Genomic DNA, 57,671 nt, shown 5'->3' with positions numbered 1-57,671 from the left:
TCAATAGGTTCAGCGTGAAGCGTTGTGCGTTACGCTGGGTTGTCAGCCCGCTGACAATCTCGAGGATCTTAGGGCGGAACTCCCATACGACAGCCAAAATGGCGCCCAGTTGAATAATAATATTGAACGCCATGGCGCGCTCCCCGCCAAACCCCAACACATCCGCCACAACGATCTGGTGGCCGGTACTGGAAATCGGCAAAAACTCTGTCAGCCCTTCTACCGCCCCTAACACCAATACCTGCACAAAGGTCCAAAACTCCATCAATCCTCCATCAGGCCATTCTTATTGAACGGCTCGTTAATCGCATTAGGGCATCCAGTAATCGAACAGTAATAAATGGCTGTCAGCAGACACGTGCGCTCGCATAAAGACAATACTGAATACAGCGTATCCCTTTAGCGCAGAGAACCTGCGAATAGTACGCCTGAACTAACCAACCACTCATTAATTGTTAGTAATCGTCCAAATAACAAACCGCCAGGCGATTCGATGTAGATGGGTTGCTTCGCTAGCATAAAAATGTGACAGGTTTCACATTTTAGTATTTCGGCGCCAATCTCCCGGGAAGAAATGATGGCCTTTTGAGGACATAAATAAATTGCCACCCTTCCAATAATAGTGGCACAATTTCAATTCGCCATCATCTAAGCATGCCAATTCGCTAGTTCAGCAAGGTGCAAAAATCAACTAAAAAGATCGAAAAACATCTTTTATGTTAGAAAAGTCTCTACGCACGTGCAAAATCCGCGCGAATGTTACCAATTGTCAGTCACAGATGAGAACCGGTGCTTTAACATCCCGATGTCAGCACCTATTCGAGTCAAAGCATGATGCTTACAGGGAAATTAGCGACTGGAAGCCAGCGCCCGACAAATGAGGGACCAGGTGTTCTCACCTTGGGCCGTACTCGCACTGTGGCCGAGAACTTTAAAGCATTAGTCGCGCGGCATGTGCATTCTGATATAGCTGTTGATGCTAGTTCATATACCCATTCATACAAGAGAAATGAAGATCCGGACTTGTATCGCGCTATCTTCATCATCATCGACGACCCTCAGGCACTCGATGAGAATCTGGCGCTGGTGGAAAACCTGCGCGCCACACATTTGGATTTAATCATCTGTGCCGTCATCACGGGCAGGGGCGCCTACAACAAGATGAAATACTACCTTGCGGGAGCCGACTGCTGTATCAAGCTCAATACCTTGTCCGACGAAAGCTCTGAGTTGCTATCCGGGTTCTTCAGCAGTGAAGAATGGCAACGAGAAGTCAATCTGGTGCTGGACCCCACTCGTATATGCCTGTTAGGCACCCGCAAGAAGCTGGATATCTCGTTTGCAGAAATGAAAATTCTGGAGGCGTTGGCGCAAACCAGCAACCACATATTAAGTCATGATGAAATTGCCAGAATCATGGGTCTGAACGCCAATTTTTACGACCCCAGAGCGCTGGAGAAATCTATCAGTCGGCTTCGTGGAAAAATCAAAGAGGTGTATGGCACCCACAATGCTATTCAAAGCATTCGCGGGCATGGATACCGCTTGATGAGAGGTCTGATCTCGACCGCCTGAATGACCAATTACCTCAAGGTAGGAGTTGTGGCATGAATGCGATTGGAGGTATCTCACCTGCAACGGCCCCGAATCGCTGCCAGCCCCCAAGGCTTGCGTCAGTCGATAAGCGCCTACTTGCCAACGAGGCGGGAATCAAGGTGCAGGCGCACCGCCCAACGCCGCCGGGCCGTTCATGCAAGGGAAGCTGTGAGGTATGGGCACGGCCGCACGGGACGTCTTACCTGAGGAACGACCGTCAATCGCCCGGCGTCAAAAAAAATCTGAACCGAATGTTTCCCCGCCTGTCCAAATCGCGTCTTGCCAAATTCTTTCCATCCAAAGCGCTACACCGATCTGGCAACAACTTGCGTGACCTGCGCCATACAGTGGTCATGTCACTCAATGCGCCCCCACTCTGGGAAGTGGGTTCCAAATATAAAAAAAACAATATTATTGATATGTACCTTTTAAAAAATCATGGTATAGAAATCACGTTGAATGATTACAGTACTCAACGCACGACGCTAACAAGCTTCAGCACCCTGATTCAGCCAAACTACATCAAGGTATCGACCCCATCCCTGGACCAGTGCTTGAAACTCAATGGTAATCCTGAGTTTCTCAACAACCCCCATGATTGCATGGTGACACTATTCCACAATAACAAGATTTCTTTTAAAGCCGATCGCGTAGAGCATATCGAGAGCCTTCATCGGCCTAGGCGCTGTTCTTTGATTATTCCCCTGCCGGTCAACTTTTAGCCGAAATTTGGTGAACACTTAAGGAGAGAGAGACGTGGAAATCAGTACAACCCTCCCCAGAAAATATTTTGTCGTTGTGACTCACAGCACAACCTCCCAACGTGAGCTTGAGAGCATACTTTCGAGCAAGCGTTTCAATTCGTTTGGTACCTCCCAGGCGCAAATGTTCATCGAAGATACCCCCCCGGTACTGGTGGGGTTCTCATACACCAGCGTGAGCAGGAAGAACGTCGCCCATCGTATCGAACATGAAACACAGAAAATACTCGCCACCCTTGAAGCAGAGTGGCTGGCGGAGCAGTCCGAGGGGCGAACCTGCGTCACCCCAACGCCAACCGGACTCAGCAACCGACCTCGCGAACATGAAGATGGCGCTCTCTATAGCGAGGCCTGGCAGCTCGACAATGATCAAAGTGTGCTGATTAAGGAAAACGTCGAGATTAACTTGACTGGGCTGGAAGCCACCCTCGTAAGGAAGATGCTCCATCATGAAGATCGTGTCGTCAGCCGAGATGAACTGATCCTCAGCATCGGCAGGCAACCGGAGCAATACCGCGGCCTGGAAATGTGCTTGAGCAGGTTGCAAGACAAGTTCAAAAGCGCCAGCAAAGGTGAACGCCTGTTTCGCGCCGTGAGAAACCGCGGTTACTGCCTTATCCAGGAAGTGGTCTCCGAGACACACCCTGCCTGATACCCTTCTAACACAAACATACGACAGTGCGATTACAACAATAAAAAGCGCACTTTGTTTGTGCCCTCCCCGCCTACTCATCGCCCCTCGTTAATTATCGACGTTATTCATTGTCGACGTTTTCTAACACTCAACATTTCCCTTCAGAAAAATGGCACTTCGCCACTTGTTAGAACTCGTCAGACAACCCCCTTGCTCAATAACTTAATCTATTGACTGACGACAGTTCGACTTCTTGATGCTGTTAGCTTCAGGACATTAGTTAAAACAATAACAAATCCGGCTTAAACAACTCGCGTCTCGACTGCCGATATTTGGATGGATGTCTTAGGGGATATCGCATGGAAAGTACGCTTCGTATCAATCGCAATACCGGCCTGAAGGGACTTACCTTTTGGGGTCAATGGGCACTGGCGCAGGCCTTTGCCGTGACATTGCTGTTCATACTCGCCGAGCGGCAGACCGGAACGGTCGAGTTCTATTACCGTGTGTGCGCTGCATTGACGGTACTGGCTTCGGTTCCGGCCTATACGTTCAGCGGTGTATACAGAAAACGAGACAGTTACCTGACGGGACTGGGACGGTTGTTCATGGGTTGGTCCATGACGATGGCTGCGCTGGCCTGCATGGCATTTATCTGTAAAGCCGATGCACTGTTTTCCCGCCAGGTGATTCTCAACTGGGCGGTCTTCGGGTTTCTCGGACAGGCGCTGCTGTATGCGCCCTTGCACGGATTTTCCAAGTACTATCAACGGTCGCGAAAAAGCGAGCATAGAACGCTGATCGTCGGCACGGGCGAGCTTGCACTTGGCCTGGCCAAGAAACTGAGCAGTCTCGAAAATTTACCCTTGGTCGGCTTGGTCAGCACCGGCGCCGTAGCCCCACTGGCGCCAGGCGCCCCACGCATCGCGGGTGCACAGGAAGATCTGCTGGAGCTGATCGGCATCCATGATATCCGACGCTTATACATCACCCTGCCGCTAAGTGAAGCAGCAAAAATCGAAGCCATGTATGTCGACTTGCTCGACGCCAACGTCGACGTGGTGTGGGTGCCGGACTTGAACAGCCTGACGCTGCTCAATCACTCGGTGAGAGTCGTGGACGGTCTGCCGGCGATCTATTTGAATGAAAGCCCATTGACCAGCCAGCCCACCGCCGCACTGAGCAAAAGTCTGCTGGAAAAAAGCGTGGCGCTGCTGGCAATCATCCTGCTGAGCCCGGTACTGGCGCTTATTGCGCTGTCCGTCAAACTCAACTCACCCGGCCCGATCCTCTTCAAACAGGACCGTCATGGTTGGAATGGCAAGGTGATCCAGGTCTGGAAGTTCCGCTCGATGCGCGTGCACGATGACCATGAGGTCAAGCAGGCCAGCCGCAACGACTCGCGCATTACCGCCGTCGGACGCTTTATCCGCCGCACCTCGCTCGATGAGCTGCCGCAACTGTTCAACGTGCTGCAAGGGCATATGGCCCTGGTCGGCCCGAGGCCTCACGCTATTGCCCATAACAACTACTACTCGGGGAAAATTCTTGCCTACATGGCACGCCACCGAATCAAACCGGGCATTACCGGCCTGGCGCAAATCAACGGTTGCCGCGGCGAGACCGACACCCTCGACAAGATGCAGAAACGCGTCGAGATCGACCTTAAGTACATCAATAACTGGTCATTGTGGCTGGATCTCAAAATACTGCTGAAAACGCCCTTTACCTTGCTCTCGAAGGACATTTATTGATGGCTTGAGCAGCGAAGGCGCACTGCCGCAAGGGGACGAGAGTCCCCTTTTTCGTGGCTGTGATTCAGGGTATCGACGGGACCAGGTGGGCGCAAAAGATCCTGCGCATCGCGGGCAATGCTGATCACCAAAGATGTGATCTACAGGGCGGCTGGCCCTGTAGATCGACAACCTTTACTCAGTGATCTTCTCGAAGTTGCGGTAGAACATGTCGTTGTCGCGGCTATCGGTCATCGAATGCAACTGGAAGCTGCGATTGAGTCGTGCGCCACCGTCCCGTGTCAGGGGCGCCCAGACCAGGTTGGCGCGGCGCATGGTCGACATGCTCATCAATTCGTCGAACGGGATGGAGAGGTATAGGCCTTTGTCGAAACTACCTTCGCCATATTCGGCGCCGCTGGCAGTGGTCACCGACGCCCAGGCACCAAACCGCACACCGTTGGAAAACTCTCGCGAAAGATCGATCGTAGTCCCCCAATCCCCTGCCAGATAGCGTCCGACACTGACCGCTGCGAGCGTGTCGAAGGGCAAGTCCGTATAGCCGGTGATGTGGCCTGTGACGACCGAGTAATCGCGCAGTCCAAAGCCTTGGTCGAATTCGCGCTGACGCACGTAGTTCAGATCCGCCCCGACCGACCAGCGCTGGCCCTCCGGCCGAAACAGCACCTCGCCCCCCACCCCGGCAAACATCGACTCCAAATAGCCGCCGTAGACCATGCCATACAGGTCTTTGTCCAACTGTTCGGCGTGACTGAACTGGAACAGCGGCATGGTGACTTCGGACGTTGTCAGGTACTTACGCAAATCCGTGCGAACTCGAGGCAAGCCACTGGGTGCGTCGTAATCAAAGTCGTCAAAGTTGTTCAGCAGATTGGCACTGAGCATGCCGCTCCACCAGGTATTGCGGTTGAAACGATACTCGGCGTCCGCGTCGGCACTGAACTGATAGAGGAAGCCGTCAGGGCCGCCGACGTTCTGTTTGAAGCCCAGTCCCATGCCGTAGCTGAAGGGGTCGCGGGCTTCGGTATAGAGGGTCTTCTCGTTGTGCGGCATCGCCGGATTGATCTCGGTGGTGCGGTGCAACGTTTGCAACGGCTCTTCGTTATTGAGCACCTCGCGAAAGGTGTTGCGAGGCACGCTGGTTTCTTCCAACGGGAGGTCGTAGCGCTTGTTCACCAACGTGAACCAGTCGATATCCTCGTTGACACTGTTGTCCAGAATCCGGCTAGCTCGACCCACCGCCTTGGCCGAATGAAAATACCGACCCTGCTCACCGTAGACAATTAACTCGGGACCACGCTGGCTGATGCGCTCGACCTTGTAGCCGGCGTTTTGCTGCAGGCGCCGGGACACATCCGGCCAATCGACCTGCCCCATTGCGGTGGTTGGCGCCTTGACCGGCAGCGGCTCCGCCGGCGGATCAAAGGACTTGGCCGGTGCCTTGCGGCTGGCGAAGTTGGTGTGAAAGGTGAGGCCGAACATCGCGGTGTTGCCCCGCTCCCAGGCCGCGCTGATATCCATCGAGTCGGTGACTTTAAACACCGCGCCGAGGTTGATCGGTGAATCCTGTTTAATCAGGCTGTCACTGGGCTCGTTTGTATAGTCGTTGCCTTCGTACTCGAGTTTCAGGCTGAGCCGGTCCCAGGGCGTCTGGTAGGTCACGCCGCCGAACAACGAAGGCCGCCCGCGAAAGTAGGCGCCAGCGTTGACATCACCGGTACCTTCCATGTCTGGCCGGGTCTCGAAGCGATCGTCGACCCACCCCGCCGGGTTGTCGAAATCGCCGCGATTACCCAAGTAACCCCAGGCGATGCCGGCACTGAAATCAAAATTGTCATAACGCTTGCTGGCCACCAGGAACTCACTGGAAAACAGGCCTGTACCGCCGACGTCTCGAAACCCCAACGCCACATCCGGCGTCCAGTGGGTTTCTTTCCACAGGCGGACCTTGAGGTCGACCGCCTTATCCTTGTAGCTCTGGCTGCCGCTCAAGGATTCCGGGCCGTAGCGGCGGTCGGTGATTGAGGTGTAGCGAAACGCGCCTTCCAGCCAGTCGAACGGCTGTAGCGCCACGCTATAACGACTATAGGGCTCGGTCCGGTTGGCATTCACGCTCAACTCTCCGGCCGGGGACATTCTGGCGGTGGGCGTCTGCAACAAGCCCACACCACCGAAATCATTCTGAGTTAAACGCGGCTCTGCATGAGCAAAACCACAGGGCAATAACAATACGGCTGCAAAACGTAATTTCAATGAACCACCTCAGCCAGCTGCGTGGCAAGAAATTCGGCCAACTGCTGATTCAGTTCAGGAATAGGCGGATCAAGATCATCATTTTTGATCGGCACCAGTATCTTGCTGCCAGCGGCAGGCACTTGCCCGCTCTCACGATTCCACGGCGCTATGCCGACCTGCCGGGTAACGCCATTGGGTTGGATCAGCCACAGGTAATCGGCCTCGGCGTCGGCCAGTGTCGCGCACCCTTGCAGATACTCCCGGGCCTCCTGCAACGCGACGAAAGGTAATCGGCACGGTTCGACAACGGCGCCGAGCACTTCAACCTCGTCGACGCGTAACGGATAGATGAGGTGATCGCCGTCATCCAACCGAACATTGCGGGCGAACCCGACCTCGATGGCAACCGGGTCCAGAACCGTGACCTGGCGCCCGGTGACCGGCATGTCATTGATTTGTTCGTACAGACGCATTGCCAGGTTTGCCCGGCTGGGTCTGTCGAAAATCAACGCTGTACGCTGCAACACCTGTAAATCGAACAGCACCCCGATTTTCAGCCGAGTCTGCTTTTCCACTAATGACTGGCGCAGCAACGCGGCTGCCAGCCAATAGCTTTCGGCATTGGGCACCGCGACGCTGATCACGTCCGACAACCGTCCGCCTGGCGGCAGATCAACCGGCCCCGGGCTGAGCACATCGCCACTGACGGTGACCGCTGCCTGGCTGACGCTGCTGATCAACAGTAGGCACGCCGTCAGAAACGCTAGCCGCTTCAACGGGCAAACCTGCGCTCAGGGGTCAGTTGGACAATCTTGACCCGCAGTCGAGTAGTCAATTGCTGCTCGCTCTGCACAATAAAACCGTCCACCGGGTCCACCCAGTAATGATTAGTCGCACGCAGGCCAATGGCCGGGGCGTCGATGTGCTCATCGACACGTAGCACGGCATATTCCTTGTCGAGGATGTCGAGGGTTTCCATGGCTTTGCGGGAGAAGCGGCTGTTCAACGTCACACCCACCTCACTGCCTTGGTAAAGATCAATCCAGCGCTGGCTGGTGTAGCCATCAGGCAGCGTGTGCAGGCCTTGCTTGAAAGGCGAGGCCGCAGCGAGCCGCGTGCCGTCCAGGTCACCTTCGAAACCCAGGCCGACGGTGCGTACCGCGAGCCCGTCGCGCAGCAGCAGCACCTGCTTGCCGGACGCGACCCAAAACTGCAGGTCGCCCCGCTCACGCACCATCGCCAACACCCCGGAGCCGGTGGGCGTGGTCAATGTGAGCTGGGGAAAGTTAACCTGCGCCACCTGGGCCGCAGTCACTTGCACATCATCGGGTCCACCCACCGCCGCTTTGAAGTTGGTCAAAGAGGCGTTCATCAGCGGGTTACATCCACACAACAAGGCCGCTATCACGCAGACGCAAAGTTTCAACGTTCTCACAATCAGACCAGGCCTTATTTATTACTGCTGCTGGCATCATTCAGGTTCTTCGCTGCCGAAGCCCCCGCCCCGAGGATGGCTGCCGACGGCACCAGTTGGCTGATGAAACGGTTCCAGCGCGTCACATTGGCCGGGCCCACATAGACAATGTCCTGGGGACGTACATCGAAATGCGTGGCCAACGCCATGGCGGTCGGCGATTCGGCTTGCAGTTGATAGATTTTCGCCGGCTCCACATCAAGGTTCTCAACGCCCCTGATGACGTAGACCGCGTTGCCGTTCGAGGTGGTCTGGCTCAACCCACCCACCGAGCCCAGTACGTCAGACAGGTTCATGGTGGCGGTTTTGAACGTCAGCGCGCGCGGCTGATTGACTTCGCCCATGACGTAGATGCGCTTGTTATCGTTGTAGGGCAAATACAACTGATCGCCACCTTTGAGGTAGACGTTCTGCAATTCGGAATCCTGCTGATTGAGGACGTCGAGGTTCAGCGGATACACCCGCCCGCCGCGCGTCAGCAGCAAGCCGGACAAATCCGCATTGAGCGGGTCGATACCGGCAGAACCGAGGGCTTCGACCAGACTCAGCGGGTTGGTGGAAATCGGTTGCGGACCGGCCTTCGATACCGCACCCGACACCACCACCTTCTGGCTGGCGAAACGCAACATGGCGACATCCACTTGCGGGTCCGCGATAAAGGCCGACAACCTTGAGGCGATGTCCGAACGCAGTTGCTGGATGGTTTTACCAGCAGCCTGGACTTCTCCGATATAGGGGTAATACAAGGTGCCATCGGAACGCACCAGGCGCCCGTTGGCATCGATCTGCTGCTGCGCACCGGAAGGCGCCGTCAGCTCGGGGTGGTCCCAGACCGTGATGTACAAGACATCATTGTTGCCGATGCGATATTCCGCAGGCGCCGCCAGCAGTTCCGCGGGCAGCGATGCGCGTTTTTGCGTGGCCCTGTCCATCGCGATGAGCTTGGGGGTGATCGGGATCAACTCGACGCGACTGCTTTCACCGGCCCCTTGGCGCGTGATATCGCTGGTACTCAGGTGTTGCCCCGGAGAAAACATACAACCTTGCAAAGCGATACTTGCCAGCATCAAAAAAGGAAAACTACGAGTCATAATGGCACTACGCTATTCAAGGGCAAATCTAAACAAGATCACCCGACTTTCATCGGGCGACCTTGTATTACACCTACAGGGTTTCTCAGTTACTGGTGCCGGTAGTACCGGTAGTACCTGTGGTCCCGGTTGTACCGCCGTTGGCGTTGCCGCCACTGTTGGAAGCCGCCACTGCACCCGCTACCATTGCCGTACTGGCCGCAGGAGCTTGTGAAGCTGCCACGCTGCCGACGACATTGGTTGCCAGTGTCAGCGGTGTTTCCGCTGCGGACGCCCAGTTGCCAAACATCGACAACAGGGCAATTGCCATCACTTTTTTCATATCAACTCCTTTTCTAACGTTCGGGCCTGTTAAAAAACAGGTACTCGGTTAGAGGTGGAAAGTTCAAGTCGCAAAAAGTGCGAACAAGATCCGTTTTTCATTCACAGTCAAACCTGACGAATAAATGTCGAACGGCAGGGTTTATATCTACGGATTTGCCGGATGCATTGCCAGCCGAATTTCCCGACGATAATTAACGTTCCAGCCGATTTATAACATTCAGTACAGTCGCTGCGAGCACAATGGCAGCGCCCTTATCCGTGGTAGCCCTTCGGGTGGTTCGATTGCCAGCGCCAGGTGTCTGTCATCATTTGCTGCAAACTGCGCGTGGCCCTCCAGCCGAGTTCACGGGCGGCCTTGGAAGGGTCTGCCCAACTCTCGGCGACGTCACCCGAGCGGCGCGGCATTACCCGATACGGCACCGGCCGACCTGAGGCCTGCTCGAACGCGCGCAGCACCTGCAACACGCTGTAGCCATCGCCCGTGCCGAGATTCCAGATATTGATACCCGTGCGTTGCGAGATCGACTGCAACGCCTTCAGATGCCCGTCCGCCAGATCCACAACGTGGATATAGTCACGCACACCGGTGCCATCCACCGTAGGGTAATCGTCACCGAAGATCGACAGCTCTTGCAGACTGCCAACCGCTACCTGACTGATGTAAGGCACCAGGTTATTCGGTATGCCGTTGGGGTCCTCACCCAGATGACCGCTGTCATGCGCACCGATCGGATTGAAGTAGCGTAACAGGGCGATGCTCCAGCGCGGCTCCGCCGCACACAGCTCGCGTAGCAGGTTTTCGACGATCAGCTTGGATTGGCCGTAGGGATTGGTGGGGCTGCCAGTAGGCAGGTCTTCGCTGATCGGCATCTGCTCCGGCGTGCCGTAGACCGTGGCCGATGAACTGAACACCAGGCGAAACACACCCGCGGCAGTCATCGCCTGACACAGTGTGAGGCTGCCACCGACATTCGCTTCGTAATACTCAAGCGGCTTGCGCACGCTCTCGCCAACCGCCTTGAGCCCGGCGAAATGCAGGACCGCATCAATGGCATGTTGCTGGAAAATCCGGTCCAGCAACGCTCTGTCGCACACATCCCCGTGAATCATCTGCGCACTTTTACCGCAGATAGCCTCCACGGCGTGCAACGCAGCGTCGGAGCTGTTGCAAAGATTGTCCAGCACCACCACGTCAAAACCCGCTTCAAGCAGCGCAAGTGTGGTGTGCGAGCCGATGTACCCGGTGCCACCCGTTACCAGAATCTTCATAGCGCGGTCCATAGTAGGATCAAGGGCTTAATAAGCTGTGCAGCGCCCAGCACTAGAGGTGCGTAAAAAAATACCGCACAGAGCACCAGGCACGATAACAACAAGCAGTACCGTTAGTTCAACTGCCGCCGATAAATATTCGGGCCAGGCAAGCGTACTAGCGGGTACTTATTTAGCACTATGAAACGCTCACCACTATCAACGGATACCGACGAAAAATAACTAACATGGCACAGACTGACAACTCATAACATTCGACTGTTATACAGCTGACACTAATTGCCATTAACAACCCATCTCAGGTATTAAAGTAGTCGTTTAGTAAAACTTATCATCTTTGCTTATTGCCCACCTCAAGTTACCCGTGATTCGTGACTACCAGGATAAATTATGATTCGTAAATGTTTGTTCCCCGCCGCTGGCTATGGCACGCGTTTCCTGCCGGCCACCAAAGCGATGCCCAAGGAGATGCTGCCGATCGTCAACAAGCCGTTGATTCAGTACGCCGTAGAAGAAGCACGGGACGCCGGCCTGCAACACATGGCAATCGTGACCGGGCGAGGCAAACGCGCACTGGAAGATCACTTTGACATCAGCTATGAGCTGGAGCATCAGATTCGCGGCACCGAAAAGGAGAAATTCCTCGCAGGGACCCGCGAGCTGATCGAAACCTGCACCTTCTCCTATACCCGACAGATCGAGATGAAGGGTTTGGGCCACGCGATTCTCAGCGGTCGTCCGTTGATCGGTGATGAACCTTTCGCCGTGGTGCTCGCGGATGACTTGTGCCTGAATCTGCAAGGAGATGGCGTACTGGCGCAAATGATCCAGCTCTACAAGAAGTACCGCTGCTCGATCGTGGCCATTCAAGAAGTCCCCCGTGATCAGACACACAAGTACGGCGTGATCGCTGGCGAGATGATTTCCGAAGGCGTCTACCGGGTCAACAACATGGTTGAAAAGCCCAGCCCGGAGGACGCGCCGTCCAATCTGGCAATCATCGGCCGGTACATTCTGACACCCGATATCTTTGATCTGATCGCCGATACCCAGCCCGGCAAAGGGGGCGAGATCCAGATTACCGACGCCCTGATGAAGCAGGCGCAGGCTGGTTTCGTGCTGGCCTACAAGTTCGAAGGCCTACGCTTCGATTGCGGCGGCGCGGAAGGCTACGTCGAGGCGACCAACTTTTGTTACGAGCACCTCTACCTCAACGGCCTTTAACCAGGGCGCCACCTCAGCACATTACGCACACGACACAACCGTCGCCAATCGTCATTCAGGCAGACCACTATGAACATTGCAAAACGCTCGGCAGACATTGAACGGCAGATGGGTAACGTCGGAGTGATGGCCTGGTTGTCACTGTATCCGTCGTTACCCTCCCCCGTCGGGGCCTGGCTGGGTTCCACACTGATGGTTGAACGGATCGGGCTGTTTCCCTCCTCCGGAGAAATCCGTCGACCGGTGCTCGACCCTGCCTCCCTTCTCACCCATCTAAAATCGCTGTACAGCCAACAGGCGCTGGATATTGACGAACGCGACGGGCTGAAGGTGATTTTCAGCGATTGGCGATTTCGCGCGCGTATGCACGGCAGCGATCCCGCCATCATCATCACGGTGGAAACCCGCTGTGACCCACTGTTGATGCCCCTCAAAACCGCGGAGTTGCTGAGCCAGTTGGAGCACTTCGAGAAAGGCATGTGTAGCGGTATCCCGCAGCAAACTGAAGAGCTGTTTTGAGCTGAAGTTCTACACAACTTTCAGAAACTGACGAACTTCCCTGTGGCGAGCGGGCTTGTCCCGCGTTGGACTGCGAAGCAGCCTCGAAACCAGCCGCCACGGAGTATCTGATACACCGCATTCGGCTTACTGGGGCTGCTTCGCAGCCCAGCGCGGGACAAGCCCGCTCGCCACAACAGCCTTATCTACTTGGAGTTAATTGCGCTTCTCAAGGCCATTACCTTGTCGCACCGCGCCGCAGGTGTCCTGCGGCGAAACCGCATCATTCCCACCGACAATCAGGCGATAAAGGTAATCCGCGATCACCCGCCCTCCCGAGCCGGGGATAGGGTGAATGCTGTCCGGGCCGATCATCGGCGCGGCGCCATCGCTGGCGTAGCGTTTGAAGTCGAGACCGAACGCGCACTGCATATCGGCGTAACCCAGGTGTTCCATGCGTGCCCACGGCTCCAGAACCCGCGCGTAAGCCGACATCGGATAAGCACTCGAGCGCGTAGTGTCCTGACGCAGGATCAGGTTGATACTCGCCGCAGGCTGAATCTCACGCACCATCCGCACCAGACCTTGAATGTTGCGCAGATACTGCTCAGGTTTCACGCCAAACCCCTGGTCATTGCCACCCAACATGATCAGGTACATGTCCGCAGGAATCTTCGACACCACTGCTTTCCACTGCGTCTGCCACTGATCATCGCTGTTGTAGAAATCTGCAGATGCCGCGCCGGATGCCGCGAGCTTGGACACCCTGACCCCCTCTTCGTGATTGCTCAACCACAGGCCGAACAGGGTTGGCGCACCTTTGACCACCTCAAGCCGGAACGCCCACTCGGCGGTGTCAGGCGCGCCGGACAACAGCACTTCCTGGACGCCTGAGCCCCCGATCTGCAATGAATGCCACCGCCCAGAAGCCGTCCAACGGTAGCGCACCTGATTAGCTTCTCCGTCCCCCAGGTAGAGTAACTTCGCCTGGGCAATGCTCGTATCAACAGCGGCTGTCGGACTGGCATCTATCTCCAGATAAGCACCGGGACGGCCTCTGATTGTGCGGCTGTCGGGGCTCGCCTGGCCAAGACGGGACACCGCCCAATCACCGCCGAAATACTTCTCGCTGCTTCGGGTGTATTTGTAATGGGTACCGCCGAGCGCCGCGCCGTGGTTGAATCCGATATAGCCTGGCCCGGCAAACCCCGTCGCTTTAGTGAGCCGCTGGACGAGCCTGTTCAGATAAAAATCTTGCCCGGCACTGTAGCTGTCACCGATCACCGAGATGGCTAGCACCTTCCCCGACGTTCCTGCGCGCCATTGCTCAAACCGTTCACGAGCATCACCGACCTCGATCACCGAAGCCGGCGCGTGAGGTACGTCATCGATTGCGAACATGTGTCACTTCCTTTATCCGAGCAATCATCAGGATTGCGATACAGCAACGGCGGCCGGTGCTTTTCTACGGGCTGCCCGCTCCCCCAGAAACAGCGTCGACGTGAGGGCAAAGCGGCTGAAAATACTCGACAGCAGCACCGGCCCCAGCAAACCACAGGCCACGCCACTGAGTACCAGGACCATTTCATCGTTGACGCCCAGGCGCCCCAGCGCAAATCGCGAAGTGGCGGCAAACAACACGTGAAACAGGAAAATCGCGTAGGAATATCCACCGAGCCAGATCAACCCTTGCACCCGCATGTTGCTCGACAGCAGCGCCACGCACGACACGCATCCCACCACCAACCCGACCAGGCTTCGGCGATCGACAATCAACTCGCGATCCACCGCTGCCACATACAGCAGCGCCAAGGATATCAACATGAATACCAGCGGCCCGATCACCTTGAGTGATTGCCTTATCGCGTTGACCTTTTCATGGCCAATCATGCCCATCACAAAAAACGGCAGCAGATAGATCGCTCCATTGATGCCAAACGCATCTACCGCAAAGGGCGGCAGCAGAAACACCAGCGCCGCGAACGCCAGCAACAGGTACAAGCGCCTCGCTGTCTGCAACAGGCCCCGCCACTCCAGCAGGCCGACAAATACAAAGATGATGAACACCGCCTGTAAAAACCAGAAGTGATTGACCGGCACATAGAACGACAGCAATGCATCGACCAGTCCCACGTCCTTGTTCACCCCGGGCCCAATCGCCTGCAGCACCGAAAACGGAATCCCCACGCAAAACAACGGCACGATCAACCGCCTGACCTTGCCGACAAAATAAGCGGAGAAGTCATTCCCCCTGATTTTGTAGATGGAATAGATGTAGCCCGAAATAAACGTGAACAACGGCATGCGCACATAAACCATGGAGTCAGCGATCACCCGCAAAGGCGAGCCCAGGTCTATTTTCAAACCGCCGCCCAAAGGACCTATCACGTGATAAAGCACCAGCAACAGGCAGGCAAGTCCCCGTAGGGTCTCGATCTCCAGCGACTTTTTATTGCTCGACATAAAGCACCCGCCTCAGTTCAGGATTCTCGATTCAACCAACTCAGGCTTCTTGGCGCGCATCTGCAACCCCAGGCCCAGGAACAGCACCGGCACGACCATGGAAAAATGTCGGGCAAAGGAGCCGAAGTCGGGCTCGAACAAACCCTGCACCAGCAAAAAAGACAGAGGAATGGCGATCAGCTCTTTGACTTTGGGTGGGATGTGCACGCCCTTGTAGTCGCTGGACGTGATCATTTTGAACATCAGCAACGAGGTCATCATCATCAGCACCACAAAGATGATCTGGCCGAGACCGGAGAGCAGAATCAACTCCACAGGAAACGACAGGCGGAAGAAGATAATCAGCGAATCAAGCGCCTGCGACACGAAGTCACCACCATTGAGCCAGGAAACAATCAGCGACTTGGACCCCTCCTCGCCCGCCGTGCGCAACTCATTGTTGCTGGCGCGAATCGATGACACCGAATAACCGGCCACCAGTTGAATCGCCGTGGCGATTGCCAGGTAGAACACAAACAGCATCAGGAAAAAGGTCAGTCGAGACACGTACTTCTTCATGAAGCACACGCCGATCCAGACCAGCGAAAACAAGATCCAGTAAGGCCGGATCAATACGCCGTAGATCAGCGCGGAGAAGAAAAATCCGCCGCGGTACCGCCTGGAAAACGAGAACAGCAAAATAGAAATCATCGCTACCGAGACAATGATTTCCTTGGTCAGGTTTTCCAGGAAAAACGACCGCACCACGCCCCACAAGCACAGGGTCAGAAAAATCGTCAGCGGCATGCGCCTGAAAATAAACACCGGGATGGCTGTCAGGAACAGGTTGCACGCCATCCCGTACGCCCAGGCATTGGTCAGATTGATGCCGGTGGGTCGCAGTAGATAGGCCGAGCATTCGTAGGAAGACCGGTCTGGTGAGAAGGGATTCCAGAAGTTGCAGTTGTCAGCACGCGCGTAGGACGACCACAACGTCATGGCATCGGGCCCCGGATCGCGGTGCATCAGAAGCGGCATGGCGACAGAAAGAAACAGGCCACTGAACAGAATCAGAAACGAGATCGACGAATCGAGCTTTCTGCCGCGAAACTCGATGGAAGGTAATCTGAACCCCATTACAGCGTCACCTTCGCTCGGGAAAACCGGGTCAGCAAGGCGATAGCGCCGAGCTGTACGGTGATCGAAAAGACGTTCCCCCATGCCGCACCATAAATGGAATGATGCTTGATCAGCATGTAACTGACCGGCAGGGAAACCAGCAGGCAGATGGCCGCGCTAATGAGTGACAGCCGACTGTTCTTCGATGCGATAAGACCGCCCCAGACGATGTCGCCGACAGCACGCAGGGCAAAGGAAAAAATCAGTACGCCGAGAATGGCGTTATCCGGACGCGGCACCGTGGTACCGACATAATCCAGCGCGACATTGAAGAACAGATAAATCATCAACGCCACAACACCTGACACCACCAGGGAACGCATCACCCACTGATTCATGAACAATTGCCGGATGCTCAGCGCTTGTTGCTGGTTCTGATAGCGCTTGGCAAGTACCGGGATGCCCACTACCGCAACCACGGCGTAGGAAAGCGCTTGCAAGGTGTTGGCTGCTGACCAAGCGTAAACGTACTTGCCCAGACTCGCGTAGGGCTCGATGTCGAGAATCAGGAAGCGCTCGGTGTATTGGCTCAATGCGATCAAGCCAGTCCCCAGATAAAACGGTAATCCGGCTTTCCAGACCGAGGCCGTGGTGAGGGAACCTGTCGCCCGCCCACGGTGAACGTTCACCACAATCAGGTAGCCGGCAACAATCACCAGCACATTGGCCGCCACCCATAACCACAGCACACTGGCGATGCTCGATACCCAGCCCGACAACAGCCCGCCCAACGCCAACAGCGCCCAGAGCCCGGTTTTGACAAAATAGAGAATCGCGCCCCACGTGGCTCTCTGGGCAGAGAACACAAACGAATTTATTTCAAAGGACAGGTGCTCGGTGAGCAGCAACAGTGCCACGCAAGCCACCAGTGCGGCACTCGCCTCGACCGCCTGGAACAACGAATAGACCGCCACCGTCGCCACCGACAACAAGATCCCCACGGCCAGGTACAGCAACAGGACCTTATCCACCACCCATCGCGAACTGTCACCCACGCTGATCAGCCGATTGATTTCGGAACTGAACCCCACGCTGTAGAACTTCGACGCAATCAAAGACGCGGCCATCACCACGCCGTAAAACCCCAACGCCTCATACCCTAGATAATGGGTGATGGCCAACACCAGCAGAAACTTCGCGCCTAAAGCTCCGCCCCGGAGCAATAGCCGGAATATCATCGCACGATGCCCTTGATGATCGAGTCCATGACCAGCGTCTTGGCCTCAATCTCCTTGCAGGTATCCGTCAACTGCTTGCCAAATCGGGACAACGCATTCGGTGCGTAAACCGTGTCAATGATGCTGTCGACATTGATCTCGCCGCCATTGATCACCCAGTCTTCCACACCCATGTCCTGATAGGCGCCAAAGCCCTTGCGCTCATAACTGATGTGGTACGCCGGAACGCCCGCCAGCAGCGATTCGATGGCCCCGTGCAACCTGACGGAAATGACCACGTCTGGCTGATATTTGGCGAGGGTCGCCTTCAGTGACAACAGCTCCTCGGTAATGCCCAGTTCTCGATAGAACGCGCCGTCATCATTGCCGCGCACAGCGCTTTGCACCGCGCAGACGACTTTGCTCTTGTTCTTCAGGCGCTGCAGCAGGCGCTTCAAGTTAGCCACGTAAGCGACTTTCTTCTCCTTGCTCCACGCTGGCGGTTTGCGCAGCACCACGCAGACCACCGCCGGCGAAGAGGCACAACGGGTGAACTTGGGTTGCAGGAGAATCTTGCTGGCCAATGCCTGCACCGCGAGGTCAGGCACGCGGTAGACATTTTCATGGGTCGCGAAAATCTCCGACGACCTGTTGTCCCGGACAAACACCGCGTCGGCATTCGCGTAGTGCCCGACGATCTTGCTGCTTTCACCGTGAAAGGGACCGATGCTCTGCGGCAGATACACCGAAGGCACCTTGCTGAGGATCGCCGTTTCCAGTTGCTTGGCATGCCCCAGTTTCAACTTGATGTGTTCAAACGCGCTTTTGGAGCGCATATAGCCGCCGCCTACCCCGACGATCAAGTCGCTTGAACGCAAAAGATTCGCAAGGCCGGTGTAGGACTGATCAAGAAACAGCGCCTGCCTGACCCGCCCCAACCCCTTGGCCGCCATCACCGGCGCGTCATAGCGTTTGTAAGGCAAGTAGCTGAATGATTGCGGATCCGAGGCCACGACGTTGATCGAGGTATCCGCGCCAAAGTTTCGCAGCACCAGGGCGATTGCCAAATCCACGAGAAGGCCATCACCGGAGTTGGAGGCGCTGTAGCCATGCAAAATAGTTACGTTCATGAGCTGAGTTCTACTTGATAAGAGGGAGCGGAATACACGTCGTAGGTTTGCCTGATCATTAACGTGGCACTGAATCGCTCGCGGACTATCTTGCGGCCTTCGGCACCGAGTGCCAGCAACCCGGGCTTCTCGATATTCGCCAACAACTCGGTCAGGGCCTGGTGGTCCCCGGTGGGGAAGATGTAGCCGGTCACACCATGGGTGACCAACTCGGGCAACGAGGTGCAGTCACTGGCAATCACCGGTAGCCCCATGGCCATGCCTTCCAGAGGCACCATGGCAAAGCCCTCCCACCGACTGGGGACGATCAGCGCATCCGCGGCCTGATAAAGCGCGTTCACTTCGGCCGGCGTCACCCACGGCACGTACTCGACTGCGTCTAACACCGGGCGGTCTACGGCGTCTTCGATGACCGCACTGCCAACCACGGTCAGTTTCAGATCAGTGCGCTGCACCCCGGCAAACGCCTTGAGCAACACGTCAAAGCCCTTCTGATAGTCGAGTCGCCCCACAAAAAGCAGATGGACGGGCCCCGGCCCACTGCTTGCAGGCACATCGTCCTTGTGGTGGATACCGTTGTAGATCAAGGTCATGCGATGGCGATCAATACCAAACGTCGCGGCGGTGTCCAGCTCGTATTGGCTGACGCAAATGATCACATCCGTGACTTTCTGCAACAGCCGCTCAATCAGCGAATAGACCTTCTGTTTGGCCGGCGAACTTTCCATCAAAAACGAAAAGGCATGGGGGCAGTAAATAATCCTCGGCGAACGCCACGGTTTCAGGAGCACGCACACGCAACGGCCAATGACCCCGGAAAAGGTGCTGTGCAAGTGCACCACATCAGGTTTTTCCTTGAAAATCACACGGGTCAGGTTCCAGGCGAATCGCAGCAACGACAGTGCGTCCCGCTTGGTTCTGACGAAGGTTCTGATCTGTCGCTCATCGATGCCCTGCAGTTCTTTTTTCTGGTCGAGCGGGATCAGATAGACCAGTTCATAGTTCGATGCTTCGCCCTGAGGTGGCGCCGATATCGTCCGAATAACGGTAGCGACACCGCCTTTAATCGTTTCGGCCACGTGCAGTACTTTTTTCACAATCCACCCATTTCCATGCAGGTAATGCCCCTCTTCGAATCAAGATTTGTCGGAGGCATACTCGTAGTTGTAACCGCCATTGCCGTAGTAGCTCGCTGCACGTTTCTCGACACCATTGAACACCGCACCCTTCAACTGAATACCGTTCTGGGCGAATCGACGAATCGTCAACTCGATCTCTTTGGCGGGGTTCACGCCGAAGCGCGTAACGATCAGGCTGATCGCCGCATCACGGCCGACGATAGCCGCGTCGGTCACGGCCAGGAGTGGTGGCGTGTCAATGATCACCACGTCATACAGGTCGCTGAGTTGCGCGAGCAGCTCACGGAAGTTCGCATGCATCAACAGCTCTGACGGGTTAGGCGGGACCTGTCCGCGACTGATGAAATGCAGCTTATCAATCTCGGCTTCATGGATGCCCTGCTCGAGGCTGCAGCGCTTGACCAGTAGGTCCGACAAGCCATTGGTGATGGGCGTATTGAGCGTCTTGTGCAAATGCCCCTTGCGCATATCGGCATCGATCAGTACCACCCGCTGCCCACTTTGCGCCATGACTGCGGCGAGGTTGGACGAGACGAAGGTTTTACCTACCTGGGGGCTTGGGCCGGAAATCATGATCCGGTTGTTGGTCGAATCCAGTCCCGCGAAGTGCAGGCAGGTACGCAAACTACGGATGGACTCGATAGACAGGTCTGTCGGGTTCCGTAGAGCCAACAGAAAAGCCTGCCGGCCCGACTCGTCACTCAAGCGCAGTTTTTTACTGTCCTCTTCCTGTTGCAGCGCGCTGTAGGGAATCGACGCATACACCGGCAACCCGAGTTGCTCGATGGCCTCCGGCCCCTCCAGGCCTCGACTCAAGGATTTACGCAGGAGTACCAGGGCGACGCCGACAAACGCGCCGAGGAAAGTCGCAATCAGCACGATCAGGGCTTTGCGCGGTTTGACCGGCGTGGTCTTGTCGACATCCGCCGTGTCGATCAGACGCACATTGCCCACCGCCCCGGCCCTGACGATGTCCAGCTCCTGGGACTTGTTCAGCAACTGCGTGTAGATCTGCGACGCCACTTCCACGTCGCGGGTCAGGTTGAGCAACTCCTGCTGCGTGGCGGGCAGATCTTGAACCTTGCTCTCCAGGCTCTGCTGCTGGCGAGTCAATTCCCCGATCTGCGTCATCAGGGCCCGATAGGCCGGATGCTGCTTGGTGAACTTACGATCAAGCTCCGCTTGTTGCAGCTTCAAGTCGGAAATACGCGTGTCCAGGCCGACAATCTGCTCCAGCACCGATTGGGTTTCGAGGGAAATATTGACGGTCTTGCCGCGGGTCTGATAACCGTTGAGCGCATCGCTGGCCTTGATCAGATCGTTTTTGACTTGCGGCAGCTGGGCTTGCAGGAATTCCAGGCTTTGCGCCGCTTCGGCCGACGTGCGCTCCACGTTTTGCTGTACATATAACGTGGAAACCTTATCCAGAATCTTCACCGCCTGGACGTAGTCAGGGCTGGCCAACGCCAGACGGATGATGCCCGACTCCTTGCCTTGCTCGGAAACATCCAGCGCTTCCTGATAATCAAGGATGGTGACAATGCGCGGATTGCGCACCACTTCAAAACGGGTACCGGGATTGGCCGCCAGCGTGGCGATCAGCCCTTCGATGCCATTTTGCCGAAACCCTTCACCGACAACGCCGTCCACCAACAGGTTGTCGTTGTCATCAAAAAGCTGGAATCGATGCTGTTCGGCGGCCACCAGCGTGAGTTTCCTGCCCAGCAACTCTTCAGGCAGATTGAGCTGTGCGATGTCCAGGTGCTCACCGCCCCAGGCGTAGCTGTTCAGGCCAAAAAGCGCGGTGGCGACAGAATTGCCCTTATAGCGTCGGGCGAGAAAACCGCCGATCAGCGGGAAGGTGTTGGGCGTGACTTCGATATCAAGGTGTAAATCATCGACGGTTTTGCCAATGACTGCGCGAGACTTGATGATGCCGATCTCGGTGACCGACGGAGATTGTCCATTGAGCATGCTGTTGAGGTCGGAGAAACCGAGCATGTCGTTCTTTTTCGGTTCGACCTGGACCAATGCGTTCGCCAGATACACCGGCGTCGACAAAACCGAATAGGCCACGCCGCTCACCATAAATACACCGGTGCACGCGCCTATCAACCATTTCCGATCAATTAAACTGCCTAATATACCGAGAAGATCAATATCATCTCGATCGTTATCCCGAGTGCCGACTAGTGACGGTAACTGCATAAGTGGGTTCTTACCCTTTACTGATCTGAAAAGTATTCATCAATGCCCGAGGCGCTGCGCCCATGAGCAAACAGCCGCTTCAATCAATGCATGAGCATGAATAAAAGCTGCTTTTCCTTGACGATAGGGATCCTGTATTTCTCGATCACTTTGCCACTTGCCGAGAAGAAACACTTTCCCCCTGGCGTGCGATGCAATCTTCAGCACTTGGTTCACATGCTCTTTTTCCATGACCAGAACCAGGTCCGACTCATTAACAATGTCCGGGGTTATTTGCCGCGCTGTAAAGGCTTGCGCGCTATGCCCATGTTCTTCCAGAACCTGGCGTGCCGCCGGTTCCATGGACTCGCCAACGCGAGCGCCGAGACCTGCGGAGGTGACTGCAATGGTTGAGGATGCCAGCGCATTACGCAGCAGTATTTCTGCTGTCGGACTTCGGCAAATGTTGCCTACGCAGACGACAAGGATATTTCTGAACAAGGCAACGCTTCCCGTGTCATGTCGAATCGACCAATACGTAGCGGGGATTTGAGTGAACCCGCGGGTTCATTTCGCACTCAGAAACGAATCAGCCTTGTAAATACAAGCGTATTTAGTACCACGACACTTAAAAACCACCCAACTAGAATAACCGGACCAAAAATAACGCCGGGTTTCTAACATTGACGACCTGACAAAAAATAACATTCGCGCACTTCGAAACTTAACCACGCATCGAACTAATAACATCACACCTGTCTGTTCATCGTTATAGATAGATCGATTTGAGGAAGCCCGACATGCACTCATCACGTTTCAAACGACTTGCCGTTTCAACCCTGCTCATGCTCGGTGCAGGCAGTCAGGCTCACGCCAGCGAACTGTTCCCCGCGCTGACCAGCAACAAAAACATCGGAGTCCAGGTCAAGATCCAGAACTTCAGCGCCACCGACGCCAGACAGATCAAAGCGACAGGGTTTGGATTCGTGCGTTTTGGCGTGTGGACCAACAACCTGACTGGCCCGGCGTATCAGAAGCAGATCAGTGATGCGTTTGCCGCCGCCAAGTCCGCAGAATTGCCGGTACTGATGACCGTTCGCTCAACCAAGGCACTGACGGCTACACCCGGCGACCCCGGCGAACTGGCGACCGCCGGCGAACAGTTCGCCAACGCGGTGTTCGCCCTGGAACAGTCCTACGGCACGCAACTGGTTGCCATTGAAATATGGAACGAGCCGGACCTGGAAAAATACTGGCCAACCCGCGACTTCGAAACCACCTTCGTTCCGTTCATGAGCGCCGTGTGCCATACGCTGCAGCAAAAAGCGCCAAGCACACCGCTGATCGGCTTTGGCTTCGCCAGGGCGCCGAGCGCGGGCAGCGCGTCTACAGTCGCGCTGAACAAGCTGGTCAGTGATTACCCCAAATGCCTGAGCGCGATTTCTTATCACCCCTATGGCATGTCCGCCGCCAAGATCGAGAATGCCCAAGCATTCATTCAGCGAAACTTCCATCTCCCGGGGGTTATCAGCGAATGGGGCGTGCCCTCGCTCGACTCCAACGGCGGGATCCACGGGCAAGCCGGCAAAATAAGCACGTTCATCTCCGATGTGAAAAAACTCAATATCCCGCTGACGTCCCTGTATGAATGGAAGAACAGTGATTCAGGCGGGAATGATCGAGAACGCAATTTTGGCCTGTTGACGTCCGAAGGTCAGTCGAAGCCGGCGGAAACGTCCGCCAGGACACTGCTCACCCGACCGTAGGCGTGACTCGATACCGGGGCACCGAAGTATCTATGCTCAGTTGCTTTGAACCTGTGCCTCGATTTGGCATCGTATTTAGCGACACCGGGTCTCGCCATTCAAACGTCCGTTTTGCAGATGTTGCCGCTGGGCCCGTTGATACGCGCATGCACCCTTGAGCGTCTATCAGCCCTCGGGTAATGTCATCAGACCCATAGGACAGAGCACGCCCATGACTTCCAAGCTGGAACAACTCAAGCAATTCACCACTGTGGTTGCCGATACCGGTGACTTTTCAACACTCGCCAAGCTCAAGCCGCAGGATGCCACCACTAACCCTTCCCTGCTGCTCAAGGCCGCCTCGATGCCAGGTTATGCAAAGCTGCTGGATGAGTGCGTCACCGACTGCAACGGCGATGTAGGCCTGGCCAGTGACCGTTTTTCGGTGGCTGTGGGCCAAGAGATCCTCAAAGTGATTCCCGGGCGCATCTCCACCGAAGTGGATGCGCGCCTGTCGTTCGATACCGATGCCATGCTCAAGCGTGCTCATCGCCTGATTGACCTGTACGAAAAAGCGGGCATCGGCCGCGATCGCGTACTGATCAAGATTGCTTCCACTTGGGAAGGCATCCGTGCCGCCGAACAGCTGGAAAAAGAAGGTATCCAGACCAATCTGACCCTGCTGTTCTCCTTCGCCCAGGCCGTGGCGTGCGCTGAAGCGGGTGTATTCCTGATTTCGCCGTTCGTAGGCCGCATCTATGACTGGTACAAGAAATCCAGCGGCAACGACTACACCGGCACCGATGATCCGGGCGTACAGTCGGTCACGCGCATCTACAACTACTACAAGGCCAACGGCTACAAGACCGTGGTGATGGGGGCGAGCTTCCGCAACCTGAGCCAGATCGAAGAACTGGCTGGCTGTGATCGCCTGACCATCAGCCCGGACTTGCTGGAGAAACTCGCTGCGGATGAAGGCAAGCTGGAACGCAAGCTGTCGCCAGGCCACGCAGGCGAAGCGCGTGTGCATATGACTGAAGCGCAGTTCCGTTGGGCATCCAACGAGGACGCGATGGCGACCGAGAAGCTGGCTGAAGGCATCCGTCAGTTTGCTCGGGACCAGGAAAAGCTTGAGGCGCTGTTGACCGCCAAGCTGTAACGCAGGCGACGACAAATTAAGGGCGGTACCTGTGAGGGTACCGCCCTTATTTGTGCTGAAAATCTGTGGTGAATGGTCTGGCGCTATCGCGAGCAAGCCCGCTCCCAGAATAACCGCGTGGCATCAGTGACGTTCGAGGGCATTGACCAGATCGCGGAAGGCTTCGCGATTAGACTCGTTCAAGCTCATCAGGATCTTGTGCGCTTCGAGCACCTTGATCCGCACCACTTCCTCGGATTGATCCTGGGATGGCAGGTCAGTCAGACATTCCGGGCAGGGAATCGGGCGATCCACGATGTTGAACACCTGATCAAAGCCCATCGACTGCAGCAGACGCGTGATGTCGTCATGGGTGGTCACAACGGTGGGCAGCAGCCCGACCTTCTGCCGCGAAAGAATAGACAACTTGGCCAAAAGCCCAAGGGTGGTGCTGTCGATGCTGCGGGTTTCGGTCAGATCGATCACGATCGCCGAGAAGTTCAGGGCCGTGAAAATCCGCTCAATCGTTGCATCCAGCGCCGAACACAAGGTCAGGCGCACTTCACCGACAAATTTCAGGACAAAAGTCCCGTCTTGCTCGGCGAACTGGATTCTTCCGGTACTCATCAAAGATTCCTGCTCAACACCAATAGGGCGATATCATCCGGCATCTCCCCTAGCGTGGCCAATCCAAAAACCTGGCGCAAGCCGTCCAGGCTGCCGCCCGCCGACCTGACCCGTTGGGGTAAGGCGGCTTCTTTCTCTTTGAGTGTAGGCTCTGATAAAAGGTCCAGGATGCCATCGGACATCAGCGTCAAACTGAAGGTCGGCGGCAGTTCCAGGATATGGTCTTCGTAGGTGGCCTCATTGAATAAGCCCACCGGCAAACCACGCCCTTCCAGATAACGCACACTGTCGGGAGTGTATAAAACCGGCAATGGCAGATGACCGCCAATACTGTAGGTCAAGAGCCCGGTTTCTTCATCGATCACGCCCCCCACCATCGTCACGTGCTTGCCCAGCTTACAACTGATCAGGCCACGGTTGATGTGACCCAGCACTTGCGAAGGCGTGAACTCCGGCAAGGTGCCGTTGCGCTTGGATTCGAACAGCAGTCGCGTGGTCATGAACTTCAACAACACCGTCACAAATGCCGAAGAGGCACCGTGGCCGGAGACATCGGCCAGGTAGAACGCAACCCGCCGCTCGTCAACGCGAAAATAGTCGACAAAATCCCCAGACAAGTACAGCGACGGAATGATCTGGTGGGCGAACTGGAACTCGTCGGTGGTCCAGGGACTGACCGGCAGCATGTTCATCTGCACCTGGCGACCGGCGTTCTGGTCTTCCTGGAGCAGGTTCAGGCTAGCTTCGAGTTCACGGTTGGCGGTTTCCAGCTTCTCGCGGTAACGCTGGTTTTCCACCAGCAGGCGCGCCCGGTCCAAGGCCCGGCGCACCGAATGTTCCAGCACGGCCAGGTCTTCCAGCGGTTTGATCAGATAATCCGCAGCACCCAGGCGCAGGGCTTCCACGGCGTCGTTCATCACGCCCGCGCCGGACACGACAATCACCGGGGTCTGCGGGGCGAGGTCCGTCACTTGGCGGATCAGCTCAAGGCCGCCCATCTGAGGCATGCGCAGATCGCAGATCACCAGGTCGGGCTTGTCGCGCTCGAACACCTGAAGACCCTGAAGACCATTGCTGGCCTGCAGGACGCTGAAGCCACTGTCTTCCAAATAGGCCGCGAGGCTCGCGCGCACTACTTCGTCGTCATCGATTAACAGCAGCGTGGCACTGGTTTTTTGCATGTGGGCAAACGGCGCCAGAATTAGGTTGGCGTAGGCAGCTCGACAAAGGCCGGACTCACACTACTGGATTCGCTTTCTAGCCTCTCTGTCCTACAAAACATGAGCTTTTAACCCACGCACAAAGGTAAAACAGAGGTGCCCTTCTAAGGCGCAGACGGTACTCCCATCCGTCAGGGGTTTCAAGCTCATGCCGATGGTGGCCGGGCGTCTTTACATCGCAAATCACCGGGAGTTATAAGAACAGACAGAACCACAACTCAATGGAAGGATGAAACCTATGAGCGGAAATGAGCGTGGCTATGCGCAAAAGCGCGATTTCATCCGCATGCGTGTAGATGCTGACGTCTCATTGATCCATGCCGAGCAGAACGTCGCAGGCGTGTGCGTAACCTTTCCAGCGCCGGCATACAGGTTCAGGCTCAACATCCGTTCAAGGTAGGCGACACCTCGAAGGTGCGCATCGAGTCGGAGCATGCCGCCCTCAAAGGTCTGGAAGCCGACACTCAGGTGGTATGGGTCCGGGATGAGGACGACGGCAAACACGTGGGACTGAAAATCCTCAAGATGCACTGAAATCAATGCATACAAAAAAGGCGACCCCGAAGGTCGCCTTTTTCATTCAAGGCATGCGCCTTAAAAGTCGTCCACCACCTGGCCGTCTTTTACCTTGAACTCGCGGTTCTGCAGGTAGGCATTACGGATAAACGTGTATTTGTCGCCGCTGATCATCTTCTCGGCCGACAGCAAGCTGGCGCGGGTATCGACGATGTCCAGCCCCATGGCGCTGTTGCGCGATGGGATATCGTTCATGTAGCGATACGGTTTGGTGAAGCTGTCGACGTACTTGGACGGCGCGTCACGCAGGGTGCTTGGCCCCAGCAACGGCAGCATCACGTAGGGACCACTGCCCACGCCCCAGTAGCCGAGGGTCTGGCCGAAGTCTTCGTCACTGCGCTGCAGTCCCATTTTGGTGCCGACATCAATCAACCCCAACACCCCGAACGTGGTGTTGACCAGCAAACGAGCGGTATCAACGCCCGCCGCATGGGGCTTGAGTTGCAGCACATTGTTCGCCAAGTTGCCAACGTCCCCGATGTTGCGGAAGAAGTTGTGGATACCGTCTTCGACAAATTGCGGGGTCACGAATTGGTAGCCCTGCGCCAGCGGCTTGAGCGCATACGTATCAAGGGTATCGTTGAAGGTAAAGATCGGACGGTTGATGCTTTCCCATGGATCTTCTTCCGCCGCCTGAGCTGCGAAAGGCACCAGCAGGAAGCTGGCACACACCGATAGCTGAGCAAGACACTGGCTCCAACGCATAGCTTGAACTCCTTGAATAGTTTGTCACGGGCGCTATGCCCTGAATTAGGTCGTCAGTATATGACGGAAGTGACGGATTAGGCAGCCCGAAGGAAACTTCCCTCGGAAAATGTACAATTCCCCTACAACTACAATAGCGTGTCATCTACCTGTCATCGGGCTTCGATAGCGTCATAGCTATTTTCAGGGACGTCGAAATGCCCCACGCCGAAACCCTTGCCGACATTACCCCATCGCTGACTGCCGTACTGTTTGGCCTGAGTGGCTGCCTGGTGGATTTCGGTTCCCTGGCTCGCTCCGACACCGTTCCCAACAGCGAAGCACAAGCGACTCCCGGCGCGCTGAAGATCTTGCAATCCCTGGAAGCACAAGGTGTTCCCTGTGCCTGGCTCGACGAACTGCCCCTCAACGTGACCCGCGCGCTGGCTGGCGAACTGCCGAGCTGGATCAAGGCCGCTACCCCCGCCAGCATTCGCTGGCCAGCCCCCCCCACGCCTGCTGGCAAGCCCTGATGGAGCTCAATATCGAGCAGTTGGAAGGCTGTGTGCTGGTCAGCGGTGAACCGCGACTGTTGCAATCAGGATTGAATGCCGGGCTCTGGACTATCGGCCTGGCGTCATGCGGCTCTTTATGCGGACTCTCGCCTACCCAATGGCAGGCGCTGAGCGAACAGCAGCGCGAATACAAAAGAGGCAAGGCAACCGTCGCACTGTACGGACTGGGTGTGCATTCGGTGATCGATCATCTGGGCGAACTGGGCACCTGCCTGGAAGATATCAACCTGCGTCGGCTCAAGGGCGAAAAACCCTGATCAAGATCATGCACAGTGCGGGCGACTGGATTAATCTACAGGTCAGTCCATAGACCTTTATCGTCACGCTGCGGTCTATGCCAATGCCTATCGATAAAAGGAACAACGCCATGCCTGCCCGCGAAAAACTGCAAGAACAGGTCAATATTCTGCGCGAGCAACTGGAACAGGACCCACCGCTGCCGCTTGAAAAACGTCAAGCACTTGAAGCTTTGCTCGCCAAGTTTGAATTGCAGCTTGAGCTGGAACCTGCCACTCAACCACCGAGCATCAGCGACGATGTGAACCGGGCGGTGGAAGGCTTCGAACTGGACCACCCGGGCATTGCCGCCACCTTGCGCAATATTGTCGTGACCCTGGGCAATATCGGGATCTAACGCAAGCCCACACCCAACACAACGTCAAAATGTGGGAGCAAGCCCGCTCCCACTTTTGATTTGGATAAAGGCTACTGACGAACCAGACGCTGGTTCTGGAAGGCCATATCCTCAGTGCTGCGATACGGATTGATATCCAACCCGCCCCGACGCACATACCGCGCATACACCGTCAGCTTCGAAGGTTTCAGCAAGCGCTGCAAATCGAGAAAGATCCGCTCCACACACTGTTCGTGAAAGTCCGAGTGCTGGCGAAAACTCACCAGGTACTCCAGCAAACTCGCGTGATCCAGGGCTGAACCGCAATACTCCACCGCCACGCTGCCCCAGTCCGGCTGGCTGGTTACCGGGCAGTTGGATTTGAGCAGATGGCTGTGCACGCTCTCCTCCACCACACGTGAATCATCGCAGCGCAGCAGCTCCGGACGCGGTTGCTCATAGTTGCTGACGCTGATATCCAAGTCGTCGATGCACACGCCCGGCAGGGCAACCACGCCCTCGCCTTCCACATCGCCAAGACTGCGGATGCGCACGCCCACCGGTTTTCCGGCCGCCGCGCTCAGGTCGGTACGCAAGGTCGTCTCAAGGCTTTGCACATCGGCAAAGGGCGTCTGGTTCAGCGAATTGAGGTACAGCTTGAAGGACTTCGACTCAATGATGTTCGGCGAATCAGCCGCAATGCTGAACTCGCCGATAGCCACCACCGGTTTGCCAGACGGCAGCAGCCAGGACAATTCGAAGCAGTTCCAGAAGTCCACGCCTTTATACGGCAGTGTCTCGGCAGTCAGGCCAAGTTCAGCCCATTTGGCCGCGCGCGGTATCGGGAACAGCAAGGATGGGGTGTAAGTAGAGATGTATTCACTGGACTTGCCCAGCGGCGAATGTTCGGCTGCGGGATGCATGGCGGAAACCTGGCTAGATAAACCCCGCCAGTCTACCAGCCTTTGCCCCCGCCTTTGCGTGCCAGCTGCTCACTGGCTGACGTTCAGCTTGCCAACCATGCCGGCTTGATAGTGCCCCGGGATATTGCAGGCAAACTCCAAAGCGCCGGCCTTACTGAATGTCCAGGTCAATTCCGCGGTTTTGCCCGGTTCCACCAGCACACTGTTGGGATCGTCATGCTGCATGCCCGCCATGTCGGCGTGCCCCATCGCGCTGTGGTCCATCTGGCCCATGCCGGTCGCGGTCAACATGCCACTGGCCTGCATCTTGAGCATTTCTTTCTGGTGATCCGCATGCATCGTTGCGTCGCCCAGATTGAATTCGTGGAGTAACCGGCCTTTATTAACCAACACAAAGCGCACGGTTTCACCGGCCTTGACGTCGAGGGATGTGGGTGAAAAGGCAATATCCTCAAGCAGCACTTGCACCGTACGCGTGGCCCGGGCCGCCGGCGCCGCTTCACCAAAAGCGAAAGTATGCCCGCCCGCAGCCAGCGCCGGGGCGCTCAACACCAGCAAACAACCCGCCAACCACCAAGACTTGCGCAAAAACATGTTGATCCTCCAAAGGTATGGGACTCGCCTGTGGGAAACTCTAATGATGCGCCGCTGCCAGCCAGCTGACTGCTAGATTACAACTTTGTCAGGTTGCGCCTGCGCCACGGCGCGCAAGGTATAAAGCCGCAGTTACCCGTTACCACGAGCCATCCATGAAACTATTGATCGTCGAAGACCAACCGAAAACCGGCCAATACCTGCGCCAGGGACTGGCCGAAGCCGGGTTCAACACCGAACTGGTGGCTGATGGCACGACCGGTCAACATAGGGCGCTGACCGGTGACTACGACCTGTTGATCCTTGATGTGATGCTGCCGGGCCGCGACGGCTGGCAAATCCTCCAGGCGGTGCGGAATGCAGGCCTGGAGATCCCGATACTGTTCCTCACCGCGAGGGACGCGGTGGAAGATCGCGTTCACGGCCTGGAGCTGGGAGCCGACGATTATCTGGTCAAGCCCTTTGCGTTTTCCGAACTGCTGGCCCGCGTCCGCAGCCTATTGCGTCGTGGCAGCAGCGGGCCACAAGACACCAGCCTGCAACTGGCTGACCTGCGCCTGGACTTGATCCGTCGCCGGGTCGAGCGCGGCACCCAACGCATTGATCTCACGGCCAAGGAGTTTGCCCTGCTGGAAATGCTCCTGCGCCGCCAGGGCGAAGTACTGCCCAAGTCGTTGATCGCCTCCCAAGTCTGGGACATGAACTTCGACAGCGACACCAACATCATCGAAGTCGCAATCCGCCGCCTGCGCCTGAAAATCGATGATGGCTTCCCCAACAAGTTGATCCACACCGTACGCGGCATGGGCTACGTACTGGAGGAGCGGTTCAGTTGATCACGCGATTGTCTTTGGCCGGCCGCCTGGCCTTGTTGTTTGCCGCCTGCACCACCGTGGTCTCGCTACTGGCGGGCGTGTTGTTCAACCACGCCAGTGAGAAGCACTTCATCGAGCTGGACCAGCAACTGCTCGACAGCAAACTGGTGGCCCTGCGCAGTGCCTTGCAAGGTGCCGATACGCCGGCGTTATTTGCCCAACGCGAACCGCAACTGCGCGAGGAACTGCAGCGCCAGCCCGACCTGACCCTGCGGGTCACTGCCAGGGATGGCCGGCGCTGGCTCGACGGCGCGCCGGGCATTACATTGCCCCAGGCGCCCGGCCTGCACAGTCTGCAAAACGCCGGGACCGATTACCGACTGTATAACGTGCCGCTCAAGGGCGGTGACGTTAACTCGCCACACCTGACGCTGATGCTCGACATCACCCATCACCAACACTTCCTGCAGCGCATGCAGCACCTGATCTGGCTGACCGTCGGCCTCTCGGCCCTGGCTACCGCGCTGCTGGGTGCCTGGGCCGCGCGCAGTGGCCTGCGCCCTTTGCGCCGGATGAGCGAAGTGGCCGCCGGGGTGTCCGCACACTCCCTGACCCAACGCCTGCCCCAAGAGCAAATGCCCGCGGAACTCGCGGAGTTGGCCCACGCCTTCAACGCCATGTTCGGCCGCCTGGATGACGCCTTCCAGCGACTCTCGGCGTTTTCCGCCGACATCGCCCATGAACTGCGCACACCGCTGTCGAACCTGTTGACCCACACCCAGGTCATCCTCACCCAGCCGCGGCCGCTGGAGGATTACCGCGAGGCTTTGCACAGCAATCTGGAAGAACTGCAATGGATGGCGCAACTGGTCAACGACATGTTGTACCTGGCCAAGGCCGATCATGGATTGTTGACCCCCAAGCGTGACCCGCTGGTGCTGGCGGATGAAGCCGACGCCCTGCTGGAATTTTTTGCGCCCTTGGCGGAAGACAGCCAGGTCAGCCTGCAGCGCGAAGGCACAGGACACGCTACGGGTGACCGCAGCATGTTGCGCCGCGCCCTGTCCAACCTGCTGGATAACGCACTGCGGTTCACGCCACAGGGTGGCAAGGTCAGTATGCAGATCGCGGAGGGTGCCCAGGGTGTGCAACTGACGGTGGAAAACACCGGGGACGGTATTCCCGAAGCGTCGCTGCCGAGGTTGTTTGATCGCTTTTACCGCGCGGACCCGGCGCGCCGTGAAGGCAGCAGTGAACATGCCGGGCTGGGGTTGGCGATCACTCAGTCGATTGTGCGGGCGCACGGTGGACGGATCTGGTGTGAGTCGGGGATGGGCTGGACCAGGTTTGTGATTGAGTTGCCGCTGGCGGAGTGAGGCTGGTGGTGCGAGCCCCTTCGCGAGCAAGCCCGCTCCCGCCTTCGACCGCATTCCAAAAGGTGTACGCGGTCAACCTGTGGGAGCGGGCTTGCTCGCGATAGCGCTCTTAAAAAACTACGAATACCTCAGCGCATGCGCCGGCTCAATCTTCGCCGCCCGGTACGCCGGATAAATCGTCGCCAAGAAGCTCAACACAAACCCGGCACTGCAAATCAGCAGCACATCTGCGCCCTGCAACTCGGAAGGCAGGTTGCTGACGAAATACACGTCCGAGCTGAAGATATGCTGCCCGGTCACACGCTCCATCCAGCCCACCAGCTCACTGACATTCAACGCGGCGATCACCCCCAGAACGCCGCCAATCAAGGTGCCGACAATCCCGATCACCGTGCCCTGGACCATGAAGATCGCCATGATCTGGCGCGGCGTGGCGCCGATCGTGCGCAGGATCGCGATGTCCGCGCCCTTGTCGTTCACCACCATGATCAATGTGGCGATGATATTGAACGCGGCAACGGCGACGATCATCAGCAGCAACAGACCGATCATGGTCTTTTCCATTTTCATCGCACTGAACAGGCTGCCTTGGGTGTGCGTCCAGTCGTCCGCCTTGTAGGCGGCGCCCAGGCCGCTGGCGATGTCCGCCGAGACCTTGGGAGCCGCGTACAGATCCTTCACCGCCAGGCGCACGCTTTGCACCTGATTCGGCTGCCAATGCTGAATCTGCGCAGCGTCGGCCACGTGGATCAGGGCCATCGAACCATCAAGCTCGGCCCCCACCTTGAACACACCCACCACATTCAAGCGCTGCATGCGCGGCGTGATCCCCCCCGGAGCGCTGCTGATCTCCGGAACGATCAAAGTCAGCTTGTCACCGACATTCAAGCGGAAGCGACGGGCCGTGATCTCACCGATCACCACGCCGAACTCGCCGGGTTTCAAGTCTTCCAGTTTGCCCTGGACGATATGCTGCGCCACGATCGAGACCTTGCCTTCCTGGGCCGGGTCGACGCCACTGATCTCGATCGGCTGCATCGCACCCTTGTAGGAGAACATGCCGTCCATTTGAGTGAACGGCACGGCGGCGGTCACTTCGGGATTTTTCAGCGCAGCGGCGGCCACCGGCTGCCAATCATCGATCGGCTTGACGCCGACGAGGGTGGCGTGAGGCACCATGCCGAGGATGCGTGAACTCATTTCACGCTGGAAGCCGTTCATCACCGACAACACCACGATCATCGCCAGCACACCCAGGGCGAGGCCGATCATCGAGGTCATCGAAATAAACGAGACAAAACGGTTACGGCGCTTGGCGCGGGTATAGCGCGTGCCGATGAAAATCGATAACGGTCTGAACATTCGCGGGCACCGTTGAAAAAATGGAAAACCCGGCGTCAGGCGCCGGGCTTGAAACAGCTCAGATGGCGACCAGATGACCTTCCTGCAGATGCAACACGCGGTCCATTTGCCGGGCCATGCTCATGTCATGGGTCACCACCAGGAACGCGGTGCGCATCTGGGTGCTCAGTTCCAGCATCAAGTCCTTGATGCCCTGGGCGGTATGGGAGTCGAGGTTGCCGGTGGGCTCGTCGAGCATCACCAGGCCTGGATTGTTGACCAGGGCGCGGGCAATCGCGACACGCTGGCGCTCGCCGCCGGACAGCTCAGCCGGCTTGTGCTCCAGACGATGGCCGAGACCGACCCGCTCCAGCAATGCCGTGGCACGTTGCCGGGCCTCGGGAATCGCGGTCTTGCCGATCAACAGCGGCATGCAGACATTTTCCAGCGCCGTGAACTCCGGCAACAGGTGGTGGAACTGATAGACGAAGCCCAGGGAACGATTGCGCAACTGGCCGCGCGCGCGCTCGTTCAAGGCCGACAGCTCTTCACCGGCCAGCCAGACACTGCCCTGGGACGGCGTATCGAGGCCGCCCAACAGGTTAAGCAAGGTGCTTTTACCGGAACCGGAACTGCCGACGATGGCGACGCGCTCACCCGGATGCAGTTCCAGTTGCAGGTTGGAAAGCACCACCACGGATTCCGGGCCTTCCTCGTAGGATTTGCCCAGGTTGCGGCAGCTCAGGATTGCTTTTTCACTCATGCCCGACTCACTCATAACGTAAAGCCTGCGCTGGCTGGGTACGTGCCGCGCGCCAGGCTGGATACAGGGTGGCAAGGAAACTCAGGAGCAACGCGGCGCCGCCGACCATCAACACATCCTGGCTCTGGACCTGGGACGGCAAGTAGTCGATGAAATAGACATCTGCGTTGAGAAACTTGTGGCCGATCAGGGTTTCGAGGCCGGCAATCGCCGCACTGACGTTCAGCGCCGCCAAAATCCCCACGGCGGTGCCGATCAGGGTACCCACCACGCCAATCACCGTGCCCTGCACCATGAAGATCGCCATGATCTGTCCCGGCGTGGCACCCAGGGTCCGCAGGATCGCGATATCGCCCTTCTTGTCATTCACTACCATCACCAGCGTGGAGATGATATTGAATGCGGCAACAGCCACGATCAGCAGCAATAATAGGCCGATCATGGCTTTTTCCATGCGGATGGCCTGGTACAGGTTGCCGTGGGTGCGGGTCCAGTCGCGGGCGTAATACTCGCTTTCACCCAGATGCTGGGCGATTTCCCATGACGTACGCGGTGCATCGAACAAGTCATTGAATTTAAGACGCAGGCCTTGCACCTGATCCGGCTTCCAGCGGTGCAGACGGGCCAGGTCGGTGAGGTTGGTCAGGCCGAGGAAGCCGTCAATCTCGCCCGCCCCGACATGAAAAATACCCACCACGGTGAAGCGCTTCATGCGCGGAAACATGCCGGCCGGGGTCACGGTGACTTCCGGGGCGACAAAGGTCAGCTTGTCGCCGATGCCCACGCCAAGCTTGGCCGCAGCCCGGTCGCCAATGACGATGCCGAAGCTGCCAGGCGACAATTCGTCCAGCTTGCCCTGCTGCATGAACTGGTCAATGATCGAAACCTTGCGCTCCTGCACCGGATCGATGGCGTTGAGCAGGACTTTCTGCACCTTGCCATCATGGGTCAACAGTCCTTGCATCTGGGTGAACGGCGCGACCGCCAAGACCTTGGGGTTCTGCTTGACCTTGTCGGCCAGGCCTTGCCAGTCGCTGAACGGTTCGCCGGATTCGATGGTCGCGTGAGGCACCATGCCCAGCACGCGGGTGCGCATTTCATGATCGAAGCCGTTCATCACCGAAAGCACCACGATCATCACCACTACGCCCAGGGCGAGTCCGATCATCGAGGTCAAGGAAATGAACGACACAAAATGATTGCGACGCTTTGCACGGGTATAACGCGTGCCGATAAATACGAAGAGAGGTCTGAACATGTCGGGGCTTGTTCGGAGGAAAAGAAGACGTCCCTGTGGCGGGGTCTGATAAGCAGCTTTACACTCAGACCATTACCGCTACCCGGGGTTCGCCATGACCACATTAGATGAAGAAGAACGCCGCGAATACTACCGTATCGAGGACATGATCGCACTCCAAATCAGCAGCCTGTCTGCGGCGCAAGCCAGGGGCAAGGAAGTGTTGCTGGATGAGTCTCCGCTATTCAACCTGCTCAGTGAATTGCACCTGAGTGAATTTGAATCCCAGCACCTGTTGCGCCAGCTCGGCGAGCGCGACCGCACCCTCGCCGCCCTCCTCAAAGTACAGAACAAACGCATGGACCTGCTCGGCCAGGTCATGGCGCACAGCCTCGTGGGCGAGATCGGCGCACCGCAGCCGGTCATCATTTCCGAAGGCGGTATCGACTTCCAGCACCCCACGATGCTGCTGCCCGACAGTCACCTGGCGGTCAAACTGGTGCTGATGCCCCAGGCGCTGGGCCTGTTGTTGCGGGCCCGGGTCACGCATTGCGACCCGAAGGGCGACGGTTTTGACGTCGGCACTGAATTTGAATCCATGACTGATGCCCAACGCCAACTGCTGGCGCGCTACATTTTGCAGAGACAGGCTCAGGAACGACGCCTGGCCCTGGAGCAAAGCGACGGCCAAAGCACCTGAATTCGTATTTATCCTGCCAGAACACCTGGCGCAAGGAGCAACTGTGACACTGATTTATGGCCACCGCGGCGCCAAAGGCGAAGCACCGGAAAATACCCTGACCAGCTTCCAGCAGTGTCTCGAGCATGGCGTACGCCGCTGCGAACTGGACTTGCACCTGTCGATGGACGGCGAACTGATGGTCATCCACGACCCGACCCTCAAGCGCACCGCCGATCGGCGCGGCAAGGTGGTGGAATATTCCGCCGCCGACCTGGTGAAGATGGACGCCCGCGCCGGCGGTCCTGGCTGGGTCACTCGCTGCCCGATCCCGCGCCTGGAAGAGCTGTTTGAAAAGTGCGACTTCGATCACTGGCAGTTGGAAGTCAAAAGCGCTTCACGCACCCGCGCGGCGAGCACCGTGCTGGCGATTCGGGAAATGGCCGTGCGGTTCGGCATCATGGACAAGGTGACAGTGACCTCCAGCTCGCGGGAAGTACTGAAAGCCGCTCTGGAGTTGACGCCGGACCTGTCACGGGGACTGGTGGCGGAATACGCCTGGCTCGACCCGCTGAAGGTCGCGCAAAACTATGGTTGTGAGATTCTGGCGCTGAACTGGACGCTATGTACCCCTGAGCGCCTGGCCAAGGCCCAGCGCCAGGGGCTGCACGTTTCCGTGTGGACAGTCAACGAACCTGCGCTGATGCGCAGGCTCGCCGACTTCGGCGTAGATAGCCTGATTACAGACTTTCCCGGTTTGGCCACTGCCACCCTCGGGAATTACTGAAATCGGTCTCCCCGGCCGGCTCAGGCCACCGGCCGGAGCCGCTCAAAAAAGCCGGTTGAGGCCGTCGTAGGCGGCGACCCGATAGGCTTCAGCCATGGTCGGGTAGTTGAACGTGGTGTTGACGAAATACTTGAGGGTATTTTGTTCACCCGGCTGGTTCATGATGGCCTGGCCGATGTGTACGATCTCCGACGCCTGGTAGCCGAAGCAATGCACGCCGAGGACTTCCAGGGTCTCGCGGTGAAACAGGATCTTCAGCATGCCTTGCGGCTCGCCGGCGATCTGTGCACGCGCCATGCTCTTGAAGAACGCCTTGCCCACCTCGTAAGGCACCTTGGCCTTGGTCAGCTCGTTCTCGTTCTTGCCGATGGAGCTGATCTCAGGAATCGTGTAGATCCCGGTCGGCACATCGTTGACGTAACGCCAGCTGCCATTGTCGACGATGCTCCCAGCGGCCGAACGCCCTTGGTCATGCGCGGCACTGGCCAGGCTCGGCCAGCCGATCACGTCACCGGCACCAAAGATATTGGTGACACAGGTGCGGTAGTTCTCATCGACTTCGATCTGGCCACGGCTATTGACCTTGACCCCGATGTTTTCCATGCCCAGCTTGTCGGTGTTGCCGGTACGCCCGTTACACCAGAGCAAGGCATCGGCCTTGATTTTCTTGCCGGACTTGAGGTGCAGGATCACACCGTTGTCCAGGCCTTCAACGCGGTCGTATTCCTCGTTGTGGCGCACGGTGATGTTGTTGTTGCTGAAGTGGTAGCTCAACGCCTGGGAGATTTCCGAGTCGAGGAAGCTCAGCAACTGGTCGCGGTTATCCACCAGCTCCACCAATACGCCCAGGCCGCTGAAGATCGAGGCGTATTCACAGCCAATTACGCCGGCGCCGTAGATGATCAGTTTGCGCGGGGTGTGGCCCAGGCTGAGGATGGTGTCGCTATCGTAGATACGCGGGTGGTGGAAATCGATATCCGCCGGGCGATACGGTCGCGAGCCGGTGGCGATGATGATGTGCTTGGCGACCAGCTTCTCGACCACGCCGTTGGCGCAGACCACTTCGACGGTTTGCTCGTCGGCAAAGCTGCCAGTACCGAAAAACAGGTCGACACGGTTACGAGCGTAGAAGCCGGTACGCGAAGCGACTTGCTTGGAAATGACTTTCTCGGCGCTCTTGAGTACGTCTGGGAATGAAAACCAGCGCGGCTCACCAATCGCCCGGAACATCGGGTTGGTGTTGAACTGCATGATCTGGCGCACCGAGTGACGCAAGGCCTTGGACGGGATGGTGCCCAGGTGGGTGCAGTTACCGCCGACCTGGCGACGGCTATCGACCATCGCCACCTTGCGCCCTGCTTTGGCGGCGTTCATCGCCGCACCTTCTCCAGCCGGGCCGGAACCCAGTACCACTACGTCGTAGTTGTAGACAGCCATGCGTACTCCTCAGAACAGGCCAGTGCGCACGGTTGGGCGCCTGGCTAAATCATGCCGCGGCCAGCGGTCATGAAGGATCAAATAGGCTCATGTGTGTGAGCCGGGGCACAGTCTATAGAACGCTTAACGCCGCGCACATTAACCCTTGGTCGCGTCGTAGGCCAGTTTTGCCTTTACTACATGGCAATTGTTACGGCTCGGACGTTGTCAGTTGCTCGAATGCCTTGTTACTGCGTGTGACGAAACCAGCCCCCTCACGCATCACAAAAAATGCCGCGATCCGCTGTTTTTCCGCGTATTCCCAGCCTTGCCGTGGCCCGAGGATCAACAGCAACGAGGACAAGCCATCGGCCATCAGCGCCGACGGCGCCAGCACGGTAACCGACGCCAGCGCATGGGTAATCGGCGCGCCAGTCCGTGCATCCAGCGTGTGAGAGTAACGACGACCATCCTGCTGGAAATAGTTGCGATAGTCACCCGATGTAGATACAGCGAAGCCATCCACCGCAATGATGCGCTCGGCTACTTGCTGGTCGTCACGGGGCTCTTCCAGCGCCACGCGCCAAGGCGAGCCGTCAAGCTTGCGGCCAGCGGCCTTCAACTCGCCGGTGGCTTCCACCAGGTAACGTCTTATGCCCAGCTGATTGAACCGGTCAGCAATCTGATCCACCGCATACCCGGCAGCGATGCTGTTGAAGTCGACTTGAACCGCCGCCTCCTTACACAGCCGATCACCTTCGATACGCAAATGCTGGTGGCCAACGCGCTCGCGTGCCGCAGCCAGCATCGCCGGATCCGGGACTTTTACCGTGCGCGCCTGGGGACCGAAGCCCCACAGGTTGAGCAAGGGCTCGACCGTCAGATCAAAAGCGCCGCCACTGGCCCGGGATAACTGCTCGCCCACGCGTACCAGCCGCAGGACCGCCTCGGGCATCGGCTGGCAGCTATTGGCCGGCAGGTCGTTGAAACGCTCGATGTCGGAGTCGCTGCGATAAGTCGACATCTGCCTGTCGACCTCATCGAGAATCGCCTCCACCTGCGGCTGCACATCGTCAGGCGCGGGCACTCCAGGCGTGCGGATGTACTTGATCGAGTAAGTGCTCCCCATCGTCGGACCGGCAAAGCTCTCCAGACTCTCGCCATTCCCGCACCCCGCCAGTATCACCAGCGCCCAGCAAACCGTTACATATCGCAGGTCAACCATAGGAGACGCCACCTTATCGCCGTGGGAAATTGACTGAAGCCGTACTCAAACACGTTTCCAGGCCCCACCATTATGTGGCATGTCGTCGCCGTTGCTCAGGGCAAGCGAACCGATCAACCCGCAGACACGAAAAAGCCCCGACCAGTCGGTAACGCTGTTCAATCAAGAAAGTCGCGTGCCGAACACCGTCCTGTGGCGAGGGGGCTCGTCCCCCGTTGGGCTGCGCAGCAGCCCCAAAAAGGCCTCCCCGTTCGTTCATTCAAATCGGGATGGCCGCTTTGAGGGCTGCTGCGCAGCCCAACGGGGGACGAGCCCCCTCGCCACAAAGGCGGTATCAGGCGCGTCACATGCTTAACTGAACAGCATTGCCGAACTGTCGGGGCTTTTTCATTGACGGCTGACGCTTAGCGCGGGAATGCTGGCGGGTTGACCCCTGCCATGTCTTCCATCACGCGCACCACCTGGCAGCTGTAGCCGAACTCGTTGTCGTACCAAACGTACAGTACAACGCGGTTGTCCTGGGTAATGGTCGCTTCCGCGTCCACCACACCGGCGTGGCGCGAGCCAACGAAGTCGGTGGAAACCACTTCCTGGGAATTGACGTAGTCGATTTGCTTGTGCAGATCGGAGTGCAGCGCCATGTAGCGCAGGTACTCGTTCATCTCCTCACGGGTGGCGGCTTTCTCAAGGTTGAGGTTGAGAATGGCCATCGACACGTTCGGCGTCGGCACACGAATCGCGTTGCCGGTCAGCTTGCCGGCCAGCTCAGGCAAGGCCTTGGCGGCAGCGGTGGCAGCACCGGTCTCGGTGATCACCATGTTCAGCGCGGCGCTACGGCCACGACGATCGCCCTTGTGGAAGTTGTCGATCAGGTTCTGGTCGTTGGTGTACGAGTGAACCGTTTCGACGTGACCGTTGATGATGCCGAACTTGTCATTCACAGCCTTCAGCACCGGCACGATGGCGTTGGTGGTGCAGGAAGCGGCGGACACGATCTTGTCGTCAGCAGTGATTTCAGCGTGGTTGATGCCGTGAACGATGTTCTTCAGCTTGCCCTTGCCAGGCGCGGTCAACACAACGCGATCGACACCCGGGCAGGCCAGGTGCTGGCCCAGGCCATCGGCGTCACGCCATACGCCGGTGTTGTCCACCAACAGCGCGTTCTGGATGCCGTACTGGGTGTAATCCACCTCGGTCGGGTTCTTCGCATAGATCACCTGGATCAGGTTACCGTTGGCGGTGATGGTGCTGTTTGCTTCGTCGATGGTGATGGTGCCATTGAACGAACCGTGCACCGAGTCACGACGCAGCAGGCTGGCGCGCTTGGTCAGGTCATTCTCGGCGCCTTTGCGCACGACAATGGCACGCAGGCGCAGGCCATCGCCGCCACCGGTTTTCTCGATCAGAATGCGCGCCAGCAAACGGCCGATACGCCCGAAGCCGTACAACACGACGTCGGTGCCTTTCCGAGCGACCGCACTTTGCTGACCGACGATGTCGGCCATTTCTTCACGGACAAATTGCTCGGCGGTACGGCCGTTGCCTTGAGTCTTGAATTTGACGGCCAACTTGCCCAGATCCACCGACGCCGCGCCGAGCTTGAGCTCGCTCATGGCTTTAAGCAGAGGGAATGTTTCGTGGACGGAGAGTTCGACATCGTCGGACTGACGGTGGCGAGCAAAGCGATGAGCCTTGAGAATCGCGATGACTGACTGGTTGATCAGGCTGCGGCCATAGATCGAGCTAACCACATTGTTATTGCGGTATAGCTGACCGATAAGCGGAATCATCGCTTCTGCGAGTGCTTCACGGTCGATCCATTCACCAAGACACTGGTCGGGCTTCTGAGTCACGGGAACCTTCCACATGTAGGGGCTGAAAAAAGGGGCTACATTATGCCGTCCGAGTCTCTGCGGAGCAATGCGCGCCCCGCAACAAAACCATTTGCAAAAAACTTTCACCGCGCCAGAGCCCAGTAAATACGCGGCTTCCAGAACTGCTCTTAGGAAACGCCCGGGGCGCGTTGTCCGTAACCCTCCGAAACATACGTGCATTTCGGCACTACATATTGAGTCAAAACCCGGCATTGTTTGTCATAGCCACTACATTTCCCACAAACTGCATTAGACACAGTCAGCAACTGACAGGCGGCACTCCGGGCCGTTACAATTACCGACTTTGTCGCAACGCTGGAGCTCAACCTTCCGTGCCCGTCCTGCGTCTACCGCTACTCCCTGCCGAAGCAGGTAAACAGCATTGGGGCAACTTGCCCGGTGCCGCCTTGAGCCTGGCTATCGCCGAGGCTGCCAGCGCAGCCAAGCGCTTTACCCTGCTGCTGACCGCCGACAGCCAAAGCGCTGAACGGCTGGAGCAGGAGCTGAGCTTCTTCGCCCCCGATTTGCCGGTGCTGCATTTCCCGGACTGGGAAACCCTGCCCTACGATCTGTTCTCGCCGCATCAGGACATCATTTCCCAGCGCATTGCCAGCCTGTACCGCTTGCCGGAACTGGCCCACGGCGTGCTGGTGGTGCCGATCACCACTGCCCTGCACCGCCTGGCGCCGACCAAGTTCCTGCTGGGCAGCAGCCTGGTGCTGGACATCGGCCAGAAGCTCGATGTCGAGCAGATGCGCACGCGCCTCGAGGCCAGCGGCTACCGGTGTGTCGACACGGTGTACGAGCACGGCGAGTTCGCGGTGCGCGGGGCGCTGATCGACCTGTTTCCGATGGGCAGCAAATTGCCGTACCGGATCGACCTGTTCGATGACGAAATCGAGACCCTGCGTACGTTCGACCCGGAAAACCAGCGCTCCATCGACAAGGTCGAATCGGTCAAGCTGCTGCCAGCCCGGGAATTCCCGCTGCAAAAAGACGCGGTCACCCGTTTCAAGGCACGCTTTCGCGAGCGCTTCGACGTGGATTTCCGGCGCTGCCCGATCTTTCAAGACCTGAGCAGCGGGATCACTCCGGCGGGTATCGAGTATTACCTGCCGCTGTTCTTCGATGAAACCTCGACCCTGTTCGATTACCTGCCACAGGACACACAAGTGTTCTCGCTGCCCGGTATCGAACAGGCAGCGGAGAACTTCTGGAACGATGTACGTAATCGCTATGAAGAGCGGCGCGTTGATCCATCCCGTCCTTTACTGCCACCCGCCGAGTTGTTCCTGCCGGTGGAAGACTGTTTCGCCCGCCTGAAAAGCTGGCCGCGTGTAGTCGCCAGTCAACAGGACGTGGAAACCGGCGTCGGCCGTGAGCGCTTTCCCGCGCAAGCGCTGCCAGACCTGGCGATCCAGGCCAAGGCCAACCAACCCCTGGAAGCGCTCTCCAACTTCCTCGGCGACTTTCCCGGCCGTGTGCTGTTCACCGCCGAATCCGCCGGTCGCCGCGAAGTGTTGCTGGAGCTGTTGGAACGCCTGAAACTGCGTCCGAAAACCGTCGACAGCTGGCCGGACTTTGTCGCTGGCACGGACCGCCTGTCGATCACCATCGCACCGCTGGACGAAGGCCTGCAACTGGATGACCCGGCCCTGGCGCTGATTGCCGAAAGCCCGCTGTTCGGTCAACGTGTGATGCAGCGCAGGCGTCGGGAGAAACGCACCGACGCCAATAACGACGCCGTGATCAAGAACCTCACCGAGTTGCGTGAAGGCGCGCCGGTGGTGCATATCGACCACGGTGTCGGGCGCTACCTCGGTTTGGCGACGCTTGAAATCGACAATCAGGTCGCCGAATTCCTCACCATGGAATACGCCGAGGGCGCCAAGCTCTACGTGCCGGTGGCCAACCTGCACCTGATCGCCCGCTACACCGGTAGCGACGATGCCCTGGCGCCATTGCACCGCCTCGGTTCTGAAACCTGGCAGAAAGCCAAGCGCAAGGCCGCCGAGCAAGTGCGCGACGTCGCCGCCGAACTGCTGGACATCTATGCCCGCCGCGCGGCACGCGAGGGTTATGCGTTTGCCGATCCTAAAGCCGACTACGCGACCTTCAGCGCCGGCTTTGCCTTTGAAGAAACCCCGGATCAGCAAACCACCATCGACGCCGTGCGCGCCGACATGCTGGCGCCCAAGCCGATGGACCGCCTGGTCTGCGGCGACGTGGGCTTCGGCAAGACCGAAGTGGCGATGCGCGCCGCCTTTATCGCGGTGCACGGCGGTCGCCAGGTGGCCATTCTGGTCCCCACCACCCTGCTCGCCCAGCAGCATTACAACAGCTTCCGCGACCGCTTCGCCGACTGGCCGGTGACCGTGGAAGTGATGAGCCGTTTCAAGTCCACCAAAGAAGTCAACGCCGCCGTTGCCGACCTGGCGCAAGGCAAGATCGACATCGTCATCGGTACGCACAAGCTGTTGCAAGACGATGTGAAGATCAAAAACCTCGGCCTGGTGATCATCGACGAAGAACACCGCTTTGGCGTGCGCCAGAAAGAACAGCTCAAGGCCCTGCGCAGTGAAGTCGACATCCTGACCCTCACCGCCACGCCGATCCCGCGCACGCTGAACATGGCGGTATCGGGCATGCGTGATCTGTCGATCATCGCCACGCCACCGGCGCGGCGCCTGTCGGTGCGCACCTTCGTCATGGAGCAGAACAAAAGCACGGTCAAGGAAGCGTTGCTGCGCGAGCTACTGCGTGGTGGGCAGGTTTATTACCTGCACAACGACGTAAAGACCATCGAGAAATGCGCCGCCGAATTGGCCGAATTGGTGCCGGAAGCGCGGATCGGCATCGGTCACGGACAGATGCGCGAGCGCGAACTCGAACAGGTGATGAGTGACTTCTATCACAAGCGCTTCAACGTACTGATTGCCTCGACCATCATCGAGACCGGTATCGACGTACCGAGCGCCAACACCATCATCATCGAACGGGCCGACAAGTTCGGCCTGGCACAGTTGCACCAGCTACGCGGCCGGGTCGGGCGCAGCCACCACCAGGCGTATGCGTATCTGCTCACGCCGCCACGCCAGCAGATCACCTCCGACGCCGAAAAGCGCCTGGAAGCCATCGCCAACACCCAGGACCTGGGCGCGGGTTTTGTACTAGCCACCAACGATCTGGAAATCCGTGGTGCCGGCGAACTGCTGGGAGACGGCCAGAGCGGGCAGATTCAGGCGGTCGGTTTCACGCTGTACATGGAAATGCTCGAACGCGCGGTGAAAGCCATCCGCAAGGGTGAGCAACCGAACCTTGATCAGCCGCTGGGTGGCGGTCCGGAAATCAACCTGCGCTTGCCGGCGTTGATTCCCGAAGACTACTTGCCGGACGTTCACGCACGATTGATCCTGTATAAACGCATCGCCTCGGCCACCGACGAAGAAGGCCTCAAGGACCTGCAGGTCGAGATGATCGACCGCTTCGGCCTGTTACCGGAGCCGACCAAGAACCTGGTGCGCCTGACGCTGCTCAAATTGCAGGCCGAGCAACTTGGCATCAAGAAGGTCGACGCCGGCCCTCAAGGTGGGCGCCTCGAGTTCGAAGCGCAGACGCCGGTGGACCCGCTGGTGCTGATCAAGCTGATTCAAGGCCAGCCCAGTCGTTACAAGTTCGAGGGCGCTACGCTATTCAAATTCATGGTGCCGATGGAACGTGCCGAAGAACGCTTTAATACACTGGAGGCGCTGTTTGAACGCCTCCTCCCGAAATCTGCTTGAAGGACGCCTCATGCGCCTGTTTCGTATCCTGAGTCTGTTGTTGGTGGTCGTTGCACCTTCGGCGTTTGCCGACAGCCTCTATCAGGTGGAAATGATCCTGATCCGCCAGAATGCGGAACCGCTGATCAAGAGCCGCGCGGCCCCGGAAGACTGGGATGCCGGTGCGCCGCGCCAGGGCAGCGAAAAGCCCAGCCCGCCACGCCTGGACACCATCGTCGAGAAGCTTCAGGCCAGCGGCGACTACAGCGTGCTGCTGCACAAAGCCTGGGAACAGAACCTGGGTGAGCAGCCGGTCAAGGTCAGGATCACCGACGGCCAGGAGCAGTTCAGCCAGTTTCCTATCGAAGGCATACTGAGCCTGCAACTGGGGCGTTTCACCCATATTGATGCCGATTTCTGGATCAACCAGTTCGACGCCAACGGCAGCGTCATTGCCAGTGAACACCTGAGCCAGAAAGACGTACTGACCAAGAACAATCAACTCAATTACCTGGACGGCGGCCATCTGGCGCTGCTGATCAAGATCACCTCATTGACCGCAAAACCGCCCAGCGCGCCGCCGTCCGACCTTCAGGACTGACACAGCGCCATGCCCGTGACATTGTCGCTGACCAAGCCCCTGGCCCCTTCATGGGCCAATCGCTTCAAAGAGCAAAGCCTCGAGCGTGGCCGACGCTACGCGCTGGAAAACCGCGTGCGGATTGTCGAGGCCGGTGACAGCACCATCATTGCCAGTTGCGAAGGCTCGGGCGCCAATGTCTACCGCCAGACGATTGCCCTGCGCGAGTCGGCCAAGGGCACGCTGATCCTGGTAGACAGCCGCTGCACCTGCCCCGTGCATACCAATTGCAAACACATCGCCGCAGTCCTGCTCAAAGTCCAGGAAACCCTGGCCTACCCCGCCGCCGTCAAGGATGCGCAATTGCTGGAAAAACTGCAGGCGGTACTGGATAACCGCGTGGTGCTGCCACAAGTGCTGCTCGAAGATATTCAGCCTGTCCCGCGTTTATGGCTGGCGAGCATCGAGTTCAGCGCCTTTGAGCCACGCAACGGCAAAATGCAGCGTTATATCCAGCACCGGGCGGCGCTGTCTTTCAACTATCAAGGCAACTACGTCAGCGGGCATAAAAACGCCGACATCATTGTCCGTGAGGAAACCCAGAGCCTGCGGATCAAGCGTCATCCAGAAGCTGAGCAATAGTTTCGCGAGCAACTGCGACGGCTTGGCTTCAAGATCGCCACCCGCCAGAGCAAGGCTTTGCCGGAAAGTGCCGGCGAACTGTTTGAGATGGTCAACGACAGCGCCTGGCTGAACTTCACCCTCAACGCGTCACCGACGCTGCGGGCCGAAGGCTGGGAGTTACAGATCGAAGAGGATTTCGGCTTCGACTTGAGCCCCGTCGAGGACTGGTACGCCAGCGTCGAAGAGGCGCCGGAGCGCGACTGGTTCGACCTTGAGCTTGGCATCATCGTCAACGGTGAGCGGTTGAGCCTGCTGCCGATCCTGTTGAACCTGATGCGCTCGCACACCGAAATCCTCAACCCGGAAAAACTCGCCCGTCGCCGCGATGACGAACTGATCCTGGTGCACATTCCCGGCCTGCCCACTGGCGGCCACGGTTCGCTGCAAGTCGCATTGCCCTATGGACGCCTGAAACCGGTGTTGGCCACGCTCGGCGAGTTCTACTTGCAGGAGCCCGGCAGCACCGTCCTGCGCCTGGCCAAGGCCGACGCGATTCGCCTCAACCCGCTGGAAGACCTGCCGCTGCAATGGCAAGGCGGCGAACAGATCCGCAACTTTGCCCAGCGCCTGCGCGACATCAAGAATTTCAGCGCCGTCGCACCCGAGGGCTTGAATGCGACCTTGCGCCCTTATCAACTGGAAGGCCTGAGCTGGATGCAGTCCTTGCGTCAGCTTGAAGTGGGCGGGATTCTTGCGGACGATATGGGCCTGGGCAAAACCCTGCAAACCCTGGCGCATATTCTCAGTGAGAAGATCGCCGGGCGCCTGGATCGACCTTGCATGGTGGTAATGCCCACCAGCCTGATCCCCAACTGGCTCGACGAAGCAGCGCACTTCACCCCACAGCTCAAGGTATTGGCGCTGTATGGCGCAGGGCGCAAGAAGCACTTCGCCGAACTGCAGAATTACGACCTGCTGCTGACCACCTACGCCTTGCTGCCCAAAGATATCGAGCCACTGGCCGCATTGCCCTTGCACGTGCTGATCCTCGACGAAGCCCAGTACATCAAGAACCCCACCAGCAAGGCCGCGCAGGCTGCCCGCGAGCTGAATGCCCGCCAACGCCTGTGCCTGAGTGGTACGCCGCTGGAAAATCACCTGGGCGAACTCTGGTCGCTGTTCCACTTCCTGCTGCCAGGCTGGTTGGGCGACGTGAAAAGCTTCAACCGCGACTATCGCGTGCCCATCGAAAAACGCGCCAGCGAAGTACGACTGCAACACCTTAATGGTCGGATCAAGCCATTCCTGTTGCGTCGCACCAAAGAAGAGGTGGCAACCGAACTGCCGCCCAAAACCGAAATCATCCACTGGGTCGACCTCAACGAGGCCCAGCGCGACGTGTACGAAACCATGCGTTTGGCGATGGACAAAAAAGTCCGCGACGAAATCACGCGCAAGGGCGTGGCCCGCAGCCAGATCATTATCCTGGAAGCGCTGCTCAAACTGCGACAGGTCTGTTGCGATCTGCGACTGGTCAACGACGCCACCCTGCCGCAGCGTGGCAGCAGCTCCGGCAAGCTCGACAGCTTGATGGCGATGCTCGATGAATTGTTTGCCGAAGGGCGCAGGATTCTGCTGTTTTCCCAGTTCACGTCCATGCTCGGTCTGATCGAAATCGAACTGCAAAAACGCGCCGTGGCGTACGCGCTCCTGACCGGCCAGACCCGGGATCGGCGCACGCCAGTGAAGGACTTCCAGAGCGGCAAGCTGCAGATTTTCCTGATCAGCCTGAAGGCCGGCGGCGTCGGCCTGAACCTGACGGAAGCGGACACCGTGATCCACTACGATCCCTGGTGGAACCCGGCCACGGAAAACCAGGCCACCGACCGCGCGTACCGCATTGGCCAGGAAAAGCCGGTATTCGTCTACAAGATGATTGCCCGGGGCACCGTGGAAGAGAAAATCCAGGCACTTCAACAAGAGAAGTCAGACCTTGCGGCGGGCGTATTGGATGGCCGGACCACCGGGGATTGGAAATTGGGGAATGAGGACATCGAGGCGTTGTTTGCCCCGTTGCCGAACAAACAAGAAAAGCGCTGAGGTGTCGAGCTGCATCCCGGTCATCATCCCGCAGCGCAGTCACTGGCGAGTTTCTGATACACATCAACTCCACTTTGCGCAAAACGGCCTAGACTGATACTTGTCCATCCTGACAAGGCCGTTACCCCATGATCCCGATGTCCGCGTTCCACTCCATGCTCATCCCCATCCTCACGGGCATGATCCTGCTGGCCGTGGGTTTCAATTTCCGCGACAAGAACCTCGGTGTGTTCGGCATGTGGGTCGGTATGCTGCTGATCCTCGGCACAGTGATCTACAAGATCCTTGCCAAACTGGCTGATTAGACAAATGCACTCGCATTGGGCATAACGGCCTCGTACACTCGGTCAATTCGTCGTTTACAAGGTTGACCGCCTCGTGCATTCCCGCTTGTTTGTCCTGCCGTATTACCTGTTCGCCTGCCTGCTGATGTTATTGCCGGTCGCGCCTGCGCAAGCCGTCGGCCTACCCGGCATGCTGGGCAGTTCCAGCAAGGCCCAGCCACAAGCCGACGTTCCGTTGGGCCAGTCACTGGATGAAGTGATCAAAACCCTGGAGAACGACCAGCAGCGCACGCAACTGCTGAGCGACTTGAAAAAACTCCGCGAAGCCACTCAAAAAGCCCAACCCGCCGTTGAGCAAGGCGTACTGGGCCTCATCGGCGGTACCCTGACCAGCCTGGAACAGCAGTTCTCCGGAGCCGACAGCCCACTGGGCCGCTGGTCCGAGGAGTTCGACCAGGCCAAGGATGAATTCGCCGCGCTGACGCTTCCCGCGGCCGAATGGCTGCCGATCATTTTTGGCTTTGCGGTGATCCTGGCACTCTGGAGCCTGCTGGCCGCCGCGCTGATCTGGCTCAGCCATCGCGTGCGCGAGCGCTTCGGACTTCCCGAGGAACTGCCGCAACACCCCCGGACCTGGGACATGGTGCGCTTCGCCCTGCGCAAACTGGGGCCGTGGTTGATCGCCCTGGTGATCACCGTCTACTTAAGCTATGCGCTGCCCTCTTCCCTGGGTAAATCCCTGGCCATGGTGCTGGCCTACGCGCTGGTGGTAGGCACCTGTTTCTCGGCCATCTGCGTGATCGCGTTCTCGCTGCTCGACGGTCCACACCGGCATCGAGCGTTGTATATTCTACGCCGCCAGGCTTTTCGCCCACTCTGGCTGATCGGCAGCTTCGCCGCCTTCGGCGAGGCCCTGAGCGACCCGCGCCTGGTGCAAGGCCTTGGGTCACACCTGGCGCACACAGCCGCTACCGTCGCCAACATCATGGCGGCCTTGTCCACCGGCGTTTTCATCCTGCGTTTTCGGCGGCCCATTGCGCATCTGATTCGTAACCAACCGCTGTCCCGCCGTCTGACGCGTCGGGCGTTGAGTGACACCCTCTCCGTCGTGGGTACTTACTGGTACTTGCCAGCCCTGCTGCTGGTGGGTATTTCACTGTTCGCCACCTTCCTTTCCGCCGGCGATACCAGCACCGCCCTGCGCCAGTCGTTGCTCTGCACGGTGTTGCTGGTGTTGTGCATGGTGATCAACGGCCTGGTGCGTCGCCACTCGCTCAAGCCGCAGCGCGGACTCAGACGCCATACGCTGTATTCCGAGCGCCTGAAGAGCTTTTTCTACACCCTCGCCCACTTGCTGGTCTGGACCGTCTTTATCGAGCTGGGCCTGCGTGTCTGGGGCTTGTCGCTGATTCGGTTTATCGAGGGCGACGGCCATGAAGTCGGGGTCAAGCTGCTAGGCCTCGGCGGTACGCTGCTGTTTTCCTGGTTGATCTGGATCCTTGCCGACACGGCGATCCACCACGCCCTCACCCGTTCCCGCAAGGGCCTGGCCAACGCTCGGGCGCAGACCATGATGCCGTTGATTCGCAACGTGCTGTTTGTGACGATCTTCATCATTGCGGCGATCGTCGCCCTGGCCAACATGGGCATGAACGTCACGCCACTGCTGGCCGGTGCCGGCGTGATCGGTCTGGCCATCGGTTTCGGTGCGCAATCGCTGGTGGCGGATTTGATCACGGGCCTGTTCATCATTATCGAGGACTCCCTGGCCATCGATGACTATGTCGACGTCGGCGGCCACCTCGGTACCGTGGAAGGACTGACGATCCGCACCGTACGCCTGCGGGACATCGACGGGATCGTGCACACGATTCCGTTCAGCGAGATCAAGAGCATCAAGAACTACTCCCGAGAGTTCGGCTACGCGATTTTCCGCGTCGCTGTGCCCGCCACCATGGACATCGATGACGCGATCAAGCTGATGCGCGAAGTCGGACAGAAAATGCGCGCCGACCCGTTGCTGCGTCGCAATATCTGGTCGCCGCTGGAGTTTCAGGGCGTGGAAAGCTTCGAATCCGGCAACGCCATCCTGCGCGCCCGCTTCAAGACCGCACCGATCAAGCAGTGGGAAGTGTCGCGGGAGTTCAATCTATCCCTCAAGCGTCATCTGGACGAAGCCGGGATGGATTTGGCGACGCCGCGCCTGAGCGTGCAGGTGGTGACGGCGGCGAGCGGCCCGCAGGCCTTTCAGAGCACATCCACGCCCACGTGAATGGCGTCATGCCGCCAGAACTCCAGATCACAATCGATCAGCCGTTCGTGCTGATCGTAATTGACCCGGGCAATCCGCAGCCCGGGACTGCCCACTGAGACTTTCAACGCCGCGGCCGCTTCCACTTGCAGTGAGGTCGGCACAATTTCAAAACGCACCCGCCCGTAATGCAGGTCGTACTTGCGGGCATACAGTTCGGTCATTGACTGACTCAGATCACAGCCCAGAATCCCCGGAAAATACTGCGGGTTGAGGTAGTGCTCGACGTACAACACCAAGCGCCCGTCAATCCGCCGGCTCCTGCAAATCTGGATCACGCTGGACAGCGCCGGCAGTTGCAGCCAGGCACACACCGCCGCCGAGGCTGGTTGCAGCCGCGCCGAGATCACTTCAGTCGAGGGCACCCGGCCCTGGGCGCTGACCATCGCGTGAAAGTGACTGCGCTGCATCAAGTTGTAGGCCAGCCGGGGGGGGGGCGAGACAAACCAGCCACGGCGTTCCTCACGGTAGATCTGGCCCTGGGCCTCCAATTGCAACAAGGCTTCGCGCACGGTAATCCGGGTGGTACCGAACAACTCGCTGAGCTTGCGCTCGGCGGGCAGTTTGCTGGCGGCGACCAATAAACCGTGATTGATCTGCTCTTGCAACGCCAGGCCAATGGTTGTCACCGCTTTGGTTGCCTCATCACGCATCAACGTTACCTATCTGGACTAGACCAGCACTGTTTGGGTGCCCAAGGCGCCCCTGAAATGAGCGGTTGCTGGTGCATGCAAGCCTAGGCATTGCACATGACCGACAGATGACAACGCCTCCCGGAGCGCCGCCACATAACCTGCAAAACATCGGCCAAGACCATGGATTCCGGGGACGCGGCCATGGTCTACGCTTACCCGGCAACCGCCTGCCACAAGGTGCAAAAAACGCCATCGACACGAAACTGTCATCCAGCGCGCCTAAATTGGCTCGTGTATTGCTGACCTAGACCAATACCAACCGCGCCATCAAAAAAACGCAGCGTTGAAAACGCCCAAAGGAGCTTCGGATGAAACAGCTTTTCCTGGCATCACTGTTAGGCTCGACCATTGCCATGTGCACCACCGCCATGGCTGCTGATACCGATCTAAAAACCCTCGAAGCGGCCGCCAAGGCGGAAGGCACCGTCAACAGCGTCGGCATGCCCGATGACTGGGCCAACTGGCGGGGTACCTGGGCCGACCTGGCGTCCAAGTACGGCCTCAAGCACATCGATACCGACATGAGTTCCGCCCAGGAAATCGCCAAGTTCGCCGCGGAGAAAGACGACGCCAGCGCCGACATCGGTGGCGTCGGCGCGGCCTTCGGTCCGATTGCGGTGAAACAGGGCGTGGTCCAGCCTTACAAGCCGAGCACCTGGGAGCAGATTCCGGACTGGGCAAAGGATAAAGACGGCAACTGGGCGCTGGCCTACACCGGCACCATCGCCTTCATCGTCAACAAAAAGCTGCTGCACGGCTCCGAGGTTCCAAAAACCTGGAAAGACCTGCAGACCGGTAAATACAAGGTTTCCATCGGCGACGTCAGCACGGCGGCCCAGGCAGCCAACGGTGTACTGGCCGCGGCCCTGGCCAACGGAGGCCACGAGAAAAACATTCAGCCGGCACTGCTGATGTTCGCCGACATCGCCAAACAAGGTCGCCTGTCGCTGGCTAACCCCACCATCGCCACCATGGAAAAAGGCGAAGTGGAAGTCGGCGTGGTCTGGGACTTCAATGGCCTGAGCTACAAGGCCAAGATGGCCAACCCGGATGACTACGTGGTGCTGATCCCCGCGGACGGTTCGGTGATCTCCGGCTACACCACCATCATCAACAAATACGCCAAGCACCCGAATGCGGCCAAGCTGGCCCGTGAATACATTTTCAGCGACGCCGGCCAGATCAACCTGGCCAAGGGCAACGCACGGCCGATTCGCGCCGAGCACCTGACCTTGCCGGCAGAGGTACAAGCCAAGCTGCTGCCGAACGAGCAGCACAAGAAGGTGACGCCGATCAAGGATGCCGAAGCGTGGGAGAAAACCTCCAAGGCACTGCCGCAGATGTGGCAGGAAACCGTCATCGTCGAAATGCCGTAAGGCATTGACCACATTGGAATTCCGCTGGAGTTCCAATGTGGGAGCGGGGTTGCTCGCGATAGCGGACGGTCAGTTGAAGCCTCTGTAACTGATCCACCGCTATCGCGAGCAAGTCGAATCGTCGCACCGCCGCTCCCACACTTTTGACCCCGTTCCTCCAAAGACATTGAACCAAGCCTATTGCTGCGGAGCCTCAGCCCCCATGAAGCACAACGTCATCCTTGTGGTGCTCGACGGTCTCAACTACGACGTTGCCCGACATGCCATGGGGCATCTCCAGGCGTATGTCGGTACCGGACGCGCAGCACTCTACAAACTGGAATGTGAACTACCGGCCCTGTCACGCCCGCTGTACGAATGCATCCTCACCGGCGTCCCCCCGATTGAAAGCGGCATCGTCCACAACCAGGTTACACGCCTGTCCAACCAGCGCAGTATTTTCCATTACGCCACCGAGGCAGGTCTGACCACTGCGGCGGCGGCCTACCATTGGGTCAGCGAGTTATACAACCGCTCGCCGTTCATCGCCGCCCGTGATCGACATACCGACGACAGGCTGCTGGCGATCCAGCAGGGTCACTTCTACTGGAGCGACCACTACCCGGACGCGCACCTGTTTGCCGACGCGGAAAGCCTGCGGCTCAAACACGCACCCGACTTTCTGCTGGTCCACCCGATGAACATCGACGACGCCGGCCACAAGCACGGTCTCGATACCCCGCAATACCGCAACAGCGCACGCTCGGCCGACATTATCCTCGCCGATTATCTGCAAGGCTGGCTCGACGCCGGTTATCAGGTACTGGTGACGGCCGACCACGGCATGAACAACGATCGCTCCCATAACGGCCTGCTGCCGGAGGAGCGTGAAGTCCCGTTGTTTGTCCTGGGCGAGGCCTTCAGCCTTGACCCCGGGGCCCGCCCCAAACAAACCGAAATCTGCGGCACCGTCTGCGCCCTGCTTGGCGTTGCCCACGACAAACCTGTCTGCCGGGAGCTGTTGAAGTGAACTCCATGATCCGTGGCAAATGGCTGGCCGCCTTGTGCCTGGTACCCTTCGCCCTGTTTTTTATCGTGTTCCAGATCGCGCCGCTGTGCTGGGTGATGCTCAACAGCCTGCAATCGGAAGAGTTCGGCTGGGGCCTGGAGAACTTCACCCGGATCTTCAGTTCGAGGTTCTACTTGCAGGCGATCCAGCACAGCCTTGAGATCAGCTTCTACTCCAGCGTGTTCGGCATCATCATTTCCATATTGGGCAGCTACTCGCTGCGCAAGGTGGATTCGCCACTGCGCAATTTCGTCAGTGCTTTCGCCAACATGACCAGCAACTTCTCCGGCGTGCCCCTGGCCTTTGCGTTCATCATCCTGCTCGGGTTCAACGGCAGCATCACCTTGATGCTCAAGCAGGCCGGGATCATTCAGGACTTCAACCTGTACTCCAAGACCGGCCTGATCATTCTGTACACCTACTTTCAGATTCCCCTCGGGGTCTTGCTGCTCTACCCGGCATTCGATGCCCTGCGCGAAGACTGGCGCGAGTCCGCCGCGTTGCTGGGTGCCAACGGCTGGCACTTCTGGCGGCATATCGGCCTGCCGGTGCTGACCCCGGCGCTGCTCGGTACCTTCGTGATTCTGCTGGCCAACGCCTTGGGCGCCTATGCCACGGTCTATGCGCTGACCACCGGCAACTTCAACGTGCTGCCGATCCGCATCGCCGCCATGGTCTCCGGCGATATTTCCCTGGACCCGAACATGGCCAGCGCCTTGGCGGTGATCCTGGTGGCGCTGATGACCGTGGTCACGGTCGTCCATCAACTGCTGCTCAAGAGGAGCTACCATGTCTCGCGCTGAAACCCGCCAGGCCGCCCTCTACCATCGGGTAGTGGTGTACCTGTTGTTTGCCATCCTGGTGCTGCCGCTGATTGGCACCCTGGTGTATTCCATCGCCAGCAGTTGGTCGGCGACAATCTTGCCTTCGGGCTTTACCTTCAAATGGTATGTGCAGCTGTGGAGCGACCCGCGCTTCCTGCATGCCTTTGGCCAATCGTTGTTGGTGTGCGTCGGCGCGCTGATCCTCTCGGTGGTGTTGATCCTGCCGCTGTTGTTTGTGGTGCATTACCACTTCCCCAGGCTCGATGCGCTGATGAATATTCTGATCCTGCTGCCCTTCGCGGTACCGCCCGTGGTGTCGTCGGTGGGGTTGCTGCAATTGTATGGCTCGGGGCCACTGGCGATGGTCGGTACGCCGTGGATTCTGATCGGCTGTTATTTCACCGTAGCGTTGCCGTTCATGTACCGCGCCATCACCAACAACCTGCAAGCCATCAACCTGCGTGACCTGATGGACGCCGCCCAACTGCTCGGCGCCAGTACCTGGCAGGCGGCGTTCCTGGTGGTGCTGCCGAACCTGCGCAAGGGCTTGATGGTCGCGTTGCTGCTGTCCTTTTCGTTCCTGTTCGGCGAGTTCGTGTTCGCCAATATCCTCGTCGGCACGCGCTACGAGACCTTGCAGGTGTACCTCAACAACATGCGCAACAGCAGCGGGCATTTCACCAGCGCCGTGGTCATTTCCTACTTCCTCTTCGTGCTGCTGCTCACCTGGGCCGCCACTACCTTGAACAAGGACAAAAGCCAATGAGCTTCGTCAGCGTCCAGCACCTGCAAAAAAGCTACACCGGGACCCCGGTGTTCAGTGACATCAACTGCGAGGTTGCCAAGGGCGAATTCGTCACCCTGCTGGGCCCGTCCGGTTGCGGCAAGTCCACATTGCTGCGTTGCATTGCCGGACTGACCTCGGTAGACAGCGGCCAGATTCTGCTAGATGGCCAGGACATCGTTCCGCTGAGCCCACAGAAACGCCAGATCGGCATGGTGTTCCAGAGCTATGCGCTGTTCCCCAACATGACCGTGGAGCAGAACGTCGCCTTCGGCCTGCGCATGCAGAAAGTCAACGCCGATGACAGCCACGCCCGCGTACAGGAAGTGCTGCAACTGGTGGAACTCAAGGACCTGGCGAGCCGTTACCCGCACCAGATGTCCGGCGGCCAGTGTCAGCGCGTTGCCCTCGCCCGCTCCCTGGTGACGCGCCCGCGCCTGCTGTTGCTGGATGAGCCGCTGTCGGCGCTGGATGCGCGGATTCGCAAACACCTGCGCGAACAGATCCGCCAGATCCAGCGCGAACTGGGGCTGACGACCATTTTTGTGACCCATGATCAGGAAGAAGCCCTGACCATGTCTGACCGGATTTTTTTAATGAACCAGGGCCGGATCGTCCAGAGCGGCGACGCCGAAACCCTCTACACCGCTCCGGTGGATGCATTTGCCGCAGGCTTTATCGGCAACTACAACCTGTTGGACGCCGAAATGGCCAGCAAGCTGCTGCAGCGCCCGGTCAGCGGGCGTATCGCCATTCGCCCGGAAGCCATCGAACTCAGCCGCAGCGGCGAACTGGACGCCCTGGTGCGCAGTCACAGCCTGCTGGGCAACGTGATTCGTTACCGCGTCGAAGCCCGGGGCGTCGAGCTGGTGGTGGACGTACTCAATCGCTCGGCAGACGATTTGCACCCGGATGGTCAGCGCCTGGCACTTTCTATCGATCCTGGTGCGTTGTGTGAGGTAGCCTGAAGATGCAGCGTTTA

49 protein-coding genes and 3 pseudogenes (1 of these 52 cut by a window edge) are annotated in these 57,671 nt (G+C 58.2%); 25 read left to right on the top strand and 27 right to left on the bottom strand.

Annotation, left to right across the window (positions count from 1 at the left end; all coding sequences use genetic code 11):
- Window positions 1-265, bottom strand: the start of a protein-coding gene (locus tag BLU75_RS04780; RefSeq protein ID WP_084380648.1) for an undecaprenyl-diphosphate phosphatase. The gene continues 569 nt to the left of window position 1, outside the view; only the first 265 of its 834 coding nucleotides appear in the window; its start codon is at window positions 263-265; the stop codon falls past the left edge of the window.
- 566 nt (window positions 266-831) lie between these two features.
- Between BLU75_RS04780 and BLU75_RS04775 the strand changes: the two genes are divergently transcribed.
- The 4 genes from BLU75_RS04775 (at window position 832) to BLU75_RS04765 (ending at window position 4,745) form a co-directional block, all read left to right on the top strand.
- A complete protein-coding gene (locus tag BLU75_RS04775) occupies window positions 832-1,575 on the top strand; it encodes a winged helix-turn-helix domain-containing protein (protein ID WP_084380650.1) in 744 nt (247 codons plus the stop codon).
- 32 nt (window positions 1,576-1,607) lie between these two features.
- Window positions 1,608-2,318 carry a hypothetical protein gene (locus BLU75_RS27150; protein WP_130909177.1) on the top strand — a complete coding sequence of 237 codons (711 nt, stop codon included), beginning with the start codon at window positions 1,608-1,610 and terminating at the stop codon, window positions 2,316-2,318.
- Between the two features lie 34 nt (window positions 2,319-2,352).
- Complete coding sequence (locus BLU75_RS04770) at window positions 2,353-3,009, top strand: winged helix-turn-helix domain-containing protein (RefSeq protein ID WP_084380652.1); 657 nt, start codon at window positions 2,353-2,355, stop codon at window positions 3,007-3,009.
- 341 nt (window positions 3,010-3,350) lie between these two features.
- Window positions 3,351-4,745 (top strand): undecaprenyl-phosphate glucose phosphotransferase, encoded by a 1,395-nt coding sequence (locus BLU75_RS04765; protein ID WP_084380654.1) that lies wholly within the window; start codon window positions 3,351-3,353, stop codon window positions 4,743-4,745.
- 174 nt (window positions 4,746-4,919) lie between these two features.
- Here the strand turns inward: BLU75_RS04765 and BLU75_RS04760 are convergent, their stop codons facing one another.
- The 6 genes from BLU75_RS04760 to galE all read right to left on the bottom strand — a co-directional run bounded on the left by BLU75_RS04760 (window position 4,920) and on the right by galE (window position 11,138).
- Window positions 4,920-6,998 (bottom strand): YjbH domain-containing protein, encoded by a 2,079-nt coding sequence (locus BLU75_RS04760; protein ID WP_090221380.1) that lies wholly within the window; start codon window positions 6,996-6,998, stop codon window positions 4,920-4,922.
- Window positions 6,995-7,756, bottom strand: coding sequence for a capsule biosynthesis GfcC family protein (locus BLU75_RS04755; RefSeq protein WP_084380656.1), 762 nt, complete (start codon window positions 7,754-7,756; stop codon window positions 6,995-6,997). Before BLU75_RS04755 ends, BLU75_RS04760 begins: the two co-directional genes overlap by 4 nt.
- On the bottom strand, window positions 7,753-8,415 hold the full coding sequence (locus BLU75_RS04750; RefSeq protein WP_084380658.1) for a YjbF family lipoprotein: 663 nt from the start codon (window positions 8,413-8,415) through the stop codon (window positions 7,753-7,755). The genes BLU75_RS04755 and BLU75_RS04750 overlap by 4 nt, the downstream gene beginning before the upstream one ends.
- 14 nt (window positions 8,416-8,429) lie before the next feature.
- Window positions 8,430-9,545, bottom strand: a complete 1,116-nt coding sequence (locus BLU75_RS04745; RefSeq protein WP_231982611.1) for a polysaccharide biosynthesis/export family protein — start codon at window positions 9,543-9,545, stop codon at window positions 8,430-8,432.
- A gap of 85 nt (window positions 9,546-9,630) precedes the next feature.
- Complete coding sequence (locus tag BLU75_RS04740; protein WP_084380660.1) at window positions 9,631-9,867, bottom strand: hypothetical protein; 237 nt, start codon at window positions 9,865-9,867, stop codon at window positions 9,631-9,633.
- Window positions 9,868-10,121: 254 nt separating this feature from the next.
- Window positions 10,122-11,138 (bottom strand): UDP-glucose 4-epimerase GalE, encoded by a 1,017-nt coding sequence (galE, locus tag BLU75_RS04735; protein WP_084380662.1) that lies wholly within the window; start codon window positions 11,136-11,138, stop codon window positions 10,122-10,124.
- A 390-nt stretch (window positions 11,139-11,528) separates the two neighbouring features.
- On the opposite strand from galE, the gene galU reads away from it, so the two are divergent.
- Together galU and BLU75_RS04725 are read left to right on the top strand one after the other, a co-directional pair.
- Window positions 11,529-12,362 (top strand): UTP--glucose-1-phosphate uridylyltransferase GalU, encoded by an 834-nt coding sequence (gene galU / locus BLU75_RS04730; RefSeq protein WP_084380664.1) that lies wholly within the window; start codon window positions 11,529-11,531, stop codon window positions 12,360-12,362.
- Between the two features lie 69 nt (window positions 12,363-12,431).
- The gene (locus BLU75_RS04725; protein WP_084380666.1) at window positions 12,432-12,881 is read left to right on the top strand and encodes a phosphohexomutase domain-containing protein; all 450 of its coding nucleotides are present in this window, start codon (window positions 12,432-12,434) and stop codon (window positions 12,879-12,881) included.
- A gap of 195 nt (window positions 12,882-13,076) precedes the next feature.
- On the opposite strand, the gene BLU75_RS04720 is transcribed toward BLU75_RS04725, so the two are convergent.
- Genes BLU75_RS04720 through BLU75_RS04685 form a run of 8 tightly spaced genes read right to left on the bottom strand, consistent with a single transcriptional unit; the run spans window position 13,077 to window position 22,595 of the window.
- Window positions 13,077-14,261 (bottom strand): SGNH/GDSL hydrolase family protein, encoded by a 1,185-nt coding sequence (locus BLU75_RS04720; RefSeq protein WP_084380668.1) that lies wholly within the window; start codon window positions 14,259-14,261, stop codon window positions 13,077-13,079.
- Window positions 14,262-14,288: 27 nt separating this feature from the next.
- A complete protein-coding gene (locus tag BLU75_RS04715; protein WP_084380670.1) occupies window positions 14,289-15,323 on the bottom strand; it encodes an acyltransferase family protein in 1,035 nt (344 codons plus the stop codon).
- Window positions 15,324-15,335: 12 nt separating this feature from the next.
- The gene (locus BLU75_RS04710; RefSeq protein WP_090221379.1) at window positions 15,336-16,439 is read right to left on the bottom strand and encodes a hypothetical protein; all 1,104 of its coding nucleotides are present in this window, start codon (window positions 16,437-16,439) and stop codon (window positions 15,336-15,338) included.
- Window positions 16,439-17,659 (bottom strand): MATE family efflux transporter, encoded by a 1,221-nt coding sequence (locus BLU75_RS04705; protein WP_084381487.1) that lies wholly within the window; start codon window positions 17,657-17,659, stop codon window positions 16,439-16,441. Before BLU75_RS04705 ends, BLU75_RS04710 begins: the two co-directional genes overlap by 1 nt.
- Window positions 17,656-18,768 carry a polysaccharide pyruvyl transferase family protein gene (locus BLU75_RS04700; RefSeq protein ID WP_084381488.1) on the bottom strand — a complete coding sequence of 371 codons (1,113 nt, stop codon included), beginning with the start codon at window positions 18,766-18,768 and terminating at the stop codon, window positions 17,656-17,658. The genes BLU75_RS04705 and BLU75_RS04700 overlap by 4 nt, the downstream gene beginning before the upstream one ends.
- Window positions 18,765-19,865, bottom strand: coding sequence for a glycosyltransferase (locus BLU75_RS04695; protein ID WP_084381489.1), 1,101 nt, complete (start codon window positions 19,863-19,865; stop codon window positions 18,765-18,767). The genes BLU75_RS04700 and BLU75_RS04695 overlap by 4 nt, the downstream gene beginning before the upstream one ends.
- Before the next feature lie 39 nt (window positions 19,866-19,904).
- Window positions 19,905-22,115 (bottom strand): polysaccharide biosynthesis tyrosine autokinase, encoded by a 2,211-nt coding sequence (locus BLU75_RS04690; RefSeq protein ID WP_090221378.1) that lies wholly within the window; start codon window positions 22,113-22,115, stop codon window positions 19,905-19,907.
- Between the two features lie 39 nt (window positions 22,116-22,154).
- On the bottom strand, window positions 22,155-22,595 hold the full coding sequence (locus BLU75_RS04685; protein WP_084381491.1) for a low molecular weight protein-tyrosine-phosphatase: 441 nt from the start codon (window positions 22,593-22,595) through the stop codon (window positions 22,155-22,157).
- A 299-nt stretch (window positions 22,596-22,894) separates the two neighbouring features.
- Between BLU75_RS04685 and BLU75_RS04680 the strand changes: the two genes are divergently transcribed.
- Window positions 22,895-23,860, top strand: a complete 966-nt coding sequence (locus BLU75_RS04680; RefSeq protein WP_084381492.1) for a glycosyl hydrolase family 5 — start codon at window positions 22,895-22,897, stop codon at window positions 23,858-23,860.
- A gap of 211 nt (window positions 23,861-24,071) precedes the next feature.
- On the top strand, window positions 24,072-24,998 hold the full coding sequence (tal, locus tag BLU75_RS04675; protein WP_084381493.1) for a transaldolase: 927 nt from the start codon (window positions 24,072-24,074) through the stop codon (window positions 24,996-24,998).
- 123 nt (window positions 24,999-25,121) lie between these two features.
- Here tal and rssC read toward each other — a convergent pair whose 3' ends face one another.
- Together rssC and rssB are read right to left on the bottom strand one after the other, a co-directional pair.
- Entirely contained in the window at window positions 25,122-25,604 is a 483-nt protein-coding gene (rssC, locus tag BLU75_RS04670) for an anti-sigma factor antagonist RssC (protein ID WP_084381494.1), read from the bottom strand.
- Window positions 25,604-26,785, bottom strand: a complete 1,182-nt coding sequence (gene rssB, locus BLU75_RS04665; RefSeq protein ID WP_084381495.1) for a two-component system response regulator RssB — start codon at window positions 26,783-26,785, stop codon at window positions 25,604-25,606. Before rssB ends, rssC begins: the two co-directional genes overlap by 1 nt.
- 277 nt (window positions 26,786-27,062) lie before the next feature.
- On the opposite strand from rssB, the pseudogene BLU75_RS04660 reads away from it, so the two are divergent.
- Window positions 27,063-27,358 (top strand): annotated as a pseudogene (locus tag BLU75_RS04660) (PilZ domain-containing protein).
- 60 nt (window positions 27,359-27,418) lie between these two features.
- Here the strand turns inward: BLU75_RS04660 and BLU75_RS04655 are convergent.
- The gene (locus tag BLU75_RS04655; RefSeq protein WP_084381496.1) at window positions 27,419-28,105 is read right to left on the bottom strand and encodes an MlaA family lipoprotein; all 687 of its coding nucleotides are present in this window, start codon (window positions 28,103-28,105) and stop codon (window positions 27,419-27,421) included.
- Window positions 28,106-28,302: 197 nt separating this feature from the next.
- On the opposite strand from BLU75_RS04655, the pseudogene BLU75_RS04650 reads away from it, so the two are divergent.
- Both BLU75_RS04650 and BLU75_RS04645 read left to right on the top strand, forming a co-directional pair.
- Window positions 28,303-28,916, top strand: a pseudogene (locus BLU75_RS04650) (HAD family phosphatase).
- 110 nt (window positions 28,917-29,026) lie between these two features.
- Window positions 29,027-29,293, top strand: a complete 267-nt coding sequence (locus BLU75_RS04645) for a DUF4404 family protein (RefSeq protein WP_084381497.1) — start codon at window positions 29,027-29,029, stop codon at window positions 29,291-29,293.
- A gap of 71 nt (window positions 29,294-29,364) precedes the next feature.
- Here the strand turns inward: BLU75_RS04645 and queF are convergent, their stop codons facing one another.
- Both queF and copI read right to left on the bottom strand, forming a co-directional pair.
- Complete coding sequence (queF, locus tag BLU75_RS04640; RefSeq protein ID WP_084381498.1) at window positions 29,365-30,195, bottom strand: NADPH-dependent 7-cyano-7-deazaguanine reductase QueF; 831 nt, start codon at window positions 30,193-30,195, stop codon at window positions 29,365-29,367.
- 69 nt (window positions 30,196-30,264) lie between these two features.
- A complete protein-coding gene (gene copI, locus BLU75_RS04635; protein WP_084381499.1) occupies window positions 30,265-30,789 on the bottom strand; it encodes a copper-resistant cuproprotein CopI in 525 nt (174 codons plus the stop codon).
- A 155-nt stretch (window positions 30,790-30,944) separates the two neighbouring features.
- On the opposite strand from copI, the gene BLU75_RS04630 reads away from it, so the two are divergent.
- Both BLU75_RS04630 and BLU75_RS04625 read left to right on the top strand, forming a co-directional pair.
- Window positions 30,945-31,625, top strand: a complete 681-nt coding sequence (locus BLU75_RS04630; RefSeq protein WP_084381500.1) for a heavy metal response regulator transcription factor — start codon at window positions 30,945-30,947, stop codon at window positions 31,623-31,625.
- A complete protein-coding gene (locus BLU75_RS04625; protein ID WP_172832063.1) occupies window positions 31,622-32,980 on the top strand; it encodes a heavy metal sensor histidine kinase in 1,359 nt (452 codons plus the stop codon). The genes BLU75_RS04630 and BLU75_RS04625 overlap by 4 nt, the downstream gene beginning before the upstream one ends.
- A gap of 117 nt (window positions 32,981-33,097) precedes the next feature.
- Here the strand turns inward: BLU75_RS04625 and BLU75_RS04620 are convergent, their stop codons facing one another.
- From BLU75_RS04620 to BLU75_RS04610, 3 genes are read right to left on the bottom strand one after another with little or no spacing between them, the layout of a single operon-like run.
- Complete coding sequence (locus BLU75_RS04620) at window positions 33,098-34,342, bottom strand: lipoprotein-releasing ABC transporter permease subunit (RefSeq protein WP_084381501.1); 1,245 nt, start codon at window positions 34,340-34,342, stop codon at window positions 33,098-33,100.
- A 58-nt stretch (window positions 34,343-34,400) separates the two neighbouring features.
- Window positions 34,401-35,084, bottom strand: a complete 684-nt coding sequence (gene lolD / locus BLU75_RS04615) for a lipoprotein-releasing ABC transporter ATP-binding protein LolD (protein ID WP_165447422.1) — start codon at window positions 35,082-35,084, stop codon at window positions 34,401-34,403.
- A 7-nt stretch (window positions 35,085-35,091) separates the two neighbouring features.
- Complete coding sequence (locus BLU75_RS04610; protein WP_084381503.1) at window positions 35,092-36,342, bottom strand: lipoprotein-releasing ABC transporter permease subunit; 1,251 nt, start codon at window positions 36,340-36,342, stop codon at window positions 35,092-35,094.
- Window positions 36,343-36,436: 94 nt separating this feature from the next.
- Here BLU75_RS04610 and BLU75_RS04605 point away from each other — a divergent pair, with 94 nt between their 5' ends.
- Both BLU75_RS04605 and BLU75_RS04600 read left to right on the top strand, forming a co-directional pair.
- Window positions 36,437-37,021 carry a PilZ domain-containing protein gene (locus tag BLU75_RS04605; RefSeq protein ID WP_084381504.1) on the top strand — a complete coding sequence of 195 codons (585 nt, stop codon included), beginning with the start codon at window positions 36,437-36,439 and terminating at the stop codon, window positions 37,019-37,021.
- A 43-nt stretch (window positions 37,022-37,064) separates the two neighbouring features.
- Complete coding sequence (locus BLU75_RS04600) at window positions 37,065-37,787, top strand: glycerophosphodiester phosphodiesterase (protein WP_084381505.1); 723 nt, start codon at window positions 37,065-37,067, stop codon at window positions 37,785-37,787.
- A 42-nt stretch (window positions 37,788-37,829) separates the two neighbouring features.
- On the opposite strand, the gene sthA is transcribed toward BLU75_RS04600, so the two are convergent.
- The 3 genes from sthA to BLU75_RS04585 all read right to left on the bottom strand — a co-directional run bounded on the left by sthA (window position 37,830) and on the right by BLU75_RS04585 (window position 42,296).
- Complete coding sequence (gene sthA, locus BLU75_RS04595) at window positions 37,830-39,224, bottom strand: Si-specific NAD(P)(+) transhydrogenase (protein WP_084381506.1); 1,395 nt, start codon at window positions 39,222-39,224, stop codon at window positions 37,830-37,832.
- Window positions 39,225-39,414: 190 nt separating this feature from the next.
- Window positions 39,415-40,428 (bottom strand): FAD:protein FMN transferase, encoded by a 1,014-nt coding sequence (locus BLU75_RS04590; protein ID WP_165447423.1) that lies wholly within the window; start codon window positions 40,426-40,428, stop codon window positions 39,415-39,417.
- Window positions 40,429-40,832: 404 nt separating this feature from the next.
- Window positions 40,833-42,296, bottom strand: coding sequence for a glyceraldehyde-3-phosphate dehydrogenase (locus BLU75_RS04585; RefSeq protein WP_090221377.1), 1,464 nt, complete (start codon window positions 42,294-42,296; stop codon window positions 40,833-40,835).
- Window positions 42,297-42,634: 338 nt separating this feature from the next.
- Between BLU75_RS04585 and mfd the strand changes: the two genes are divergently transcribed.
- The 5 genes and pseudogenes from mfd to BLU75_RS04565 all read left to right on the top strand — a co-directional run bounded on the left by mfd (window position 42,635) and on the right by BLU75_RS04565 (window position 51,923).
- Entirely contained in the window at window positions 42,635-46,084 is a 3,450-nt protein-coding gene (gene mfd, locus BLU75_RS04580; protein WP_084381508.1) for a transcription-repair coupling factor, read from the top strand.
- Between the two features lie 10 nt (window positions 46,085-46,094).
- Entirely contained in the window at window positions 46,095-46,664 is a 570-nt protein-coding gene (locus BLU75_RS04575; protein WP_084381509.1) for a CsiV family protein, read from the top strand.
- 9 nt (window positions 46,665-46,673) lie between these two features.
- Window positions 46,674-49,367, top strand: a pseudogene (locus BLU75_RS04570) (DEAD/DEAH box helicase).
- A gap of 128 nt (window positions 49,368-49,495) precedes the next feature.
- Entirely contained in the window at window positions 49,496-49,672 is a 177-nt protein-coding gene (locus BLU75_RS27420) for a hypothetical protein (protein ID WP_165447424.1), read from the top strand.
- Between the two features lie 124 nt (window positions 49,673-49,796).
- Window positions 49,797-51,923, top strand: a complete 2,127-nt coding sequence (locus BLU75_RS04565; protein ID WP_373863674.1) for a mechanosensitive ion channel family protein — start codon at window positions 49,797-49,799, stop codon at window positions 51,921-51,923.
- Here BLU75_RS04565 and BLU75_RS04560 read toward each other — a convergent pair.
- Window positions 51,899-52,615: a UTRA domain-containing protein gene (locus BLU75_RS04560; RefSeq protein WP_084381511.1), complete on the bottom strand. Its 717-nt coding sequence runs from the start codon at window positions 52,613-52,615 to the stop codon at window positions 51,899-51,901. The two genes, BLU75_RS04565 and BLU75_RS04560, sit on opposite strands and share 25 nt — an antisense overlap.
- 350 nt (window positions 52,616-52,965) lie before the next feature.
- Between BLU75_RS04560 and BLU75_RS04555 the strand changes: the two genes are divergently transcribed.
- The 5 genes from BLU75_RS04555 (at window position 52,966) to BLU75_RS04535 (ending at window position 57,657) form a co-directional block, all read left to right on the top strand.
- Complete coding sequence (locus BLU75_RS04555) at window positions 52,966-54,033, top strand: ABC transporter substrate-binding protein (protein ID WP_084381512.1); 1,068 nt, start codon at window positions 52,966-52,968, stop codon at window positions 54,031-54,033.
- Between the two features lie 202 nt (window positions 54,034-54,235).
- The gene (locus tag BLU75_RS04550) at window positions 54,236-55,042 is read left to right on the top strand and encodes an alkaline phosphatase family protein (RefSeq protein WP_084381513.1); all 807 of its coding nucleotides are present in this window, start codon (window positions 54,236-54,238) and stop codon (window positions 55,040-55,042) included.
- 5 nt (window positions 55,043-55,047) lie between these two features.
- Complete coding sequence (locus BLU75_RS04545) at window positions 55,048-55,884, top strand: ABC transporter permease (protein ID WP_165447429.1); 837 nt, start codon at window positions 55,048-55,050, stop codon at window positions 55,882-55,884.
- Complete coding sequence (locus BLU75_RS04540; RefSeq protein WP_084381515.1) at window positions 55,871-56,671, top strand: ABC transporter permease; 801 nt, start codon at window positions 55,871-55,873, stop codon at window positions 56,669-56,671. Before BLU75_RS04545 ends, BLU75_RS04540 begins: the two co-directional genes overlap by 14 nt.
- Window positions 56,668-57,657: an ABC transporter ATP-binding protein gene (locus BLU75_RS04535; RefSeq protein ID WP_084381516.1), complete on the top strand. Its 990-nt coding sequence runs from the start codon at window positions 56,668-56,670 to the stop codon at window positions 57,655-57,657. The genes BLU75_RS04540 and BLU75_RS04535 overlap by 4 nt, the downstream gene beginning before the upstream one ends.
- Window positions 57,658-57,671: the final 14 nt, after the last annotated feature.

It is taken from the genome of Pseudomonas mucidolens, from assembly GCF_900106045.1.
Classification (GTDB): Bacteria; Pseudomonadota; Gammaproteobacteria; order Pseudomonadales; family Pseudomonadaceae; genus Aquipseudomonas; species Aquipseudomonas mucidolens.
Note: the sequence above shows the minus strand (reverse complement) of the source record. Positions and strands in the feature narration are given on the sequence as shown.

Excerpts from the sequence above, each read along its gene's own strand:
- queF (WP_084381498.1), bottom strand. The coding sequence starts at position 30,195 with ATGCATCCCGCAGCCGAACATTCGCCGCTGGGCAAGTCCAGTGAATAC.
- BLU75_RS04710 (WP_090221379.1), bottom strand. The coding sequence starts at position 16,439 with ATGGGGTTCAGATTACCTTCCATCGAGTTTCGCGGCAGAAAGCTCGAT.
- BLU75_RS04740 (WP_084380660.1), bottom strand. The coding sequence starts at position 9,867 with ATGAAAAAAGTGATGGCAATTGCCCTGTTGTCGATGTTTGGCAACTGG.
- BLU75_RS04610 (WP_084381503.1), bottom strand. The coding sequence starts at position 36,342 with ATGTTCAGACCTCTCTTCGTATTTATCGGCACGCGTTATACCCGTGCA.
- BLU75_RS04605 (WP_084381504.1), top strand. The coding sequence starts at position 36,437 with ATGACCACATTAGATGAAGAAGAACGCCGCGAATACTACCGTATCGAG.
- BLU75_RS27150 (WP_130909177.1), top strand. The coding sequence starts at position 1,608 with ATGAATGCGATTGGAGGTATCTCACCTGCAACGGCCCCGAATCGCTGC.
- BLU75_RS04620 (WP_084381501.1), bottom strand. The coding sequence starts at position 34,342 with ATGTTCAGACCGTTATCGATTTTCATCGGCACGCGCTATACCCGCGCC.
- BLU75_RS04765 (WP_084380654.1), top strand. The coding sequence starts at position 3,351 with ATGGAAAGTACGCTTCGTATCAATCGCAATACCGGCCTGAAGGGACTT.
- BLU75_RS04775 (WP_084380650.1), top strand. The coding sequence starts at position 832 with ATGATGCTTACAGGGAAATTAGCGACTGGAAGCCAGCGCCCGACAAAT.
- rssB (WP_084381495.1), bottom strand. The coding sequence starts at position 26,785 with ATGCAAAAAACCAGTGCCACGCTGCTGTTAATCGATGACGACGAAGTA.
- BLU75_RS04545 (WP_165447429.1), top strand. The coding sequence starts at position 55,048 with ATGATCCGTGGCAAATGGCTGGCCGCCTTGTGCCTGGTACCCTTCGCC.
- galU (WP_084380664.1), top strand. The coding sequence starts at position 11,529 with ATGATTCGTAAATGTTTGTTCCCCGCCGCTGGCTATGGCACGCGTTTC.
- BLU75_RS04645 (WP_084381497.1), top strand. The coding sequence starts at position 29,027 with ATGCCTGCCCGCGAAAAACTGCAAGAACAGGTCAATATTCTGCGCGAG.
- BLU75_RS04535 (WP_084381516.1), top strand. The coding sequence starts at position 56,668 with ATGAGCTTCGTCAGCGTCCAGCACCTGCAAAAAAGCTACACCGGGACC.
- BLU75_RS04575 (WP_084381509.1), top strand. The coding sequence starts at position 46,095 with ATGCGCCTGTTTCGTATCCTGAGTCTGTTGTTGGTGGTCGTTGCACCT.
- BLU75_RS04590 (WP_165447423.1), bottom strand. The coding sequence starts at position 40,428 with ATGGTTGACCTGCGATATGTAACGGTTTGCTGGGCGCTGGTGATACTG.
- sthA (WP_084381506.1), bottom strand. The coding sequence starts at position 39,224 with ATGGCTGTCTACAACTACGACGTAGTGGTACTGGGTTCCGGCCCGGCT.
- BLU75_RS04630 (WP_084381500.1), top strand. The coding sequence starts at position 30,945 with ATGAAACTATTGATCGTCGAAGACCAACCGAAAACCGGCCAATACCTG.
- BLU75_RS04550 (WP_084381513.1), top strand. The coding sequence starts at position 54,236 with ATGAAGCACAACGTCATCCTTGTGGTGCTCGACGGTCTCAACTACGAC.
- rssC (WP_084381494.1), bottom strand. The coding sequence starts at position 25,604 with ATGAGTACCGGAAGAATCCAGTTCGCCGAGCAAGACGGGACTTTTGTC.
- BLU75_RS27420 (WP_165447424.1), top strand. The coding sequence starts at position 49,496 with ATGATCCCGATGTCCGCGTTCCACTCCATGCTCATCCCCATCCTCACG.
- BLU75_RS04540 (WP_084381515.1), top strand. The coding sequence starts at position 55,871 with ATGTCTCGCGCTGAAACCCGCCAGGCCGCCCTCTACCATCGGGTAGTG.
- BLU75_RS04715 (WP_084380670.1), bottom strand. The coding sequence starts at position 15,323 with ATGTCGAGCAATAAAAAGTCGCTGGAGATCGAGACCCTACGGGGACTT.
- BLU75_RS04555 (WP_084381512.1), top strand. The coding sequence starts at position 52,966 with ATGAAACAGCTTTTCCTGGCATCACTGTTAGGCTCGACCATTGCCATG.
- galE (WP_084380662.1), bottom strand. The coding sequence starts at position 11,138 with ATGAAGATTCTGGTAACGGGTGGCACCGGGTACATCGGCTCGCACACC.
- BLU75_RS04680 (WP_084381492.1), top strand. The coding sequence starts at position 22,895 with ATGCACTCATCACGTTTCAAACGACTTGCCGTTTCAACCCTGCTCATG.
- lolD (WP_165447422.1), bottom strand. The coding sequence starts at position 35,084 with ATGAGTGAAAAAGCAATCCTGAGCTGCCGCAACCTGGGCAAATCCTAC.
- BLU75_RS04585 (WP_090221377.1), bottom strand. The coding sequence starts at position 42,296 with ATGTGGAAGGTTCCCGTGACTCAGAAGCCCGACCAGTGTCTTGGTGAA.
- BLU75_RS04700 (WP_084381488.1), bottom strand. The coding sequence starts at position 18,768 with ATGAACGTAACTATTTTGCATGGCTACAGCGCCTCCAACTCCGGTGAT.
- BLU75_RS04565 (WP_373863674.1), top strand. The coding sequence starts at position 49,797 with ATGTTATTGCCGGTCGCGCCTGCGCAAGCCGTCGGCCTACCCGGCATG.
- BLU75_RS04720 (WP_084380668.1), bottom strand. The coding sequence starts at position 14,261 with ATGTTCGCAATCGATGACGTACCTCACGCGCCGGCTTCGGTGATCGAG.
- BLU75_RS04725 (WP_084380666.1), top strand. The coding sequence starts at position 12,432 with ATGAACATTGCAAAACGCTCGGCAGACATTGAACGGCAGATGGGTAAC.
- BLU75_RS04560 (WP_084381511.1), bottom strand. The coding sequence starts at position 52,615 with ATGCGTGATGAGGCAACCAAAGCGGTGACAACCATTGGCCTGGCGTTG.
- copI (WP_084381499.1), bottom strand. The coding sequence starts at position 30,789 with ATGTTTTTGCGCAAGTCTTGGTGGTTGGCGGGTTGTTTGCTGGTGTTG.
- BLU75_RS04655 (WP_084381496.1), bottom strand. The coding sequence starts at position 28,105 with ATGCGTTGGAGCCAGTGTCTTGCTCAGCTATCGGTGTGTGCCAGCTTC.
- tal (WP_084381493.1), top strand. The coding sequence starts at position 24,072 with ATGACTTCCAAGCTGGAACAACTCAAGCAATTCACCACTGTGGTTGCC.
- BLU75_RS04690 (WP_090221378.1), bottom strand. The coding sequence starts at position 22,115 with ATGCAGTTACCGTCACTAGTCGGCACTCGGGATAACGATCGAGATGAT.
- BLU75_RS04745 (WP_231982611.1), bottom strand. The coding sequence starts at position 9,545 with ATGACTCGTAGTTTTCCTTTTTTGATGCTGGCAAGTATCGCTTTGCAA.
- BLU75_RS04705 (WP_084381487.1), bottom strand. The coding sequence starts at position 17,659 with ATGATATTCCGGCTATTGCTCCGGGGCGGAGCTTTAGGCGCGAAGTTT.